The following is a 57671-nucleotide window of genomic DNA, read 5'->3' as shown; positions in this document are numbered from 1 at the left end:
TGTTATATGTAACATGTCACCGAGATACTATTTCGTAAAAAGAAGCGTAGTTCCCTATCTGTTATTAAACGCCTCAGCTTATATTCAAAACCTCAAATATACATAAGTGATGATGATAGCCCTAAATATGATAGGTGATACTGGCCCGTGTTTCTGATGGACCAGCAAGTTCTTAGACCATTTAAGTTTGGATACTCCATCCCTCATGTGGAGACCGTAGATAGGGAAGTAGTCCCTTTAAAGCGCGCAACGACCCTACTCGACTTTGACTCACGGCACTTTAAATAAGGGTTTGAGAGAGGTGATTCACACTTCTAAATTCCAACCCTAGCGAAACTCTGTTCCCTCAACGATAAAGTATATGGTAGGTTCTTGACAGCCTCCACAATATCAATAGATTTATTTCTTCATTCCAATCCATGAGAGTGGGAAGTAATCGATGGAAAGGTCAGCTCAATTCGTGGTCAGCCATGGTAAACCTATAAATGAGCAGGTCCTGGAAATAATCTCGTCCTTCAACCGTGGTGTGAATGAAGTCGAATTAAAAGGATATGGTAGGGAGATCGATAGGACAGTAGATATCTTCAACATATTAAAGGAGAAACTTGGAAATGGGGTGATATTGGACCAAGTGATCATAGGCAGTGAGTTCAAGGACAAGAGGAGGATCTCATATCTCTTGTTCAGATTGAGGAAGGGCTTTTAATGATTTCAATTGATCGAGGATACTAAACAGAACGGATGCAGGTTCCAAACTGCCCGTTGATATCATGTCCATTTTTGTCAGGAGCTCGGCAGTTAGATCCTCAGACGTAAGGCTTGGGAACTTGTCTAGAAACTCATACGCGGTAATCCCTTTCTTTGTCGCAACTAACACAGCCCTCTTTTTGCTCTCCACCACGTATCCGTGTCGAAGAAGGCTTAGGATGGTCTTTGCGTAAGTGCTGGGTCTGCCTATGTTTTTATCCTTCATGGTCTTTATCACATCTGCATACGTTAGCAACCTGGTATTGGATCCCCTTGCCACGGAGACCTCCACACTCACCTTACCTAACGGTAGCTGGTACAGTTTATACTTATAGATCTCTGAGAACCCTCCTCCCATCCCTACTAACAGCTCAGTTTCCCAGGATTTAGAACCTAAATTTATCCTAAACCTTCTGAAGATTCCCTCAGACTCTCTCATTTGACTCGCAATGAACCTCCTAAATATCAGATCGTATAGAGCGAAATGGGCCCAGCTAAACTTGACGCTAAGAAGTGTAGGATTCTCCCCTATCTCCCTCTTCAGTTGTTCAACATCAATAGGTCTAGTAGGTCGTATCGCCTCATGGGTTCCTTCAGAGCCCCACCCTCTAGGTTTATAGTGCACCAGTAGGTTCACACTGGTTAGGTAATCTTTAGCTATCTCCATACCCTTACTCGAGACGTGATGACTATCCGTTCTGTGGTACGTAATTAATCCACTTTCGAATAGATCTTGAGCAACTCTCATAACTCTTTCAGCTGGAAGCCTGAACCACTTGTAGGCCTCTATTAACAGATCTTCCGTGGAAAACGGAGGAGGAGGCTGCATAACGTCCTTCCTCTCCTCCAATATCGAGACCTCCGCTTCCCGCGCCTCAATGGTTGGCTTTTCCTTACTGTACTCTCTTAAGAGATAGTTGCCCACCTTTACCTGTAATATCCATCCCATGTTTTGTTTGTATTCATTTGTTCTTTTCACTATCCAACCCAGTACAGGGGTTTGAACTCTCCCAGCTCCGTGGTTCCTCTCCCCAAACCTCAGCTTGAGCAACCTGCTGAGCTCAAATCCGACCCATCTGTCCTCAACCCTTCTGACTATTTGGCTGTTAACCGTATTTTGATCCAGATTAGAGGTACTTCTCAACGCTTCTATTATACCTCCCCTTGTGACCTCATGGTACTTTACCCTGGAAATTCTGGGATTGTAAGGAGCAATGCTTACAGCTACATCGAAGGCGATCTTCTCGCCTTCTACGTCTGGATCAGTTGCGATGAACACCTCGTCCACCTCCAATGCTAGCTTCCTCATCGCGTTAACTGTAGATAGAGAGGAAGAGATAAGATCAGATCCGCAGTACGGACAAGAATCTACTGGCATGCTTACAACTTTCTTGCAACTTATACATCTGTATAAATGTGAATAGAGAGGGTATATTCTCCCCTCCTTCAACTCCACACCGTAGTATCCCTTCTCCTCTAGGGTTAGGTCAGTAATATGACCTCTAGTAGCCATAACGTCTAGGATGTAAACGTTAGTTTTATCCACTACCACGGTCTCATATACCTGAGCTCCACCGATTGTCCTCCTTGAAGGGAAACCGAACATCTTTGAAATAGTTTTAGCTTTAGTAGGTGACTCCACTATAAGGAGCCCAGTCCTTACATCAATCTTGTTTCCTCCTTCTCTCCTGGTCCTCTCCATTTCGCCCTTCAGTTCCTCAAGGTTTATTTCGTTGAAACTTACTGGATTGAATCCTTGTATCAAGAAATTCATCTTTTTCTTAAAGATTTCAAAGGCCTCCCAGTCGTCAACCAGAACGACGCTTAAACCTTGGGTTAAACCACCATTTATTAACCTGCTACTTCTACCTGATCCTTGAAGGTAAGTTATGACGTCAGGGTACTCCAAGAATAGCTCTCTCCCCCTTCTGGTTAGGAGAAACGTCTCTCCCTTAACGGTGCCTTTAACGTGCTTGAGGACTTCCTGAACCTGCTCAAGATAGGGCTCCAGTTTGTCGAGAGTATCTGCGAGCCTGCCTTGAAGCTTTTGTCCAGTCATTAACGCTATCTTTATGGCCTGGGCTTCGGCTGGAGACAGGGTTAAAATCTCCTCCTCAGGGACCTTTACCCCCAAGAGCCTGGAAACCCTCAACATGGTGAAGGGGTTCTTCACGGAGTCCTCCGCCTTTACCCTAGACTTTGGCACCCCGTAAAACAGTACGTATTTCAGTCTCTTGGGTTCATCTATTCCCCTTACAGCAACACCGTAGTATGAGGCTGACCCTACCAACACATCTGTTTTCCCTAATGAGAAATCTTCCAGGAACCTCTGCCCGCTTGTGGCTAGCTGAGCCCTGATGCCCATACTCAAGAGCCTGTCTCTTATTTCCTTGATCTTAGCCTTTCCGTACTCTCTGGATACCAATATCAGACCACCAGAACCTAGTTTCTCCACCATTTCTTCGATGCTCCCAGAGGAGTAGGAGTCCACAATGTTTCTTGCGTAGGTCTGAGCTGTCGAGATGTCAAATCCTGAAATGTACCTGAGGGCTTTCTGCTTTACTCCCTTTGGTCTTAACGTTGCGCTAGCCACCACGAGCTGAGCTATAGTCCCGGAGAAGCTAGTTATCTTTCTTTCCAAAGAGGCTATGGTCTCCATAACCTCGTCTTTATTTTCCCTAAGGTACAGTAGCCTTCTTAACCTTACCAACTTCATGGCATCCTCGTAAACTTCTTTGGGGATACCCATCAACTCGACTAACTTGTCAGTCGTCTTTCCACTCTTTATAATGGCGTCTGCGTCGTCCACAGCTACGAAGCTAGGTCTGTAATTTCTTACACTTTCAAAGTTTTTATTTAGATAGCTAACCGTGAGGACTGAAATTCCATTTGGATCTACCTTTCCACAAGATACCTGAGACAATGCGCTTATTTTTTTACAGATCTGTTCCTGCAGTGATTTGGTCGGGACTACGTATAGAACCCCTTTGGATATGTAAGTAGAATATGAGATCAAGGTCGTTGTCTTACCCATACCAGTGGGGGCAGAGAGGGAAAAGTTCTCCCTCTCGCTGAGCCTTCTTAGCCAAAGCCTCTGAAGCGACCACGGTTCCTTTCCTACTGTCTGTTTGAAGTAATTTATGACCTCAGAGAACATCTCCGTGGTGTAGTACAGTTCCCAATATTTTCCTAATTTACCGCTGTTTATTAAGAGGTTGTAAACTACCTTGATCTTTTCCTCCAACTTGAGGTTCTTGTACGCGTCTACGTCCCCTGGGAGGCACTTAACGCAAGGTAGACCTGCCAGAGCTCTGTAATCCTCTAAAGGTCCTTGACAATTAGGACAAGAGCTGTAAAACACTGAAGTTATCATTAATTCCTAAGCTTATGGAAGGTGCCCATTTATAAGTCGTGACTCCAGATGTTACCGCTAATCCTAAACCAGAGTAAAGATACATTATGCCTTGTACCTACGTTCCTTTAACCCAGTTTCCCTTCAAGTGTCACGGTTTTACATCTTGTAACGCTTTCATTCTTGATGAACCGTTGAGACGTTTAGCTTCCATTCAAAATTTGAGATTACAGCACACTCCATAGACCCACGCCCTAATAACAAGGCTACGTACCCTGGAAAATAGGCAGACCCTAGATTAACTTTTTAAACTTTCTAAAGGGTATTCAATCCGCACACAGGTGAATAAAATGAGCGGAACATCTCCAACTCCAAGTAATGTAGTACTTGTAGGTAAGAAGCCAGTAATGAACTACGTATTAGCTGCCTTGACTCTACTGAATCAGGGAGTTCCTGAGATCATAATAAAGGCAAAAGGTAGGGCTATTAGCAAGGCTGTAGACACTGTAGAGATAGTTAGAAACAGATTCCTACCAGACAAAATAGAGATCAGAGCCATTGGCGTAGGCAGCCAGGTAGTAACTAGCCAAGATGGAAAACAGTCTAGGGTATCTACGATCGAGATAAGTATAAGGAAAAAGGCATAAACGGTTAAACGATGTTTTTTAAGCCGTTAACATCTAGTACCGTCGGAACGAATTCTGTTAGGATTGGGACATAGTTCTTTTGCATACATTTAATAACGAAGTAACCGATAGCTAATTGATAGGATATGAGTCAACCCACTCACAGGGTAGAGTTTGAAGGAAAGGCAAAGATAGGGGAAGTGATGGGAAATTTAACTTCAATACAGTTAAGACCAGAAGACCTTTCTAGCCCAATAGCCTTCCAGATGGCAATATCTAGAATATACTCAGAGCTAATGAATATGATGAATCAAGGTCCGACTAAGCACTACGTCGCCGAGGTAAAGTTCACAGACTCCATGGGTAACCCTGTAGCCGTTGGGGTAGATTTCGGGGATAGGATACCTCCACTCTCAAAGAAGGAGGTTAAGGTTAAGGTAATTTTGGAGTTTTACGACGAAGAGTAGATCTCCTTTGGAGATATGGAAAAGAGACCATAGAGAGATACTCCTCGAATGGCAGAAGGAAATACTTATCACTTTTTCTTAGTATTATCCCGCTTTTTATCATATATCTTATGCTTGACTTGGACACTTTTAATGAAAAATAGGGGCTTAAGAGTGAGTAGGCCTCAAGCAAGGTGAAACCCGTATCCCTGAATTTCTTTAAGAGAAGAAAGTAAATTATTACATCCCTTTTCTTCAACCATCTCATGAACCCATTTCCCCACAAACATCCAGAAGCCGTTCAGGTTTTAAGTTTGACAACGAGAATAACGTTGCCGGGTCAGTGAAGGATTAAACTGAAAGGTACAAGTCCTTTTCCCTAGGCCAAGCAGATGAGCTCGTCCATTAAGCTCACTTAAGCCTGGTTACTCATCATTATCAGCCCTTACAAGTCATATCATCGCTTTTATTTAATTAAGCAATTTTTTGTTATGCCATATATACTTAACGGGAGAATATGCAAACCCAATGAAGTGAAAAGGGTGGAGAGAGGCGACATAGTTATCGTTAAGCCCGTAAGTGTTCTTGTGAACGGTAGGTACATGGTCTTTCCTCCCCTCTCCCTAGTTTCCGATCAATGTCCTCACGTAATAGGGAGCTCAGTGTGGGTAGATGGAGTTTCCGTGGCTGAAGATGTGGATATCGTTACCTCAACCGAGGAAGTAGAAGGAGAGCTAGAGGTACTCAGCCATGAATTTTTACCAGCTTTTGTCGCCAAAAGAATCCTAGGAACCACCAAGTTCAAGACTAGCAAAGTCGAAGGTATCCCCATAGTTACAGTGAAAAGTAAGCCCATAATTTCGCTGAAGGGTACCAGAATACTACTCACGGACTCCAGGACTACACTCCTTCTTCTATCCCACTCCCTAAAGTACTACACTTCGTCCCAGGACTACCTCTTCGTATAGAGCTTAACCATAAACAGGGAGGCTGAAGGACGTGAACATACCTTTCTATCAACTGTCCAGCCCGTAGAAAACATCGTCTAATCTTTCGGATCTCCTCATCTTGGACTGATACTCCTCTGATGTCCCTTGTGCGACCAATTCATACAGAACTGCTACCTTGTCCCCTGAACTATTCCTCAAAAGCCTACCTAATCTCTGGACGAATTGCCTCCTGGAGGAGGTTCCAGCGACTAGGATACCGACGCTAGCGTCAGGGATATCCAAACCCTCGTCACCCACAGTTGTAAGAACTATAACACCACTTTTAACGTTCTTAAAGTCGGAAAAAACTCTCTGCCTCTCGTTTTTGCTCATTTGACCAGTGAGCAACTTACCATTGATGGCTTTAGCTATGACCTCAGCGTGATCAACGTATTGGGTAAAGACTATTATTTTTTTATCTTTCTCTGAATTTACTATCTCTTTTATTTTTAATAGTTTATTTCTAGTAAGACCTGTTAAAGATTTTATCTTGCTATATATCCTAAGCGCGTCCATGGCTCTAACGTCTCCTCGATTTGCCATTTTAACGATCTCTTGTATCGGTTTACCCAATGAGAGTGTCCTGTACTTTCTCATGAGCTCGTCGTATTGAACCTTTTCCTGGGGAGTAAGGGGGACCTTTATCCTGACAAGTTTGAATTTAGCTAGGTAGCCTTTGCTTACCAACTCGTCTATTGATTTATAGTAAACCAGTCCACCCATGAGCTTAAAGAGCTCTACGTGCTTGCCGTCTGAACGATAAGGAGTTGCCGAAAGGGCCATCCTGTAAGGTGCTATGCTCCCTAGGGCTATACTTCTGAACTTATCAGCAGGCAGGTGGTGTGCCTCATCTATGATAAGGAGTTGGAACTTGGATAATTCTCCCATATGCTTGATTGCGGTCTGATAAGTTGTCACGGTAATTGGGCTTATCTCTTTTTCTCTACTGTAGTACAACCCTACCTCTGGATGGCCCTCAGTATACTTCTCTATGCTTTCTTTCCATTGCATAAGCTGCTCTCTCGTAAAAGTGACTATTAGGGTCGGACTCCTGGCTTCAACGATTCCTCCTATACCTACCAAGGTTTTCCCAGCACCCGTGGGAAGAGCTATGACTCCCCTAAAACCGCTCTCCTTCCACGCGCTTATTGCCTCAATTTGATAGTCCCTTAACCTTAAGGTCATCTTCATATCCAGTTTCTGAAAGTCGAGCGCTAGTCCCTCGACTTTCAAGCCCTCCCTCTCTAGTATTTTTTTGATTATATAGTAATAATATGGTTTAGTTATATAAAATTTTCTAACAGTATCATAAGGGATTTTAATTCTATACTTTTTAAATATATCTGAGATATAAACGTGAGGCTTTATAATTAGCTTATCTTCCATAATTTCGAAGGAAACTTTAAAATCCGATAGCTCTTTCTCTATGAATTTCAGGTCACCCTCGCTCAATTTCACCCCTAACCTTTCCAGAGTTTCCTTTATTGTGGTTGAGTTTACCCTGTTCAATCTAGCTCTTTCCACGTCGAGCTCAAACTCCTTCCCCTTCTCGCTTTCCCCTAGATACCTTGAAAACAGGACTAGTCTATCAAAATCTGCCTTATCTAAACCCTTCACGGAGAAAGTCCTCGAGATCACCGGATATCACTTCCACGAATACGGCCCTTCGATTCTCGCCAAGTACTTGATTTATTTTTTCCATTTCATTTTCAATATAAATATAATAAACTGTCCCGTCCGACCTGATGAACGCCCCCAAAGGATTAAGTGGTAGGGGCTCCTTGCTCATAACTAAGACGTTTCTAATCTCCTCATCCGGAGAAATTCGAAGAATTATACCCATCCCATTGTCCAACGTAATGCCCACGAACTCTGAACCAAGATAGGAGGCCTCTGACGTTCCTAAATTCACAGCCTCCCTTATACCCTCTACCTTTAGAGCTACCTCGAAGGGCCTCATCATGTTTATTTGGTTCTACGTGTTTAATATTTTCTCATGGGCGGAGAGTACGCTCTGGTATTGAGCACGTTATCCGGCTTGGAAAAGGCCAAGGAAATAGCCAGAACCTTAGTTCAAGAGAGGTTGGCAGCATGCGTAAACATCGTTCCTGGGTTGATCTCCATATATAGATGGGAAGGGAGAGTTGAGGAGGATTCGGAGGTCTTATTACTAATTAAGACTAAATCAGAATTGACCGAGAAGTTAATGAAGAGGTTGAAGGAAATACATCCCTATAAGGTTCCTGAAATCCTGACTGTAGATATAGACAACGGTTTTAAGCCTTATTTAGATTGGATAAATGAGAGTGTTCAGATGTGAAAGTAGAAGTTAATGAAGAACTAATGAAGAAGTTGGAGAAACTTGCCCTAATTTCGTTGTCAGATCAAGAGAGGGTGGAGTTCATGAGAGATCTCTCTAAAATCTTAGATTTCTTCAATGCTATAGACAGGGTTAACCTAGAAGGGGTTGAGCCCATGTTTCATCCAGTACCTGGTAGCAGACTAAGAAGCGACTCGATCCAACCTAGTCTAAAGAGGGAGGAGGCTTTACTCAACGTACCGAAGAAGAAGGACGGTTTTATCATAGGGCCAAGTACGATAGGTGGATAAGGTGATAAGCGAACTCGTGTCCAAGTTACGCACAGGAGAACTGTCCCCAGACGAATATGTTGGGAGAACCTTTGATAAAATATTAAAAGCTGAGAAAAATATTAGATCATTCATTACGTTGGAGAGTCAGGATGAGGTTCTTCACCAGGTAAAAGCCTCATTAAAGAGGGGAGGAAGGCTCGCAGGAGTATTAATAGCAATAAAGGACAATATCTCCACTAAAGGAATAAGGACCACGTGTGCCTCTAAGATGCTGGAGAACTACATTCCTCCCTATGATGCTACCGTAGTATCTAGATTGAAAGAACAGGGTGCAGTGATCCTAGGGAAAACGAATATGGACGAGTTTGCCATGGGATCAACTACGGAAACTAGTTATTTCGGTCCAACAAGGAACCCTTGGGATCTAGAGAGAACCCCTGGGGGATCTTCTGGGGGGAGCGGAAGCGCACTAGCCGCAGGTTTAGTGGAAATTGCCTTGGGTTCAGACACTGGAGGCTCCATTAGAACCCCTGCATCTTTTACCTCAACTTTTGGCCTTAAGCCCTCTTATGGTACCGTAAGCAGATACGGCCTAGTGGCATATGCCAACAGTCTAGAGCAGATAGGCCCCATGGCCAGGAATTCAAAGGATCTATCCATTCTCTTCTCGGTAATTGCAGGCACCGATCCTAGAGACTCCACTACAATCGATTACTCCCCGCCTAATATCGTAGATCCGATTCCCGTAAAGGGGATAAAAGTTGGGATCCTTAAGGATCTGATGGACGCTTCTGAAACTGGAGTTTCCTCAGTAATCAGGGGATATCTAGATAAGATGTCAAGTGAAGGTGCTGTAATTGAGGAAACGACTTTAGGAATAATGGATTACGTTCTTCCAACGTATTACATCATAGCCATGTCTGAGGCTAGCTCGAATCTGGCTAGATATGATGGGATAAGGTACGGTTACAACTCAGGTACAGAAGGGAATTGGAAGGAAGTTTACAGCAAAACTAGGGGAGAGGGATTCGGCAAGGAAGTGAAGAGAAGGATTCTCTTGGGGTCCTTCATATTGAGCGCTGGTTACTACGAACAGTTTTACATAAGAGCACTGAAGGCTAGGAGACTCATCAAGGATTCCTTGGAGAAGCTTTTTAGTAAATATGACATTTTAATTTCACCAACTACGCCAATCCTTCCGCCCAAAATTGGCGAAGTAATCGACGACCCGGTGAAAATGTACGCTATGGACGTTGGAACGGTTACAGCGAACCTCGCCGCCGTACCGGCCCTTTCAATACCTGCAGGATTTTACAATAACTTGCCTGTGGGGGTTCAACTGATGGGGAGATATCTTTCAGACACGTTTCTCATGGGCATTTCCATGTTCATGGAAGACGTCACGGGAATAAAAGACATGACGGCTCCCTTATGAGATGTTTTATAGTTAAGCGTTTTAAGCCAAAGCGGATATTTCTTTTGGTATATTTAATGGCAGTTAAAGAGAGTTACAGGATAGACACGCTATCTAAAATCAGGAACGAAATGGAGAAACAAAGGTATCATCTCATAGGGGGGCACAGCGCCTATAAGAAGTGTCACTGGACCCACGAGGCCTTGACAAGTGGTAGGTATTGTTATAAAGGGAAGTTCTACGGAATAGAAAGCCACAGATGCGTGCAGATGACCCCAGTTAGTACATGGTGTTGGTTCAGGTGTATCCATTGTTGGCGATTGGAGCCAGAGGATATCGGTTTGGAATGGGACGAGACTAAGATGCCTTACATGGATGATCCGGAGTACATAGCGGAGAGATCAATAGAGGAGCACAAGAGGTCTGTCTCGGGCTATTTAGGAAGAACTGGCGTGGATCAAACCAAGGCAGAGGAGGCTATGAGACCTTCACATGTTGCGATTAGTCTAACTGGAGAGCCTACGCTTTACGAAAGGTTAGGGGAGTTAATAAGGGAATATCACAAGAGAAACATAACCACATTCCTTGTTACTAGCGGTGTCAGACCTGATATTTTGGCCTCCTTAGATGAGGAGCCAACCCAACTGTTCGTCTCTCTTCAGGCCCCCAACGAGGAGAAGCATAAGCTGATCAATAGACCTGTCGTTGCTAACTCCTGGAATCTAGTTATGAGGACGCTAGATATCCTGCCTAGCTTCAGCTCACCTACCGTCATAAGGATGACAATGATGAAGGGAGTCAACATGTCCGTTAATGACGCTAAAGACTTTGCGAAACTAATTGAACACTCTAAACCTACATATGTGGAAGTTAAGGCTTATATGCACGTCGGACCGTCCACCTACAGACTAACGAAGGATGCAATGCCGAACCATGCAGAAATAAGGGAGTTCGCTAAAGAGCTAGCCAAATTCTCTAATTATTCAATTATTTCTGAGCATCCGCCCAGCAGGATAGTCCTCCTTAGCGCCTTGGACAGACCTATGCAGATCGGGAACGCTTGGACAGAGAAGTGGGACTGGAGGACTCAAGAGATCCAGGATGACGTTAATGGGGAGTATAGGGAGGCTGAGATGGGGTGTACTGAAGAAGGTGAAGGTAGAAACCATGAGTGATGAGTGCCTAATAGCTAAGATTGTGTACATGTCCCTTAAGGGAAACGAAGTGACTCAACAGAGCATTGCGAACGAGCTGGGGATGTCCCAGCAATATGTTTCAAGAAAGCTGAAGGAATTGGAAGAAAGGAACTTGATCAGAAGGTCTCTATCAAAGGAAGGAGAGTCCATTAGAGTTACTGAAAACGGAGAGAAGCTCCTGACAGATTGTCTTTCCATGATGAGGACCATTGTGGTTTCAGACCATACCTTAAGTATTAGAGGCAGGGTTATCTCAGGATTGGGAGAAGGAAGGATATTCCTCTCCTTACCCTATTATGTGGAATCCTTTAAGAAACTCCTAGGATTTGAACCGTACCCTGGAACCCTTAACCTCGCAATATACGATAGAACGTCACTGGAGAACAGGTTGACCTTGGACATCTCAAGAGCCATTAATATCCCGGAGCACAAAGAGGAAAATAGGGTACTTGGTGGAGTTAGGGCATTTCCTGCATCCATTAATGACGTTAGACCTGCGGCCATAGTCTTCCCATTGAGGAGCGTGCACCCTAAAAGTATAATAGAAGTGATCTCTCCATACCACCTGAGGAAAGAGCTGAACCTAAGGGATGGAGACGAGGTTACCGTTCAGGCTTACACATGATTACAGTATCTATCGGTTATCTCCTTGATGATAGAAGTTGTGCTACTGTGAGGCCAAACGTTCACTCTCTTTTCAAGTCTTTGCACACTTACAACCACTCCCCTCTTAGCCAACTCGTCCTTCAACTTCTGCTCGTCGACTCTTTGGTCAGGCCCAAGGAATACTATATCAGGCTTTACCCTCTCAACGCTCTTGAGGAAATCGTTCTCGTCCCCTAGAAAAGCCTCATGTACGTACTTTATGCTCCTCACCACTTCGAGTCTATGATTCTCGTCGTTTATGGGTTTCCTACCCTTTACCCTTTCAGCGTTTCTATCCCTAGACACTGCAACGTAAACTCGCCCTAGGCTTGCAGCGTGCCTAAGAAACTCTATGTGGCCTGGATGTATAATGTCAAAGGTCCCGCCAACGAATACCTTTTTTTCATTTCCATCATTGTCCTCCTCGCCTAAAAACTTTAGGGCGTCCACTAAGCCCTCTGCATAGACTACGTCGACAAGGGCTGTCTCCTCATCTCCCCTATCCAAGTAATACTTAGCATCATTGGTGTACTGCCTTGCTAAGCTAAGTATCTTCTTGTACTTCTTCTGGCCACCTTCTTCTAGTTTCCTTAAGGTCTCTTCCATACCGCTTATATATTTGATAACCCTGTCTCTCAGACCAGACATTTGAGAGCTTCTACCTCCATTTCGTATAGGTTTCTGGACGGAACTATTATAATATGCGGTGGTTCTCCGAATTTTTCCATTTTTGCAGCTTTTATTTTCATAGCTCTCACCCTTTCGTCTGGGCAACCTAACCTCTCTCCTACAACTATCCAATCTTCATGAGTTAGAACGCCCTCTCCAATTTCCTTCTCTAATTGTAACAAGTAGTTCAACGCAACCTCGGCGGTCATGACAGCGTCCTCCTTCAAGTCTAGATAAAGTATGGTATGAAGCCCCTGTTCCCTATTTGCCTTAATTACCCGGTAAGGCGTGGGATCGAGCTTTCCCAAGACCGGGAAGGTCACTGTCACTGACCTTCCGAACTTATACGATGAAAGCATGGACTTAGAGATCACGTAACAGTGAACTGAGATTCCTGGAATAACCTTCAGATCGTGCCCCTTTTTTCTAGCCTCTATCGCTAAACTAACGTGTGTGGTAGCTATCATTGGGTCTCCTACAGTTACCACAGCAACGTTCCTACCCTCATCCAGATGCTTTATTATCTCCCTCTGCCTGTTCTCCAACAGGTTACGATCAGCCAAAATTACAGGCCTACCTGTTATCTCTGTCAAAGCCTCTGCTGTCAAGTCACAAGTTATGGACGTGTATTTGTCTAGCATGATTAAGTCTGCATTCCTCATGGCTTCGATTGAAGCTTTTGTAAGAAACATTTTTGAAGGTCCGAGTCCTACAAAGTATATGTTTGCCATCGGAATTTAGGTTTAAGGAAACAAGAATAAGGGTGTAACGGATTTGGTTAATATAATAAATGGCCTAGAGGTTGAGGGAGATCTGCCGGTTCTATACTCAAGGGGATTGGACTCTGTGATATTATCTGACGTTCATATTGGTTATGAGGAGGAGATGGCTTCCAAGGGAATTTTTCTTCCTAGAATTCAGAAGAAACGATTCATTACAATTTATAAAAAAGCAATTGAAATATTTCATACAAATAAAATAATTATTAATGGCGATATGAAACACAGATTTAATGCGTTAGGGAGACAAGAGAAGGAAGACTTATCGGACATATTTAAGGACTTGAGGGAAAGCGGGCTTTCCGTAAAGCTTGTGAAGGGAAATCACGACAATTATATTTCTTTAGTTGCGGAAAAATTTGATAATGTAGATCTTTTGGACCAAATTGAAGCTAATAACCTGTATATCTTTCATGGTCATAGGGAAGTGGAAGTAAAGGAAAACGTGGTCTACGTTATAGGGCATGAACATCCAAGGCTTTCATTGAGAGACAAATTGGGTTTCGCCAAAAAGTTCCCCTGTTTCCTCCTAGCCCCACTTGGACAAAATTCTTTCGCTGTAGTCCTACCAGCCCTAGGGATTTATCAGTCAGGTAACGATGTGTCGCTAGCTCACTCCGGTTATATGAGCCCTATAATGAAGAAGCACGCAGTTTTGGAGAAAACCAAGCCTTACGTCATTGTGGAGAACGAGGGTATAATGGAATTTCCGGAGCTAGGCCTGTTGAAGAACATTATTTTCTAATAAAACAATTTTAAAGATTTACGTAAAACTAAAGAGGATTTGATTCACAGGCTCACTTCTATGTCCAAAGCGTCTATTATTTCCTTATATCTGTTCCTAATTGTAACTTCAGTTATTTTCAGAGCCTCAGCAACCTCCTTTTGGGTCTTTTTATGATCCATAAGAGTGCTCACCAGGTAAACTGCTGCAGCAGCTATGGAGAGGTAGCTTTTGCCGCTTGTGAGTCCGTTTCGGTAAAGCATGTCCACAATGTCAGCTGCCTTGGTCTCTATAGGCTGAGGTAGTTTCAGGGTATTGATTATCTTTGGAATATGCTCTATAGGGCTTGGACCCCTCATGATTACTCCCTCCCCAGCCACAGGATAGGGATAGTTTATCTTCTCGGCCTTAGCTACCTTCTGGACTCTCTCTAGGGCATTCCATAGATCGCTAGAGTTGAGCTGATACCTGTCCTTTATCTCCTGAGGATATATGGGGATCTTGTTAACCCTACAGACGTAGTATAGAGTAGCACCTACAAGGGCATACATGTCTACTCTTCTAGCCAAACCAGACTCAACTAACTTCTTTAGGATACCTGCAGCGTCCTCTTTTACATGAACCGGTAAGCCTAACTTACCGGCCTCACTGTTCAGTATAGAAAGAAAAGTTACTATTTTTTTGTCCTTAGAGGAGACCCTTGTTTTATTCTGTAACCTTTGGAGCCTCACAGCCTTTAGCTTATCCTTTACCCTTCCTCCAAAGCCTATTACTGTGGCTATCCCCTTGTCGTGAACCCTTTCAGTAACAGCTGCCCCTACCCTGCTCTTTTTCTGATGATCAGAGGGATCGAACACTCTCCACTCCGGTCCTTGATCAACTAGATTTTCTTCTATCACAACGCCATCATTTCGACAGACGTACAACCCTCTGCTAGGATCTAGGATTATGTCTATGCCTCCACAAATGGGACATTGCATGAGGTCTCACCTTCTGCTCTTTTTAAATGGCATTTCCAAGAGAAGCTGACCTTTAGGAACCTGGTCTTGGAGAGGTTCTACTAGAAGGTAAGGCCTCCTTTGGTTTCCTATTACATCGAGAACTTTCCCTACCCTATTTTTACTGGAATCCAGGACGACTAAACCTGATGGATCTTTCTTAGAGTAATCTATTGACGGATTAGCTTCGATGAGCCACTTATCCTTTAACACTACAGATTTTATCGAGCCCATAGGAACAAGTTTAACGTGTTTCACATTACATATTAACGCCAATCTTGCACTTATATATAGCACATGATAATACCGACGTTATGATACGTCGTGATAATACGGGCTTGGGATTAGGATTATTAGTTGTTTTGTATATAAGCCTTTGATGTACCTTTCTTAGACTTCAAAACATATACGTGACACTGCTATTTTCCTTAAGACAAATAAGAACCGGGTTATCCCTTCAATCTTTAGAGATGTTTTAGGAAAAGTTATTAACACTGGACTGTTAATGTAAGACTTGATGAGCAATCCGCCAGCAGAGGCCACGGAAGAGAGCATCTATAAAAAGATATCAAACGTAAGGCAAGAAATTTCAAATCTTCGAGAGCAAAAATATGCCCTTATTGAGGAAGTAAGGAAAATAAGGCAAAAGAGAGCTGAGAAGATAGAGAAGCTGAAGGCAACTAGGTTACAAATAAAAACTGTTTTTGAGGAGTATAATTCTAGAATCAATGAGCTAAAAGAGTTGAAGCAAAAGAAAGAGCAATTATTCGAAGTAATTAAAGAGATGAAAAAGGAGTTCGAAGAGATACGAAATGTAATGAAGAAAACTCAAGGAATGAACCCTGACCTTTTGGAGAAAAGGATCAAAAGTCTAGAATGGAAAATTCAAACCTCATCCCTAACCCTTGAGGAAGAGAAAAAGTTGATTCAGAGAATAGCTGAAATGGAGAAAAAACTTAATGAAGCGAAAAAAATCCTAAAAATTAAGGAAAAGGGTAGCGAGGAGAGGGCTGAGTTTCTGGCTAAAAGGATAGAGTTGGCTACTATCAGGCAAAAGATATCAACCTTAATTTCTGAGATTACAGATAAGAGGAAAATACTAAAGAGTTTAAGGGATGAGAGAGATAAATTAGTAAAAGAGCTTGACCAATTGTCTTCTCAATTAAAGGAAAAGAGTAAACAAATAGATGATTTAAACGCTCAGATAGACTCCAAGAGAAAGGAATTGGACGAACTGTCTAAAACAGTGAAGGAGATGAAGAGGGGCGGAAATGTATACAGGCCCAATCAGACCGAGGTAACGGAGATGATGGAGAAAAAGAAGAAAATGGCAGAGGAAAAACTAAAGAACGGTGAAAGACTAACCTTCGAGGAGATATACGCCCTCTACGGGGACAATAGGGGTACTAATGAAGACGGCGATAATATACATTGATATTGATGACGATTTAAGTAAGGCAGGGATATCCTCTCCCGTAATAGGGGAGACTAAAGCGCGTCAGGCTATAGAGAAGGCATCTAGATTTTTGGCATTGGACTCAGACTTCAATTCAATGGTTACCGCTTTCAATATCTACTTGGACATGAAGGAGAAAGGAGAGGACGTGGAAATCGTTTTCATTGCTGGATCTCAGAGGGGGGGTCTGGACTCTCAAATGGTTTTATCTAAGCAAGTTGACGAGGTTATAAGAGTAGTAAAGCCCGACCAAGCCATCCTTGTGTATGATTCCCCAGAGGATGCTAAGGCAATCCCAGTGATTGAAAGTAGGTTGAAAATTGTGGGGATAGAAAGGGTTATAGTGGAACAACATAGGGGAGTTGAGGAGACTTACATTCTTTTCGCTAAGTATATTAAAAGATTGGTGACAGAGACGCGCTACTCTAGGCTTTTCCTCGGAGTTCCTGGTATAATCCTGTTTGTATCTAGCATTTTGGCAATAGCTGGATTAACGGCATACGTTTTACCTGCTATACTTCTGGTTTTAGGGGGTGCGATGTTAGTGAGAGGATTCGGGATAGACGATGCCTTGGAGAAGTGGTGGGAAAACTCTACAGCCATGGTTATAGTTGCCATTCTTTCCGCCATCTCTCTGGTTTTAGCAATAGTGAATGGATACCTTACCGCTTTAACTTTTAACACATTATCAATAAAAAGCACCTCTAGTATAATATTGGCAATATTACCCTATCTTACATTCTCTATTATTATACTCTATTTTGGAAAATTAATATCCAGAGCGTTAATTAAAGATATAAAGATATGGCATGATATGCTTAAAATTGTGGCTTCAATTTTAGCCTACTTTATTCTAAGTGATATTCTTAAGAATTTGCAGAGCGGAATCTACGTCATTCAGTTGCAATATCTCTACTTACTCCTCCTTTCGTCTTTCGTCCTCATTGTTACTTATTTTGGATTACTAAACGTCGAGAAGAGCAGAGTAAAAAGCCAATAGAAGCTAATTCCCTCTTATTAGCGTAAACAGGTTCTAGAAAAGGAATTTAAAATAGAACCTTTCATAGGTCTTGGAATAGAAAATATAAGGATCAGGTTTTAAAAACCTTAATTATAAAATAATGAACAAGGATATTTAAGTTTAGAATTCTAAGCTTGCTTTATTTGTAGCTTATCCCTAACTTCTAGGGGAATATCCTCAACTTTAAGTATCTTAGCATTCCTTGATTTCTTTGCGACAACCTTCCCAGTAACTAGATACCTGTCAGCTGAGTTCTCTTCCCTACTCTTTAACACCCTCAGTACTGCATATCTAGATTTTCCTACTTCCACATAGACGTACTTCCCATGTTTGAGAGACATTATGAATCACCAACCCATTAATTCAATCGCTTAAATTTCTAATTCCTCCTCCTCTTCCACAGGCTTTATGCAGTCCAGTTCCTCTAACTTGTCGAAGATTCTCTTTACTGCTTTGTAAACCTCATCTTCCCTCTTTGCACCAGTTATTACCATCTTCCCGCTACTAAATATGAGAAGGACTACTCTAGGGTCGTCCATCCTGAATATTAGGCCTGGAAACTGCTCCGGCTCGTACATGTTGTTCTCCAGGAGAAAGGCTGCCTTGTCCAAGTTTACGTGGACGTGCATATTGGCGGAGGCAACTATATTTTGAATTTGTATCTTAGGTTTGCCACCTATCCTTATTCCATATCTTCTTAGACTTTTGATAATCCTCTTTACGGCCTTTATCAACTCCTCGGTACTTTTAGCCCCAGTAACCACCATCTTCCCAGACTTGAATATGAGGGATGTTACCTTAGGACTCTCTAATCTAAAAATTAAACCTGGAAATTGATCTGGATCATACTCCACATTTGGAACGCTTCTTTCCATCGCGTACAAATCCAGAGTTTGCTCCAAAGTTACGGTAGCAACTATATTCTCGATACTTATTATTGGCTTATAAGCCGGCGAATTGGAAATACTGAGTCACCATAATATAGTTTTTATACTACTTTATAAACTCCAGCTTTTTAATCCTCCTTAAATATCGACCCAAAGTAAGGGTTTTAAGGTTTTGACATTTATTAACCATGCTTCTAGTTTATATTTTGAGGTTACTGTTCTAAACTTCCTTTTCAAGTGTAGAGGGATCCGTGGGGAGAATACCAATAAGTAACATTGAAGATAAGATACCATCTTCCATAAATTACCTTGATTAGATTACAGAACTGTTGCCTCAACAGTTCCTAAACGCGTAAAGATCCTCATACCAGAGAAAGAATCCACGAAGATAGTTTAGTGCACGAGCTTGGGTTAACGTGTGCACCGTTATCACATTTAAATAGAAGCTTACACGAAAAACATGGAATGTTCTCTATACTGACTAGGTTAATCCGAATATTGGACTCTTCTATTGTCCTTATGGCAAAAAGCTTTATGACACTCTTTCCATTTTCCCTGATGGCCTTCTTGGTTATCATTTTCTTTTCAATAAGTTTTTTAATGACAACGGCAAGTTCTCTTGTAGAAAGTCCAAGACTCTTCGCCAGTTCCTGCTGAGAAATTCCGTCATCTCCTCTTTCCATTATTTTTTGATGAATTAACTCCTCCTTTTCTATTGAAAATTTTGATTCCAAAGTGTTTACACCCGCGTTGGCTGATTATATAATATGTGATTCCTATCTTATTTACTTTACTACCGTTTAACTGAGCTGAATTTAAGCCAATATTCTGTTAAAACATATTAATCCTTGACGTTCAACCATGGCTACTTGATTTTATGCATTCCAAGACCTCATGAAATTCCTTAGAGGTCTTTATTCCCTGGAGGTGGAAGTGGGTTCTAGTAGCGTCTCCAAGGCATTTGATCATCTCTTCCATGGAGGGCATATTTCGTCTGAGCTTGGACGACAGGACGTCAAGTCGGTAGTACAGTCCATATCTTTGCTCGCTGGTCAAAGACCCAATGAGTTTAAAGAGGGCTGGGAAGTTCTCAAGATAATTAAATCTAGGGAGCAATTCTTTCACTTTACCCAAAAATTCAACATCGGCTAGCTCTCCTATCCATGCTGGATACATTGACCTCAAACTTCCCCCACACACGGGACATACCCTATCGCAGAAGCCCTTACCCATAAACGAGTACCCGCAACTTTCACATTCATAAAGAGACCCGATTTTTTCCAAAGTATTGTCGGCTTTCTTCGCACCGTCTTCCATCCTAACAAAAATTCTGTAATAGTAATCCCTATACAAGGTTATTAATGGATGGATCCCCTTTTCCACTATTGAAGCTTCCATTGCAATCTTTGCCAGGAGGAGTCTTAATCCAGCCTCCTTAGAGAAGGAGAGTTTATTGCAAAATGCGCCGTATTTCCTCTTACAGGAATTCCTTGATTTTCCCTCCAAAGCCGATAGGTCTGTAGCTGTCACTCCCAACACTCCCCTCCTTCTAAGAGATGAGACTGCTGCTTGCAGAAAGGGAGCTGGGGTTCCAAAGGGATCCAGATCGGTGTACTCTACCTTCACCCTATGCATTAGAGAATTGGCATCTGACCTCTCTACCCTTGCCTTCTCAACGCCGTTCGATGCTATATTTTTTGTAATAAGTTCTGTAGCAACAGGGTTTTTATCGTTAAAAATAATTTCTCCGCGAACCTCGCTCTCAAGATAGTATCTTATTCCCCTTACGCCAGTAGCGGACATAACGTCCAGAACTGATTTGGGGGAAATGGAAGATACAACTACTACACTCAGATCCCTGTTGAAGATCATCCTGGGATTGTAAAAGACTGGGGACCAGGCAGGATCGAACCTACCGTCTCTCTCATACTCCGAGGGATCAGGGAGTAAAATTCTTGCCTTTCCTTCAACTGTCTCTATTAACCTCATTATCCAGGCTACTGATAGCATCGGACATGAGGGTTTTAAATCCATCCTTCCTGAGCTTATTTGCTAAGGATGCGCTCCTCACTACTATTAGAAGTTCTGACATCAGCTCGTTGGCTATTTTTGACGCTTCCCTGAGCTTCTTCTCTATCAGCTCAGAGTTCCTGGGCTCAATGGTTATCAAAACCTTCTTAGAACCCTTTGAAGCTGCTACGTCCACTGCAGTAAACCTGACTGACGTTGATTTAAAACCTATCTCGCTCAAGTTCTTTGCTATCCTAGAGCTTATGGTATCTCCTTCTTCCCCTTCTTCTACCTGAAGTTTCAATTTTGAATACTCACAGACGTCACCTATGACCTCCTCTCCGAACAAATCGACTAACTTCTCTGCGACCTCAATGGACACATCTGACTCTCCGTTCTCGTAATCGTAGATGGTTTTCCTGGAAACTCCCAGTATTTTGGATAGGTCACCCATACTGTAATTCATTTCCGTCCTCTTTCTCCTTAGTACATCCGATTTAATTTTTACAAATATCCCTCCCCTGGTTCTATATATGTAAATCTTCTCTCCCCTTACAGCTTTTATTAGCCCCTCTAACGAAAGTCCGACCACGTTGTCCTTGCCAATTGCAATGTCCTCTTCCGTTTCCTCGGTGATTATTATGGGCATACCTCCAACAACCGCGGAGAAGTTTCTTAGATCCTTTGCCTCCTCCTTTGAAATTTTTTCTGAGGATACTTTAATAACAAATCTTCTGTCCTTGTATCCCTTTGCTATAATATCTATTGATTTTCTAGTCTTCTCCGGGTACTCTATCAGAGTGAAATTTACACTCTCTTCATGAAGTAATTCCAATACCTCTTCAAAAAGTTTAGGCATCATGTTATAAACCTTCCTCTTTGATGCTCTCTTCAGAAATACTATCATAACCAAGGGTAATAAATATTAATGATTTAAACTCCCTCAAAAGGGATTCCATTTGTCCTACAGAAATTACCGTCCTCGAATCCTGAAGAACCATAGATATAGCCTTCCTATCCCACTCTGATCCGTTTATTGAATATTCTCCAGGAGTCTGTAACTTAACTATGATAAATGGTATCCTCACCATTGACCAAAGGTATAGGGGAACCACGGAAGAGATCTTCTTTACTTCGTTAATATCAAAGCGGTGCTTTAGTCCATTATGTAGAGAAATTTCCAACTTACCGTCTAGAGCTTCCTTTAGAGTAACGTATTCCGCTGGCATAGAATCTAAGATATCCCTTAGTCCTATCTGGAAGATTTTATCGAACAATGGCTCAGCCCTTGAACTTGGCTAATACCATGGCGTGGTCCTTGTCGTACGGAGTTAGATTTATTATCTGAGATATATCGAAACCTTCTCTGCTCAACTTCTCTGCTTCCGCTTTAAATATCTCAGATGGGTCCTTAGTGACGTCTATGCTTCTGGCCTTTATTGCCAACAGCAGGCTTCCTCCCTCTTTTAGGAAATAACGCGCGTTATAAATTGCTATGTCCGTTTGATCCGGCTGAGCGATATCAACATACAGTATCTCAACGTCCTCTATTAGGGAAGAGTATGTGTGGGGGAATCTAGCGTCTGCTAGGATAGGGAAAAGGTTGGGCCTATGCTGAGCTACAAGTATTAACTCTCTTACAACCCTAGGGGAGAACTCAACTCCGAATACTTTTCCTTCTTTCTCTACTATGTCGGAGATGTGACTCGGTGTAGTGCCAGACGCAGCTCCTAAATAAAGAACCTTTGAGCCTTTTTTGACCGGGTTCTCCTTCAACCCCTTCAATATAGCTCCAGCCAACTTACTCCTGAAGGCGTTCCACTCCCTATATTCTACACCCTTAAAGTTCACAGTTCTCTCTCCGTAAACTGTAAATCCCTTAGCTAGGTTCTTCGTGCAAAGCCTTACAGTCCCATCATTGTAAATGCACTCGTAAACGTTCTCCATCCCAGACTCTTTTATAGTGTCAAGAGTTTCAGACATGATTACTCAAGCTCCTATCTTCTCTTACCCTTTTTTCCCTTTTTATGCTCTTTCTTGCCTTCCCTCCTTTCGCCTTGATCCTTAGGGGGCTGTGCCTTTCTAGGCGGAGGCTGTGCATACTTAGTCTTTATCTCCTCAATCCTCCTGTTCATCTGATCTACAAGTTGAGTTCCGATGAACCTCCCGCTGTATGCATCTATCCTTGAAGCTATCGCCAACTTAGCCGCTAAAGCTCTGGCTATCTTACCTCGTTGCCATCTGGGGGAGACGTGAATTGCTGGATATTGGAATATTATTCCATGTTTGGGAGGCCTGCTTCCGCTCTTTAGAGCCCTGAATAAAGCTTTCTCAGCCCCTAGAACCTGAATGGTGCTAGCTGGCATCTTAGAAAGTTCCTCCAAGCTGCCAGCGAGGCTCAACAATCTAGCGCCCAAAGTGGGTCCAACTAGGGCAGTCACGTTAGGTGCGACTTCCCTCATTATGGAATCTAGATAATCGTAAAGTGAATTTCTCAGTTTATAAAGAGACAGAATCGTGTCAGCTAAGTCCTTGATGGAGTTTATATCAGCCTCAGATATGTCAGCCCCTATGCTTTTCTTTGAAGCATCGAAAAGTTTCCTCGCCTTCTGTTCATTCAAACCCAATTGAAGTAGTTGATCCTCCGTGACGTTGTCCCTGTACCCTATGTTTGACACTATCCTTGAGTACTGCTCGTGATCCTCTATCATTTTATCCATTTCTGGGAAATGTATACTATACCACTCCCTAAGCCTTTCAGAGAACAAGTTAATCGTCTTGTCAATATCGTCTATTGCCCGTATAGCTTGAATAGCTAGGAGATCCCTCTTCTGAGCTGCTCTTCTTAGTTTCCTCCTGGTGTACTCCAAGGACACTTGATAAAGAAAGTCATAAACCTCGTCCTGATTTTCAGCAAACTTAGTTTTAATCGCATACTCAACAAGGGAGTTCCTCAAGGTTTTAGTGCCCAAGTGATGTGGTTTAGATGTGACCTTCAGTCCTAGGCTTTGCATCTTTGCGCTTTCACTCTCGCTTTCCAGAACGACTTCGGTTGGTTTCACTTTCTGCAAAAGCTCTAGTGTGGATGGCATGGGTTCTCCCTTCTCTGAGTTTATTAGTATATCAACAATCTTTCCCAGCTCCTTCGGGTTCAAAACGTAGTCTATAAGCTTTCCATCCTCGTCGAAGGCAAAGGACCCAATTGTGTGTTCCGCTAAATAAACTTTCATTGAGTAAGCCCCGATGTCAGTTATGCTTTAAGTTTAAATGTCTTGTTTTACCACAATATAACTGAACACTATGCCATCCCATGGTTCGCTAACCAAAGCAGGAAAAGTGAGAGGTCAAACTCCTAAGATACAGGCTAAAGAGAGACACAAAGAAGTCCCAAGAGTAAGGAACAGGATAGAGTACGAGAAGAGAGTATTGAAGCAGAAGGAACAAAGACCTCAGCGCGCGTCAAGAAGAATGTAAGGTTTTTTAAATATTTTCCCCCACTACTTCTAAAATGTTAGAAGGATATAGGGGAAAGGCTTTTGAAACATTGAAATCATTGAATGTTGATGTAGGAGATATTATAGAAATTGAAAAAAACGGGATCAAGGTGGAAGGAATTTTAATGCCCTCTTATTCAGAGGATGACTCCATAGTTGTCGTTAAACTAGACAACGGCTACAACGCAGGGTTCTCTTTAAGTGGGGCCCAGGTGAGGTTGATAAGTAAGCGCCTAAGAGTGGATCAGTCAGAGTACAGGGAAAATCGGGAGAAGGGCGAGGTGAGAATAATAAGCACAGGAGGTACAATCGTGAGCAGAGTAGAGTATGAGACCGGTGCAGTTAGACCTGCCCTGACCACAGAAGAAATCTTGAGGTTTGCGCCAGAGATTCAGGAAATAGCTTCAGTTTCAGCAGAAATTCTTTTCAGTATATTAAGTGAGAACATGAAGCCTGAGTTTTGGATTAAGATCGCGGAATCCGTGAAGAGGGCATTCGATGAAGGGCATGAAGGGGTAGTAGTAGCCCACGGAACGGATACCATGACTTACACAGCAGCGGCCCTGGCCTTCTCCCTTATTGGGCTTCCAGGACCGGTGGTGCTGGTTGGATCCCAGAGAAGCAGTGACAGGCCAAGTAGTGACTCCGCTATCAATTTAATTTCCTCGGTCATCCTAGCAAAGGAAGCTCCCTTCGGAGAAGTTGTGGTAAACATGCACGGAGAGAGCTCAGACACATATACTGTAGCCCATAGGGGGGTAAAGGTCAGGAAAATGCACACGAGCAGGAGGGACGCTTTCCAAAGCATTAATGACAAGCCCTTAGCTAAGGTTTTCCCCAAGGAGAAAGCCATTAAAGTCCTGAGGAGTGACTTCATTAAAAGGAACGATACAATAAAGGCTTCCCCAAAATTTAATCAGAACGTTTTCCTTCTCAAGTTTTATCCAGGATTAAGACCAGACATAGTGGATACGTTGATAGCCTCAGGTGTTAGAGGGATAATTATAGAGGGAACTGGCCTAGGGCACACGTCCACGGATTTCCTAGAGGTCTTCAAAAAAGCAACTAAAGAAGGTATATTTGTTGGAATGACTTCTCAATGTCTGTTTGGAAGGGTCAACATGAACGTTTACCAAACGGGGAGATTACTTCAACAGTCAGGAGTGACCCCATTGGGCGATATACTACCTGAGGTCGCCTTAGTCAAATTAATGTGGGCACTAGGTCACGAGGATGACCTTGACGCAGTAAGGGGGATTATGCTCACCAATCTTGTCGGTGAGTATAATACGAGACACTCCCTTGATCTGTTTCCTAGGTGGGATCATGAGTGAATACGAGAAGCTTGGATTAAGGGTAGGTCTGGAAATCCATCAACAATTGAATACGGGTCATAAACTATTTTGTGACTGCCCTACTCTCTTGGATGAAACTGATGGAGGTAAACTGGAAAGGTATCTAAGGCCCGTTGTAAGTGAGCTCGGACAGGTAGATACTGCGGCGTTCTTTGAGTGGGAAAAGGGAAAGAGGTTCCTCTATCAAATCCCTCAGAAATCCAGTTGCCTTGTGGAGTGCGATGAGGAGCCGCCTCATCCCATGAATAAGGACGCTTTAGCGCTTGGTGTTGCCATGACCTTGGCCTTTAACGGACAACCGATAGATGAAATATTCGTAATGAGGAAAGTCGTGATTGATGGTTCAAACACCTCAGGATTTCAGAGGACCGCCATAGTGGGGCTAGGCGGCCGAGTGAAGGACGTTGATGGGGATATCTCAATTCAAACCGTAGCCATCGAGGAGGATGCAGCCAGGAAAATAGAGGAGGGTCAGGACTTTGTTAAGTATAGCCTAGATAGGCTAGGGATTCCTCTCATAGAAATTTCCACAGGACCAGACATTAGGAGCCCGGAGCAGGCTAAGAGAGTAGCGCTTCTGATTGGACAGATGCTGAGACTTACTGGAAAGGTGAAGAGGGGGCTAGGAACCATTAGGCAAGACCTAAACGTTTCAATTTCTGGAGGGGTTAAGGTTGAGATTAAAGGAGTCCAAGATTTAGATTTAATTCCAAAGATTATAGAAAATGAGGCAAGAAGACAGCATGAGCTTTTAAAGCTCAGAGAGGAATTAAGATCCCGTTTGGATAAGAAGCAGTTTGCTGAAAGATTCCAGATCAAAGACCTTTCTTCCTTATTCGCGTCCGCTAAAAGTAGGTTGGTTCAATCTGAGCTGAGAAGAGGAGGTATAGTTCTAGGTTTCCGTGTGCCAGGGTTTAAAGGTCTTATTGGAAGGGAGTTAATGCCTGGGAGGAGGTTTGGAACAGAAATTTCGGACTACGTGAAGGCCCTCGCCGGACTAGGCGGGATATTTCATTCAGATGAGCTTCCCAACTACGGAATAACTAAGGAGGAGGTGGAGAAGGTAGTTAAAGAGCTTAGCATAGAGCAAACTGACGGCTTCATCCTGGTCGTTGGGCCTAAGGACAAGGTGGAGAAGGCATCCTCAGTTATAAGGGACAGGTTGCTTCAAGCCTTCGACGGGGTACCAAAGGAAACCAGAGCTGCCAATGAGGACGGAACGAGCAAATTTATGAGACCCCAGCCTGGGTCTGCTAGAATGTATCCTGAGACTGACATCCCTCCCATAGCCTCTAAATCCCTGCTTGAAATGGCTCAGAAACTAATACCTCCTTCTCCTGAGGAGAAGCTCAAAAGCCTGTTAAAGCTAGGATTGAATGAAGAGGTAGCAAAACAGATTCTCAACAGTCCTAGACTAGACCTTTTTGAGCACCTATACATGAAGTATGGAGGGAGGGTTTCATCTATGGTAATTGCGACTCTTTTGGAGAACACTCTGAAATACGTTAAATCACAGGGGGGTAATCTAGATAAGATAACCGACGAAGTTATCGAGACCCTTATAGCTAACGTCTACGATGGAAAGATAAACAAGGACTCAATACCTCAGATATTGCTGGAATTTTCAATGCCGGATGCCAAAGAGACCTTAAGTTCCATTATAGCCAAATACTCTAAGATATCAGATGATGAATTAATAAAAATAATAGAAAATATAATAAACGAGAACAAGGAAGAGATAAGGGCAAAGGGAGATAAGGCTTTCGGGTACCTAATGGGAAAAGTGATGGAAAGGGTTAGAGGGAAAGCCGAAGGAAAGAGAGTGGCAGAACTAATAAAGCAAGTAATGCAAGAATAGTAAAGATGAAGAGTTACCCCCGAACCTGAGATGGTGACGAAAAGGCATTTGTCGGATCCAATTCACCTTTTCACTTGAGGGAACTGAGGAAGTTATTATGTCCGTGGGATCTTCGAAGTAGAAATGGGGGTGTAGCACTCTTGATTTGTAAGAATCTCGCGATGAAGATCTGAAGGTTTTACGCTTTTCTTATTCCGTACATTAGGTTTTCTGATCTAAGGAAAGATTTAAAGAAATGGAATACCTTTTATTAGAGCCTCTTTTTACCTGATTAAGATATGCTTTTGGAAGAAAATCTAGAAAAAAGTCTAGGAGTGAGAAGAGGAGACACAGTTTATATAAACGAGGATTTAATGAAACTCGAACAGCTTCCGCTCATATCGAGAATCTTGAATCTTTCTTTAGAGTGGAGGAAAAACCTCGAACTACATGGACCTGATGAAAGTATTGTCAAGGTAAAAGGTGAAGGTGAAACGCTGGAAGCTTCCTCTCCTCTAGTTCACGGCTCTTTCCCCTGGGCTTTCCAAAGTATAGACAACAATTCCTTTGTCTCCTTAGCTATGGATTTGATTCCATGCTCTGAAGGCGAGGGATTTATCAATCCATCACCGTGGGAAAGGGAAGTTATAGATGGAGGGAAACTTGCTAGGAAAGCCCCAGGAGAGGTGGGGGAGGGGCAGGTGAAGGAACCTGATCCCAATTTCCAGAAAATTAGGAATCTTAACTTGTTCAATGCCAAGTTTCACTATCTCAATCCGCTCTATATATCATCCGTTGGCCCATCCTCAAGCTTGAGCTTGACTACCTCCATGATCTCAATTGAAGGAATATCCAATTCCCTCACCCTAGTGTCCAATAGACCATTTAATTTTAGTTTCAATTCTGGAGAAATCGAGCTGGAAGAAAACGTTCAAATTTACAGAGAAGGGTTGAGGAACGAAACCAAGCCCCATAGGCTAGCTTGGAACCTAGTTAACCCTATTATTCCCATAGACTGTAAGCCAAAATATAGAGTCTCATTGATAAAGATTGAGCCGTCCTCTGTAGTCCCACTGTATCTTGACTATAGGAGTTCAACGCTAACGCTTGGAATTCTCAATTTGGAAAGTAGGCCCGTAGTTGCTACAATCTATCTAGCAGGTAGGTTGCTCTCTACCCAGGTTGTAGATCCTAGGGATGGTCACGTAGATAAGTTAGAACCGGAATTTGACAGAGTCAAAGTCCCAGTGAGAAGATGGGGCCTACTCTTACTTAAGATCGAAATAAGGAAATTATTGGAAGGGCTTCTAAAGAAAAAGTCACTTTAACATCAAGTTACTCTCGTACAAGCAAGAGGGAAGAGATATTCCGTTCCTCTTGAGAACCCTCTTTCCTTCAGCACATAATATGCAATAGTAAGTAGCGAGCTGATTAGTGCTTCCTGAAGAGGCCATTTTGTCAACTAAATCCCCTATCATCTCCATCAATCTCTGATCCTTTTCGATCATACTCTTGATAGCTGTACCTCTCTTTCCGTTCATGTAATTCGCAACGGCTGCAGGAGTAACACCCATTACGAGGGCAGCCCTGTAGAGCGGGTAACCCTTATCCTTCACTAACTTGGTCGCTATTACTGACCTCATGGCAGGCAACAGCTCCTTTACCGAAAACTCACAGGGTGGAACCAAAGACATTACTCTATCATTTTAATGATTTGTAAACACACATATAAAAACATGAACTTATATTACGCAGATCTTTTAGATTTTATATAGAGTACACTGCAAAAATCCACAGCTCACAATTCGCAGGTCTTACATCCGCCAGCGAAGTTTTCATTTACCTCGACAAACTTCTTCTCTAACCTCATGGAGAGTTTAGCCTTCTCTTCCCTTTCCTTCTTAATGCCGAAATAGATGACCTGTTGCGACTTACTCTTATCCCTATACACTGTGATCCCCTTTATGCCAAGTTTCCAAGCTAGTAAGTACACCTTCTCTACAACGTCCTCCTTTTCCTCGCTCCTCAAGTTGATGGTCTTGGACGTCCCTGAGTCGTTCCACTGTTGCCAGCTAGCCTGGTGGAGTACGTGGTAGATTGGCTCCACTTCATGTGCAGTTCTGAAAAGCCTCTTGAGGGTCTTTGGCATAAACGGGTTGTCCCCGACCTCTCCCGTCTCAGCTATTTTCTTCACCACTTCAGGGGTATCAAGTTCGTATTTCCTGAGGTACTCTAGGAAGAGGGGGTCAATCTCCATAAACTTCCCCACAGCTACGTTCCTAATGAAGGCTAAGGCAAAGAGTGGCTCTATAGAGGAGGAGGTGCCGGCAATGATAGAGATCGTACCGGTTGGAGCTACAGATACCACAGTCGCGTTCCTAAGCCCATACCTGAGCCTCATGTCCTTGAGGATGGAGATGTCCAACCTTTCAGCCTCTTGCATTAGTCTCCTCACCCCTTCCGAAGGTTCTCCCTTCACCCCAGCTATCGATAAGAGTTCGTCGAATTCCCTGGCAGATTCCCACACGTCCCTGTACCTAATAGGGTCATAGGCTGGGAAAGATCCCTTTTCTTTTGCCAGTTCTATGGAAGTCCTCATGGCCTGATAATATATGAACTTAGCCAGTAGATATGAAACATAAATAGCGTCGACGCTGTCATATGGTATACCTAGCTTTATCAACATCCTGGCCAGCCCCATAACTCCTAGACCCACCTTTCTAGTCATCTTCGTCGCCTGTTCTATCTGGGGTAGAGGGTACCTATTGGCGTCCACGACGTTGTCCAAGAACCTCACGGCGTACTCTATGGTATCCCTAAGCCCTTCCCAGTCAATGACGACCTTACCGTCCTTCTCTATGACGAACTTCTCCAGGTTTAAAGAGCCTAGATTGCATGACTCCCAGGGGAGGAGGGGTTCCTCACCACAGGGATTTGTGGCCTGGATCTTACCTAGGTACCAAACTGGGTGACGCCTGTTTATTTCATCTATGAAGAGTAGTCCAGGGTCACCGCTGTCCCAAGCTCCCTTGACAACCTGTTGGAAGATAGTCCTTGCGTTAACCCACCTGACTACGGCCCCCTCCTTCTCTGCAATTGCTAACGCTTCGTCCACAGTTATCAGTTTACTCTCGTCCAGGTAGACAGAGCCCTTCTCCTCTAACTCCCTAAGTATTTCCTCCTGTACCCACTCTTCCCGCATATAGTTTCTTGCCTTTACCATGTAGTACTCGTGGTCAGTCCCAGGGATCTTAGTCTTTCTGGGCGTAATAAGGGGGACTTGCTCCTCCCTTAATACTGCCTCCATGAAGTAGTCATAAACACCTACAGAGATATTGAAGTTCTGTAGCTGGACGTCCTTTAACTCCCCGGTCTTAGCGTGGATAAAGTCCTCCACGTCTGCATGCCAAGCGTGCATCACCCCCATGTTAGCTCCCCTCCTCTTCCCTCCCTGCTTTACCACGTCGGTGGAGACGTCAAAGATCTTCATGAACGAGACAGGGCCTGATGCTACCCCGGCTGTTGAGGCGACTACGTCGCCCTTAGGTCTGAGCTCAGAGAAATCGAAGCCAGTCCCACCTCCCTGTTGGTGGACTAATGCCATGGCCCTTAACGTGTCGTAGATCCCGTCACCCTGAGCCGAGGTCATGGAGTCCTTAACAGGCAACACGAAACAAGCTGAGAGGATACCTAGCCTAGTGCCTGAGTTCATCAAGGCAGGCGTGTTGGGTACGAACTTGAGAGAAGACATTATTTCGTAGAACTTCTCCTCTATCTCCTGTTTCCTTGTGCTTTCAACGTTAGCCAAGTGCCTGGCAACTCTCCTGAACATCATCTGTGGCGTCTCCATATACCTCAGGGTATCTGGGTTCTTGAGAAGGTACCTAGCCTCTAGAACCTTGAGGGCATTATAACTTATGAGCAGATCCCTTCCATCGAACTCCTTCCACCTCCCCTTGCCGAAAACATGGTTGTAGATCCTAGCGAGGACATACCTCTTGGCCAACTCCATTAGTTCTGGATGCTCAAGAGATCCCTCAATTAAGTTCCTCTCGACTATATCTGCTAGAACTCTACTACTAATTACATTGTCGGAGGAATTTTGGGCTACATCCTTGACTATCCCATCTATTATTTCTTCAGGGATTGAACCTAACTTTGATAAGATCTTCTCTAGCCTGAACTCCTCACGTTTTCCATCCCTCTTTATTACAGATAACTTGGAGATGGAAAGTACACTGGTATCACTCTGCATGAGAATCTATTAAAATATATTGTTCCCATAAATAAACCATTTCTGCTATTGTTTCCATAAATAAACCGTTTCCTGATAACGGTTGGTATTATCTATAAACAAACTGTTTCCTGATAACGGTTGGTATTACCAGATGAAAAGCCTAGTTGATAATTCCACACTAAATCTAACTTATTTAAAAAATTTTTACTATTTTCAGTTTTATAAGTATAATGTATGGGTTCCAATAGATAGACCAACTGTACATCCAATAACATAACGCTCAGGGTCTAGGAAGAGGTGATGGATATCATTCGGACTTCCTCCACGTCTCAAAGGACGAGGCACTCGTTATGTTGCAATTTACGAAGGCCTCGACCTAAACGTTAGAATATTAGAGAGGATTTAAAGCGGACCCGCCGGGATTTGAACCCGGGACCTAGGGCTCCGGAGGCCCTCGCTCTATCCTGGCTGAGCTACGGGTCCAGGCAGGCTCTCACATTTTGGTTAACGAGTTTATACCCAGTACACCTAAGCCGTTCCTCATTACTATCTCTATTCCCTTGACCAAGTTCAACCTGCACATCCTCTTCCTTTCGTCCTGCTCCTGCAGGACTCTCTCCTTATCGTACCAGGCGTTGAAGAGATCCGCCAACTGTCTAAGGTAGGACACCAAAACCTCTGGCTCCAGGCTCTCTGCTGCTGCAACGAAAGTCTCAGGGAATTTGGCCAAACTCAGCAGAATACTTCTCTTCTCCCCCACTAGGTCGTCAAAATCTACATCCAGAGTTATCTCCCCAGGATACTTAGAAAGAATGTTATAGGCTCTCACGTAAGTGTACTGCAAATATGGACCGCTATTCTGCTCAAAGTTGGTCACTCTACCTACATTAAACGTAATCTGCTTATCAGCTGAGACCGATATCATCGCGTATCTTATAGCAGAGTTCACGATTTCCCCCACATTTACCTCTCGGCTCCTATTCTTTATCTTCTCCTCCACAGAGAGCCTAACCTTCTCATAAACCTCGTCTAAGGAAACGTATCTGCCAAGTCTTCCACTCATCGTCATCCCTGGTAGGGTCACCATACTGTAGGAGTAGTGGATTAGATTCCTAGCCATGTCAGGATAACCAAGCAGATAAAGCGCTGCTCTCAACTGTATTTGGGGAATAGATTGTTGTTCTGCTATGACGTTTATCACCTGGTCAGCTTGGCTGGTTATGAATTTCCTTACGGTATAAGCTATGTCTCTGATGGTGTACAAGGTCGTTCCATCCGATCTGGTTAAAACTAGAGGAGGAATCTCAAGCCCTTCAGGTATCCTTAGCTCCTTCCTAACCGTATCGTCAATGTACTTGTTTAGATCTAAAGCTTCAGTGCCTTTATACTCAAACCTTGCTGGAGAGTTGAGAGCGGACCTTAAAATCGCTTTAACTTCTCCTGACCAAAGCAGATCGCTCTCGAAGTCAAAATAGTCGAAGGTTATATTGAGTTTACTAAGGCTCTCCTTAAATCCCTCCAGCACGTAATTAACGTATTTCCTGACCACTTCTTTCATATCCTTATCCCCGCTTTCATATTTCCTGATTATTTCAGCTATCTTACCCTCAGGATCCTGATCGTCCCTAACTGCCTCAGCAAGCTTGTCGAAGTACTCCTGGTTTCTCATTCTAATCTGAGAGGCTAGCCCAACTAGCTCGTCTCTCTTAGTTAACTTCTCTCTGTACTCATTCTCTGGAGCTACCTTCAATTCCTCAGATATGGATCTTATTTCCAAGATGATGTTAGTCATGGCGTAGATCATTCCGGCCCAAATGTCCTTTTTGGCGTCTGCTGGTGGCTCAGGATACCCGAGTTTGGAGAGACCATATATAAGTATAGCTACCTGTCTCCCACTATCGTTGACGTAAAACCTCGAAACTACGTTATGCCCTCGGGCTCTCGAGAGCCTAACGAGGGTATCGCCTATTATTGCGTTTCTAAGATGACCTATGTGCAACGGGTGAATGGGATTTGCGCTGGTGTGCTCTATCACGACCTTTTTCTGCTTTTCAGCCTTCTCAATTCCATAGTCTGACGTAATGGATGAAAGGAGCTCCATAAAGAGCTTTTTTTCGTCTATTCTAAGGTTGAGAAAGGCTCCTGACAGGTGAAACGATTTGATGTAACTTGATTCTACTGTTATTTGGGGTACCCCCTTTACGTTTAATGCAGGCAAAGGGATTGCTATATCTCCCATTTCTTCTCTCGGAGGGTACTCCATAGCCTTATATACTAGGTCTTGAGAAACGCTCAGGCTTCTAGCTACTGCGCCAGCTACTTCCCTTTTTATCTTTGCTAGGACGTCCACGGGGGTTATTATGCTATTAGCCTTTTAACTCTTTAGAGGCAAGAGTTTTATTATGAAGAAAATAGCTGAAATATTAGTTATAGAGGACTTCTCCGGGAGGAGCAACCAAGTGGACGTTCAGATTCAAGAGGTTATGTCGAAGATAAAAAACGTAGATGAGGTAAAGATAAGCAGGATCCACGTTCCCATCTGGACTGAGGATGCAGAGAACTTATCTGGTATCCATGTAGTAGTGAGAGAAGTTGCAGAAACATGATATTTGTCCCCACTACAAGTCTGGCTACTGTACCTCCCCGATGCTTGACACTCCCACCGCTGATGTGACCAGCCCAAATCGTTGCTTTAATTCCTTTAAGGGTTGTAGGTATTTCGTTGATACAGGAGAGGAAAAGCAAGGTCTCGAACTATATCAATCGGTTGAGCAAGAGATAAAATTTTACCCTTTGGTGAACGTGATGGAAAGCCCGCTGGAAAGCTCATGCGAGAATTACAGACCTATGAGAACTGGTAAGGGCTACGTAGCCTTTTGCACTGCCTTAGGGAGAATACTCACGGTCACGAACGCCGAGATGTGTAGCAAATATTGGAGAAGTTGCCCTTACAGGACATAAATTTCAATCTGTACCTAGCTTGGCGTATCTGCCGTCTTCCAACATGGTAACGTGTCTACTTTCAGTTAAACTAGCTAAAGCCCTTCTTATTTTGTCTTCACTTGCTATTCCTGACAATTTGCTGTGTAATTCCTTCAGGTTCATGGGCTTTTCCGTCAGGAGATCTAGTAATATTTGCTTAAGTTCCTCCTCATTGGGGGCCGTCATTACCACTACGTCCTTATCTGAGTAGACTACCTTCAGCTTGCTCTCTACTTCACTATCCTCTTCCTTCACTCTTCTGCTTTTCTTACTCTTGGTGCTCAATCCACTCACTAATATAGACTCCTAAATCTCCTTTTTAAATATTGTGAAAGGGATAGATTTTTTCCTGATGTACCAAAAATATTGCCTCAACTAGATTAAGTGTCTTCTTGATAAATTGTTACAATGAAGAAGCTATAACCAATTTTAATACATTAGCATTTCATACTCAGTTTAAATTAGTTAAGATAAAATCTAGAATTAACTAGTTTATCATAGTGAAATAGCCACATGCAGGTTCGGATTCGATGAAAAGTTTTCGAATTGAACGCTAGCTTTCTTCACTAGACCTTACAGTACCTTACTATGCTTTACAGTTTTAAGTTGGAGCTTCCCTACACCCTGGATTGATAGTTAACATGTTCCCTTTAAACTTGAATCCCAGTCCTTTATCCTCTTTCCTAATCATGACTTCAAGATAAACTAATCCTTTTATAGATGTGAGGGATAATACCACATTAGGCGATTGGATTTTGGGCGAACCGGACTTTCTGAGAAACATTGCGAGTAAGATTTTGACACCCACAGCCTTGGATCTAAAAAGGCTGGATGACGTGAGGAGGTTACTCGCCAGTGCAGAGTCGAAGTATAAGTTCTCCTCATACGGAGGGGATCCAAAGCGACTTGTAGAGTATTTTGAGAGCCCAGATTTCGTTGACCTGATACTCGTTCTGGGAGTGGAGTTATCTAAGAAGCTTCTCCAAGAGGTAATTGCGAGCTATAGCGATAAGGACATTCAGGCAGCAGCAAAGAAGGCCCTGGATGAAATAGATGGATTCAAAAATATTGAAGATACGGATACTTTACTAATGTATAAAAAATTTTAAATTACGTTACCCGAACGAGGGAGCTCCTCCAGCTCCCATTCCTTCTCCTTCTTCTCCTCCAGCCTTCCCTTTACCACCTTCTGACTTCAGCTGAGACGCGGCTATCAGATCGTCAATCTTAAGCACAGCTGTAGCAGCTTCAGTCGAGCTCTTCAGGACTTGCCTCTTCACCCTAACTGGCTCTAATACATTGATACTAAACATATCATCCGTGATCTTACCGTTTATCACGTCTATTCCAGCGTTTGAAATTCCCTTCACGTGCCTAGCTCTTAGGTCCATGAGGGCAGATATAGGTTCCATTCCAGCAGTCTCTGCGAGTATACTGGGTATCTCCTCCAGCGCATCAGCATAGGCTTCTATGGCCAACTGCTCCTTGCCTCCAACAGTCCTAGCGTATTCTTTCAACCTCATGGATAGCTCTACCTCTATTGCTCCCCCACCGGGAACTATCATGGGCTCGAGCAATATGTTCCTTAGAGCATGAAGTGCATCATTTATGCTCCTTTCAGCCTCATCCAAAGCCATGTCGTTCGAACCTCTCAGGAGGATGTTTACTGCCCTGGGATTCTTTGCGCCCTCTATGAATACCATCTTATCGTTACCAATTCTCCTCTCCTCGACGAGCTCAGCGTAGCCTAGATCTTCGGGTGTAGCGTCCTTCACGCTGCTTATTATTCTGGCTCCTAAAGCCTTCTCGAGCTTCTCGATGTCGCTCCTCTTCACTCTCCTCACAGCGAGTATACCCTTCTTGGCAAGGAAGTGTTGGGCGATGTCGTCGATGCCCTTCTGGCACACCACCACGTTGGCACCAATGCTAGCTAACTTGTCGACCATTTCCTTGAGGTACTTGGTCTCCTCGTCTAGGAAAGACTTAATCTGGTCAGGACTGGTAATGCTTATCTTTGCAGATATTTCGGGCTTCTCGACCTCCAAAGCAGCGTCAAGTACCGCAATCTTTGCCTTTTCTACCCTCTTGGGCATACCCGGATGGACAACTTCCTTGTCTAGGACTAAACCGTGGACTAGAACACTGTCCTCTATTGTTCCTCCTTTCTTCTTGTCAATCTTAACCAAGTCAAGACTGACGTTATATCCACCGTTAGGTAGAGGTTCAGCTACCTTAGCCACTGCGTCAATTATTATATCCATTATTTTGTTCATTTCAGCTTCGGATTCTGCAATAAACTTGCTAGCCATTGTCGTGTAAACTATTTTCTTCAGGTTAGCCTTGACTGAGGGATTCTGCAAGTCCTTGACGTCGATCTTGGTTGAAATTTGGCTCAAAATGTCAAGGGCCTTGCTGAAGGCCTTCTTGTACCCTTCTATTATGATTGTAGGATGAACGTTCTGATCCAATAACGCCTCAGCCTTCTCCAAGAGAAGTCCTGCAAGAACCACTGCGCTAGTCGTACCGTCTCCAACCTCAGCGTCCTGAGCTTTAGCAGCCTCCACGAGGAGCTTGGCTGCCGGGTGTTGAATCTCCATTTCTTTGACTATTGTAGCTCCATCATTGGTGATAGTGACGTCGTTAAAGCTATCAATGAGCATTTTGTCGAGTCCTTTAGGACCTAGGCTTGACCTAAGCATTTCAGCTAAAGTTCTTGCTGCTAAAATGTTATTTCTTAACGCATCTCTACCAGTCGATCTGGAAGTACCTTCCTTGAATAGAAGAACTGGAACTCCAGCCATACATTATCACCTTTTCTGAAGTCCATTCAGATCGGTTATATATAAATTTTTCTATCCCCCAACTTAAGGACAATTAACGTAGAGTTGTCTTATCAAGAGCCTAGTCTCGGAATTTATCTGGTTCTAAGCTTAAATGAGAGTAACTTCCCTATGGAATCTCCTTTTCTATAACATTACTAACTATAGGGTGGTTAGGATACCAAGTAAATAATATTTTGATGTGTTCCTATCATAACTACTGGTTCATAAGGTGAAATGCGTTAATTGCGGGAACGAAGGAGCCTCCTTAATGGTTAGCGGAAAGTTACTTTGCCCAAGATGTTCTAGGAACGAAGTTCTTCACCGGGTAAGGAAAAACATGAGCAAGACTGGAATAAATCTAAGAAAGCAGAGCATTATCATAGCTTACCCAGAATTTTACAAAGAAGTGGGCGAGCTGTTATCTTCAATGATGACTAAACTGTGTCTCCAATGTGATCTTAATATAAAAAATATAATAACAGAAAATTATAATAGAATTAATCTGACTATACGTAGTTTAATATTAAGATTAAATCAAGAGGAAGAAAAAATAGTAGTCTTGCCTTTCACGGCCGACTTCTTTGAAGCTTATCTAATTTACTCCTCGTCTGAGCTAGAAAATTCATACCTCTCTCTGTTTTCCCTAGTTAACAGAGTAGGAGACAAACTTTTTCTTCTCCCCCTTTACAACACTCCTCTCACCGAGATGATGGGATTCTCGGAATTAACCGGGGAGTTAAAGACAGGTGACGAAGTCTTTGACGCCATATTTCTCTGGTTACATGACAGCTTCAAGGATAACGAGGTGTTTCACACTTTTCCGCCTTCCATTCAAGTCATTTCGAGTAGATTCTCAAGGTGCAAAATGTGTGGGGCATTAATCAAGGATGGTGAGTATTGTAAACTTTGCTCAAAAGAGATTTCTCCTGGCCATTGAGTACAATTTCATAGTATATTTCCATTTCTTTTGGTTTAAATCTTGAAGGTGGTATAGGCCCTGCAGAGTTATAGTAAAGATATCCGCTGGAAATAATTTCCTTTAACCCTTCAGCATCGTACCTTACCATCTCTTCCAACTGCGGAATCAGGTTTATTGAGTCCTTGAGTTCCTTGCTGGATAGGACATATCCACAGATTTTACATGAGTAGTCTGGCATGACAGCTTCGAAACCACATTTAGGGCACTTTGCGGGGGATTTTATGCCGTAAAGATTCCAATTATACCTCAAGTTGTCCAGTAGATCAGTTCTTCCCCTTCTGGTAACTTCCCTATATAACGCTGGGGCTAGATCAACCACTGCTCTACCTGAGTAAAACACAAGAAACTCAAGTTGATCGTCTGTAAGTTTGGAGAGCTCCACTAACCTTACTAGCTTTGCTGCTACGTACTCCATCAGGACGTCCTTCGAGGAGTTGAGCCTATTAATTATGGTTTTAGGTTTTGGCTTAGACTTAACCTGTCCTACTGCGGAGATGAAAGGTTCCTTAATTATTTCCTTAAATAAGTCCTTGCCCAGCTTAAGATGGCTCAGCCCCAGCCCTATTTCGACTTCCTCAATATATTCGTCCAGTAGCTTTTCTGCGTCGATGTATTTTTCTTTCTTAGACTTCTTGTCCTTTTTCTCCTCCCTTTCCTCTAGTTCTCCCTCTTCCTCATCCGTCTTTTTCCTTACCACTCCCGTTACACGCTCTATCTTACACAGATTGGGCTAAATCTAGGAAATCCAATGGAAGTATTTTCTTTTTAGATGTAAATTCTTTGTATTTATTGTCTAAGAAATCTAGAAATACAGGACAATTCTCATATTTTCCATCTCTATTACATTTACTTGAAAGTGAGAGGAAGCATTTGGAAGTTTTCTTATCGTAGTACGGGCATACCTTATAGTAAGTCTTGGCGCTCTTCATCATTTTGTCCATCCATATTTTTTTATGATCTTTCTTTTCAGCCTCCTTTTCGGCCTTTTCCAAAGCCTTATCGATCTCCTCCTCGGACATTTTTACTGATTTATTCGAAGACAACTAAAGCACCTCTTTTGTCTTAAGCTACTCTTCCACTGGACCAGTTATATAGATTACTACTACTCTTACGCTAATTTATTGTCTTAAGAGTCTTTACGAAAAATCCAATCTTTTGTATAATTATCTAATGGATCCAGACTGGGTCAACAAGAAAACTCGGATATAGTAGTTGTAAATAACAACTAACGCTGTTTTACAGGGTTAAGAAGAACTTGTAATGAATTCCTCTGAAAGGACACAGGACAGGCCTGCGAATACTACGATTAGCAGTTCTCAAGCTTTCTCTTGACAGATTGCGAAAAACCTATCCTGAAACCCAGTTTGGGGTCGTTATAAAGGTAGAGGACTCTCTTAGTCTGCAAACCTCTTAGAACTTTGAAGAGCCAGGTCGAATCGGCCTTATATTCCTCCTGAAGCTGGTCCAGATAGACGTAGGTTGAACCCCACTGTTTATATCTTTCTAGTAAGAAAAGGAGAATATCTTTCTCGTCATTGTCTAATTTCTCTGAAATATCAGATATACAAACACTTGGATCCGTTCTTTGTTGTTTATTGACATCCGATTTGGTTTTAGAGTCAATAAACGACAAAACTTCCTTAGGTTCACTTCTGTTACTTTGTGGCTTTTTGTTGTTTATTGACTCTTTAACCGGTTCGTTTATCATTTGCTTGGCTATCATTAGCATTTCCTTGAACCTCGAATTAGAGTAAGAGTCTATGATTGTGACCGCTAGATTTTCTCCATCAGGAGTAAGGTACCACCTCCCTCCCTCCTGGTACACAAGTCCCCTCTTTTTCCAATAGCTCAAGTAACTGCTAACGTACTTAGTTTCATATCCCAGATTGGAGGAAATTTCAGAAGTACGGAGAGGTCTAGCGTGAAGAAGGACAAGTATAGCATCCATTAACTTAGATCTAGGAGAGGACCTAGAGACCTCCTCGCTCAGTTCAGTTGCCCTATTGACGCTAGAGTCTCTATCAGACACTGTGAAACTAATATGCGTAAACTGGTTTTTAATGGATAACCAAACGTAATCCTGGGTAATATCACTGTTTTCCGATCTAAGTACTACACGTCTTCACGGCCATGGTCTCGTCGTAGCCTATTATGACTCTGTAGACTCCCTTGAACTTCTCGTCAAGGCTCGGATCGCCTGTGTCGAATCTTAAGCAATCGATTCTGTCCAGTTTCTCGCGAACTGAAAGGATGATAATGTCCTCCTTTTCTATCCTCCTCAGGATTTCAGGTCCTATTTCTTGATTTCCACGCCCAATAACGAACCCTTGGCCCCCTATCGGGGTGAGTACTATCTTTAGTTTTAACCCCCCAGTTAAAGCAACTAAATCAAGGTAGTTTGCATTTGCTTTGATTAACTTTTTTCCCAAGAAGACGTCTATGCCGAGAAAGTTGGGCTTAAGGCCAAGCCTCTCCTCTATCCTCTTTACAGTGGATCCTGGACCCATTATGTAAACAATTCCATCTTTCATCACCTTATCCAGGAAAAAGTCGGCTATACCATCCAATTCATCAGAATAACTATATTCCTGTTTAGATGGTGTCAACAAACGGTTAAAAGATATAGTTTTTGCTATATAATACAGTTTTACTACATACTTACCTCTCCTATACATTTCTTCATCAACGTCTAAAACCTCGGTAGCGACAACTTTAGCCCTCCCCAGAACGAAGTGGGAAAGGAGTGTGCCTGCAGCTTCTGGCGTGGAAGCGAAGACTCCACTATGCATTTTGACACCTGCAGGAACCCCTAAAATAGGGATCGTGGTACCAACTACCTGGGCAACGTCTCTAGCAGTCCCATCACCTCCCACAAAAGTTATGATATCCGCTCCCCTTTCAATCATCTCTTTAACTGAATTTACAGTATCTTCTCTAGTTGAGTCGTTTTTCCCAGAATTTAGTATGATCACTTTTTTATTCGATCCAGCAAAATAAACTTCGCCCATCTTTTCCCGGGGAGTTAAATACTCGACGTCAGGAGCCTTTGAAAGAAACCTGGAGACCCTAGCGGGAATTTCTGGGTTTTCCTCTCTAATATCATCACTCCCCTTATATCCGAGCCTACCTCCAGCTCCAGCGTAAGGATTAACCAGAAAACCTACCTTCATTCATGGTTCCTGAACCCACATTCTGAAAAGCTTTGCTCAAATCCTACAGGAGACCTGCTCCGTCTCGAAACGTGGAAACTTTAGTCTGCATGGGACTTTTTAATTTCCTTCAAAATGAAAAATTTAATTCCTTTGAAGTTTCTGTAAAAGAAATATTCCAACTTTATACGCAAGGTGTAAATCACTTGGCTTTATGTAAATAATTAAATCCCCAGAACTATACTGGGAAGAGAGATTGGATAGTTCCTCTAAGAGTGATTTTATTGCAAATTCCTCTGTTTTAGGGGGAATTTCTATATCTTCCTGAGTTTTAACAGTAATTAGAACAGCATCTGCGCCTATTTTTATAATATCATCTCTTAGTTGAATAATACCTACCTTTTCGATCAGTTCTCCACCATTTTTTAAGGCTATTTGTATGGACTCCCAACCTATGGAGCTTAAGGTTGCGCTGAAAATTGAAACCCTAGATCGCCACTCCTCCACCAGCCTCTTTCCCTTGAGGGTAAGTTCAGCTCCACCTACCCTGTCCACAGAGACCAGATTGGACTCCCTTAACCTCCTGAGCATAGTCTTCACTGACGCCTCGCTAAGAGTCAGCCTTTTCATGAGAGTAAGTCTTCCCATGGGAGGTTCATCATATATGAGATTCAAGGCCCAAAGTACGTAAGCCTCATCGTAGCTAGGTTTGTTGCCCTGCCTAGCTCTTGTTGTCTCCTCCAGGGCCGACAGTTCGCTCATAGCTTATAATATTCATCTTTTACTTTTAAACGATGCTAAAGGGTAGAAATCTCATTTGTCTTCTCGACTTCGATAGATGGGACTTACAGAGGCTTTTGGACGTTTCGTTCTCCATGAAGGAGAAAGTGTTAACCAATTTGGTCCCCAAGTCGTTGGATGGGAAGAGGATAGTCCTTCTTTTCGAAAAGCCCAGTACTAGAACCAGAATCAGCTCTGAGCTAGCTGTATCAATGTTGGGGGGTAGCCCAATAGTAATAGGAAAGAACGACATACAGATCTCGAGAGGAGAACCCATCGAGGATACCGCAAGGGTTTTGGGGAGGATGGTCCACGGTATAGGGGCTAGGGTTCTAAAGCATGAAACTCTCCTTAAGCTTTCCGAGTACTCAGGGAGACCGGTAGTGAACCTACTCAGCGATTTATCTCATCCACTTCAAGCTCTTACTGACTTTATGACAATAAAGGAAATATTTGGGACGTTAGAGAAACCTATCGCCTTCGTGGGAGATGGGGGAGATAATGTCCTGGTAAGTCTAATGGCATTTGTGGCTAAATTTGGTCTAGAACTCAAGGTAGCTTCACCAAAGGATATGAGACCTAGACCTGACATATGGAAAAGGATAGAGGAGGAGGCTGAAAGTAGTGGCGCAATCATCGAATTTTACGAAGATCCTTACGAGGCTGTGAGGGGAGCATCTGTGGTATATACCGACGTCTGGGTCAGTATGGGGCAGGAAGGCGAAGCTCAGAAAAGGAGAGAGGTCTTGTCAACCTACAGGGTGACTGAGGATCTGATGAGGTATACCTCTTCAGACTCCATTTTCATGCACTGTTTACCTGCAGTGAGAGGGGAGGAAGTAGAGCAGGGAGTAATTGACGGAAAGAAAAGCAGGGTCTGGGATCAAGCCGAGAATAGGCTTTACACTGCCATGTCGGCTTTCTCCTTGATATTTTAGGAGAAGAAAGAGTCTATTCTACTTTGGCCCAAAACCTGTTTAATCACCCTAACTTCCCTAAGGTTAACTCCTTGGACCTTCAATCTAGAATTTACTAGGTCAATTGCTCTTTGCAGGTTCTCTACCACGGCAATCTTATTCTGGAACGATCTTCTAACAGTTTCCCTAATGTGCCAATTACCTAGTGGCGCAAAATAATCCCTCGTGATCTCTCTCACTATTATTACTCCAGCTGATCTCCTGATGGAATTTAGGTATTCGAGGACTGAAGTCCTAGCTGCCATATATCCCCCGTCTATGGTCTCGTAGTTACCCCAATAGTCTTCCTTGAGGTCTGAAATTACTAACTCGTTAGCCCAAAGGGACATCTGGTGCCAAATCTCGACCCAGTAAGAGGCGTACGCTGAGGGAAACAGTATGACGTGAAAGTGGTTCCCAAGGTATCCTTGATAAAACACGGAGATCTCGTTCACTGGCTCCAGATCTCTAACCTTTTCGTAAAGGGACTTTCCTACAATAGAATCCACCGCGGTTATGGCCCATCTCGTTGGGACGAGCTTCCTGGTCTTTCGTTTGCCTAGGAATCCTAATGAGAGAGCGTCAATTATTCTGTAAACGTCATTCCCTTCCTCGTATAGAACGCGAACTCCTTCCTCCGCCTTTAAGTCATCGTTGAATAACTTCTCCAGAGTTCTGGGAGGCTTGGGGTCCTCCACAATCCTAATGTTTTCAGCTACGACCGAAGGACCTCTAGGCATTACAACTCCATCAAACCTCAGTTTGGTCTCCAGTTTCCCAGTTATTTTGCTCTCGGAAACTACAGGCTTCTCCGAAACTATAGCTAGGGACAACTCCTTCTCGTAGAGCTTCCATACGTCAGTTATTCTAACCTCGGACAAATTGGAGACCAGAGAAGATCTGTAATTTATTATATCGTAAATGTTGGCCTTTCCCCACCAATTTGCAGGGTCGTTATATATCCTCGTCTCTTCCCCCGTAACTCCGGGCACTACGTTGAAATTTAGGGAAACCTTTGGGTAACCTCTTTCCCCGACTATGGCGCTTGGGGGCGTTGAACCTTCGATTATTCCCTTCTCCAAAGATATTTTTGACGTGGTGTTTACGATGGATCTGAACCTTTGAGTGATAGGACAAGAGGGGAGACCGCAGAGGAACTTAGTTCCCTTGCATCTCACGCACAACTCCGCCGGTATCTTTCTCAAGTCTCAGTTTCCTCTCTATATACCATTTAGCAATATTTAATTTAGCAGTTACCGTCAAGCCCCTTGGAACCGGTTTAATCTCCCTTTTACGCAGCTTCTCCAGGATAGCCTCAACGTTGAACTCCTGGAGGTCTATCTCGTTGTACGCTGATCCTAGAGCTTCCTTGACGTGAGAGTCGCTATTAGCAAGGCCAGGTAAATTTAACCTTTCAGCAGCTCTCCTCGCAAGTTCATTGGCCTTTCTAGGAGCTTTGGAATTGAAGACCTCTAATGCAGTAAATTTATACTCGTACACATGATTTCCTATTCCTTTCCTAAAAAGGTCGAAAGGATGGGAAGGAAATGAAATGCAGTTGTTATCGTTGGCGTAGTCAACTAATGACGCTATTTCCTTTGGAGGGTTTGGGAGAAAGTCGCAAAGAACTACGACATGTCCAAACTGAGTTGTAACCTCTTGGCCAGGCACTACCATTCCCTCGACTCTGGAAATTCCTTTGGAGGTATCGTGGTCCGTAAGTGCTAGGTATATTCCCATTTTCTGGGCAAATTTCACTAGAAAGAGAGGATCGTACTTTCCGTCGCTAAAAAAGGAGTGGACATGAAGGTCTATCTTCATACGTAACCTAACTCTCTCATGACCTCTAGGGTCAGGATTGTGATCCCAGCTGCACCCCTCACTAGGTTGTCACCCAGCACTACCATTCTTATCGCATTACCTTCGTTCTTTACTCTCCCAACGCTAATACTCATCCCGTTCTCGCTTCTTACGTCAATCTCGGGTTGAGGCCTATCTTCTCCCTCTAAGATCCTGATGGGAGTCTTTGGAGCAGTGGGTAAATTCTTCTCCTGGGGTAGAGATCTAAACCTTGAGAGCTCATTCTTAACTTCCTCTGCGTTCACTTGAGAGTCGAAGAACAAGTACATTACGCCCATATGTCCTACTTTTACCGGAACTCTAGTGCTAGTAACCATGGCCTTAAGCTCTACATGGTCTATCCTGTCCCCGTTTAGTCTTCCAAGCATTTTTCCTGACTCTTTTGGGATCTTGTCCTCCTCTCCCTTAATGTAGGGTATTACGTTATTAGTAATGGACATGAAAGACAGTCCGTTGTATCCTGCTCCGCTAACTGCCTGCAGTGTAGTAATTATCAGGTTGTTAAGCTTATACTTCAGGAGCGGTTTTATTGGCATGCTCATTATTGCGGCGGTGCAGTTGGGGTTCTTAACCATTAGTCCTTTCCAGCCCCTCTTCTGCCTTTGAGTATCCAATAGCTTTAGGTGTTCCCAATTTACCTCAGGGTTTATTAGAGGAACTTCTGGATCCATCCTGAAAGGACTGGCATTGGAGACCACAGTTATTCCTTCCCTTACTAACTTCAGCTCTATTCCCTCAGCAAGCTCATTGGGTAAAGCAGAGAGAACAACGTCTACGTCCTTATGATCTTCAGGTTCAGTGGAGACTACTCGGAGGTCAGTGGCGTGCTGAGGTATCTCTCCGCCCTCAACCCACTTGACTGCCTCACTGTACTTCTTTCCAATCTTCCCAGGGGAAGCACTTACCTTGGTGAGCTCAATGAAAGGGTGGTTGGAGAGAAGCCTAACCATTTTCTGCCCAACCATTCCAGTAGCGCCCAGGAGGGAGACTCTTAGTTTGTCCATCTTATGACCACCTCATGTAAGTCCTTTGCAAGATTAAAACCTTCATCCCTTTTAACTATGAAGGTTGCGCTGACGTTACTGAGCCCTCTTGAAACGGAGGTGATATCAAAGGAAGAGGCCTCCCTCAGGATTTCCTTGAATAGCTCCTTTTTTCTCAGACCGCATCCTACCACGCTTACGGCGCTGGCGTCCTGAACGTTCACCGTATTTACGTCCTTTAGTTCCTCTAAACGGGAAGTTAAGGTGTTGGAACTTCTAGCGTCCACCAAAAGATGAATAGTAGTCTCAGATGCGGGTTGGGATAGGGACACGATGTTCACCCCAGCTTCTCTAGCTTTCTCCATAACTCTTGCAGCGGAGCCAATTTTGCCTACTATCTTTGTGCTTTCCACTGAGATGAGTTTGAGGTCCTCAAGGATCGCTATCCCCTTTAACTTATCCGAGGAGTCACAAGTTCCCTCAACGAGGGTGTAACCTTCGTCGTATAGACCCTCTATATAGACCTTGAGGTCATTATTGAACATGGGCTCGAAAGTTCTAGGATGAAGTCTTTTTGCACCCATTTGAGCGAGCTCCATCGCCTCCTCCAGCGAGAGACGGGTTATGGTCTTAGCCCCTGGAAACTTCCTCGGATCGGCAGTCATAATTCCTGGAACCTCAGTTATTAGCCTCACTTCAGAAAGGCCCAGAAGTTTCCCCAGCAACGTCGCTGTGTAGTCGCTACCTCCCCTTCCCACGGTTGTGTACCTATCCATAACTGTCTTCCCTATGAATCCAGGAGAGACAACTATCTTGGAATCAATCTCTAGAAGCTTTCGGGCCTCATTAATGGAGAGGTCCTCTATTACGTTAGCCTCTCCAAAGGAGTCGTCAGTTACTAGAACTGGTTCAGGGTAGGCTTGGGCGTTCATCCTTTTGCTCTTCAGAACCGATGCGAGAGTAACGCTAGCCATTCTCTCTCCGAAGGAGAGGATATAGTCCCTCACCCTTGTGGAGGTCTCGTCTAAAACCTTGATTGACCACGCTATTCTAAATAGCTCATCCGCTAGTTTGGAAAGTGACTTGAAAGCGTTTTCGAACTCCGGTCCCTCAACCAGCTTTGACAGGAGCTTTACATGTCTGTCATAAATTTCGGTTATCAGATCCACAGCCTTATCGCGGTTCTCAGTAGCTTCAATTAAACTGTTGGTCACACCTTTTAAAGCGGAGGTTACAACAATCACTTTATCAGTCTTGCTGGAGTACTTTTCTATCCTTTCTGCTATTAATTCATAATCTTTCTCATCTTTTTGAATAGATCCTCCAATTTTAAGAATTGGCATTAAGATCACCTAGAATAATTTTTTCCAAATAATCTGGATTAGTGGTTATCCTCCTTGATCCAGATCTGACCATGGAGTCTGGATCCTTTAGGGCATGCCCAGTGAGAATTAGAACTGCTTTATCCGAATTGCTTAGAATCCCTTCCTTTAAGGCTTTCCTATGACCAGCGAAGGACGCCACAGACGCTGGCTCGGCACCAACGCCTTCGATTCTAGCCAGATCTCTTTGAGCATCTACTATCTCACTATCACTGACGTATATGGCAGTTCCTTGGGACTCCCTTATAGCCCTTAAGGCTTTCTTCCAGTTAACTGGTTTACCTATCCTTATGGCAGTGGCAATAGTTTCAGGGTTTTCAGTGAATTCAGGGGTATTTAGGTTTTGGGCGATGGCTCTAGCTATAGGGGACGCCCCCTCTGCCTGAACCCCTATCATCCTGGGAACCTTATCTATTAGCCCGGCGTTTCTCAATTCAGTAAACCCTTTCCATATAGCGTATATGTTTCCTGCATTCCCAACTGGGACGACCACAGCGTCTGGAACCCCTATCTCTTCTGTTATCTCGTAGGCTATGGTTTTCTGTCCCTCTAGACGCCATGGATTGAAGGAGTTTAGGGGGTAAACGATTCCCATTTCCCTATAAAGTTTCATTACAGCCTTCATTCCCACATCAAAACTTCCTTCCACCTCTAGAATTGTGGCTCCGTATAGGATAGACTGTGCTAATTTACCTACCGCAACTTTATCTTTTGGCAGAACCAGGTAGATTTTCAATCCAGCCCTCGCAGAATACGCAGCTGCTGAGGCCGCTGTGTTTCCTGTGGAAGCGGCAACTACTATTTTATAGCCTTCATTGACAGCAGAGCTTATGGCTACGGTCATTCCTCTATCCTTAAAGCTCCCTGTAGGGTTAGCTCCCTCAAATTTATAGTAGACGTTCTCGTTGGTTTTTGACCTAATTAGCGGAGTTCCCCCTTCATTGATGCTCACTACCGTTTTGTAGTTTCCCGCAATGGCCTCGGAGTATCTCCATACCCCTCTTCCTCTTAACCTTGAAAACGAAAATGTGGAGGGTAACTTCACGGAAATTTCCAGAATTCCCCCACATCTAGGGCAAGTAATGGTCTTTTGATCCAATTCGGTTTCAAACCCGCAATCGATACAACGCATAACCCCTTCTAGCTTGTTTCCAACGGTATGTCACCAGCCTTCATGATCCATGTATGTAAAAATTTAAACTTTACCTTCTTTAAGAGGTTTTGATTATTAAGGGAGTTTGTGTCAAGATCGAGCTTCTATGCCGATGGATGGGGTACTGTGACGTAGAGTTTGGTAATTTGATGGATTTGACGGTAAGGATCTAGACGGTGTACCGAGAGCAAGCTCCTGACGCGTGTTGGGAGTCAAAATTCCTTAAGCAACTTGTTAAGCAGGATTAAACCAACTTCTCAATACCACCCAACGTTTAACGCGGCGTAATAAAGCTCTTGAATAAAAGGTAATAATAGTGCCCATATGGGCTTTTATTGTAAGGCTGAATAAAAATGGCTTTCAAGGATCTCAGGCATTACCTAGATTTTATGCGATCGAAAAACAAGTTGGTTGAGATAAGCGAAGAAGTTGACCCCATCTTAGAAATACCAGAACTGGGTCGTCAAGCCACTTACTCCCACGTTCCACCTCTCCTCTTCACTAACGTTAAAGGATTTCAGGGTTGGAGAGTACTAACCAACGTTTACTATTCCATGGAGGGGGTCTACGAACTTTTTGGTACTAGAAACTTAGAGCAGATAGCCGAGGGATTCCTTTCCCAGTTTGGAGAGATGCCGGTGACCATCATGGATAAGGTGAAGTCGCTTCCATCTCTCCTAAAGATGGGGAAGTATATGCCAAGTTCAAAGAGACCCTTGTTCAGTGAGGACGACTCGGTTAACTTGGGGAACATCCCTGCGACCAAGACCTGGCCCCACGACGCAGGAAGGTATATGACTTTCTCCATTGTCATTACTAGGGATCCTGAGAAAAACGTTAACAATCTGAGCATTTATAGAGTACAAATTTTGAATGAGCGAGAAGCTTTAGTCCACTGGCAAGCCTTTAAGAGGGGGTCAATGGCAGCATCCAACTACAGGGACAAAGGAATAACTAGAGTTCCCATAGCCATTGTGAACGGAGTGGATCCCATTATCACATTTACGGCAGCCTCTCCTGTCCCTCCAGGGTTGGACAAGTACCTTTTTGCGGGGATTCTTAGGGGAGAAGGAGTGGATGTAGTAGAGCTGAGTAACGGTATTTTAGTTCCAGCCCACGCGGAGTCAGTTTTAGAGGGTTACGTCGATTTAGAAGATAACAGGCTTGAGGGTCCCTTCGGTGATCACTTGGGATACTACACACCTAAGGACTACTACCCAGTATTTAAACTTGAGAGGGCTTACATAAGGGAGAATCCAATATACCATGTGACGTCAGTAGGGAAACCTCCCCTTGAAGACGCGTGGATTGGAAAGGGAGTAGAACGCGTTTTCCTTCCCTTCCTGAAAATGGTGATCCCTGACCTCGTTGATATGAACCTTCCTGAATATGGACTATTTACCAGCGTGGGCATCTTCTCCATAAAGAAAAGGTATCCGGGGCAGGCAAGGAGAGCCATGATGTCCATTTGGGGAACCGGGCAACTGGGCTTCCTCAAATTGATAATCCTGGTTGACGCCAACGTTGATGTTCACGACATCAACCAAGTAATTTACGCCATAGCTAGCACCGTAGATCCTCAAAGGGATGTTATGATAGTCAATAATGCGTTAAACGACAGTCTCGACCACACCGTTTTAAATCCTCCGTTGGGTAGCAAAATGGGTATAGACGCTACAAGAAAATTCAAGGAAGAGCTTGGAAGGGAGTGGCCTGAGGAAGTGGCTAGCGACCCTGAGGTTGTCAAGAGAGTCTCAAAAATATGGGATAATATAAAGTCTAAATATTCAAGTCCTCCCTAAGCGTTTGTTCTCCTTCCTTGTAAATTACTGAGATTCCAACAACATCAAGACCTTTTGTAGGAATTTCGAATTTAGTTATTCCCTTTTCGACCATTAATGAATCAGATATTACTCTCCTAGTCCTCTCCTCAGAAGGAGAGGTTGAACTAACGCTATACTTTACTATGATTTCCCTAACTTGGATAGGCTTCCCATCTATAGTTTCCAATATAATCTTTTCTCCGTCTATCTTTGCCTTGAACTTTACCATATAATTATAGAGAACTTATCGCATATTATTAACGCTTTATCTTAAAAGCATAACTATCTCAATTAGTTGTTTAGATACTACATGACTAGCAAAGTAGAAGAGTTCGTTAAGAACTGGAACGGTAGACAGGAACCCGGTATAGGCGAGAAATTTAAGAGCGCATTTAAGCAGAAGCAACCACTTAGGTACAAGCTAGTCACCTCGAATTACAGGCTGAAAACCACCATAAATAGGTTGGAAGTCTACATCTCCAAGATGCAGGAAAGGGATAGAGTTCTATTTGAAAGAATAGTAACTGCCCAGATGTCGAAGGACAACGCAAGGGCTGCCATGTATGCAAACGAGATAGCTGAGATAAGGAAGATGACCAAGCAGCTCATTGGAGTACAGATAGCCTTAGAGCAGGTTCAGCTCAGGCTTGAAACTGTGACTGAGGTGGCTGACGTATTCAACAGTTTGATCCCTGTTATAGGCGTAGTCAGAGAGTTGAGGAACGCTATCAAGGGCGTTATGCCAGAGATAAGCATGGAGCTTACGGAGGTGGAAGAGGGGTTACAGGAGGTTGTAATTGAGGCTGGTGACTTCACTGGAGGAGGACTGGAGCAGGCAGCATCGAGTCCAGAGGCAAGGAAGATATTACAGGAGGCTAGCATGATAGCTGAGCAGAGAATGAAGGAGAACTTCCCAGACTTACCTTCCTTCGTGAGTACTGCTCAGAAAGCTGAAAATGGTAACGGATCGAAATAATCATTTTTAATTTAAATTCTTTTTGTACTAGTACTTTTTTGGAGGTTTTAATGTTCTAAGTAGATTTTTAAGTTTTGATTCGAAATAGATACCGGGGATATCTTATTGGTTACGCAGATTTTGAAAGAAGAGGGTATCCTTTCTCTCTCGCAAATAAGGAGGGAAATGGTAGATCTCGCTGGAGGAAAGGGAGCTAACCTAGGAGAACTCCTTAGCCAGGGGATCAGAGTACCCCCTGGCTTTGTTATTACTTCAAAAGCTTACTCGTACTTCCTGGAGTATAATGGGTTGAGAGATAAGATAGTCTCTATTTTAAAGGAGGAGAACTCGTCCGAGAGGGCAAGTGAGAGAATAAAAGGTCTTATTTTGGAGTCAAAGATGCCCCAAGACCTTGAGAACATGATATATACTTCATACGATGAGCTTTCAAAAATGGCCGGTAAGGAAGTCTTTGTAGCAGTTAGATCCTCAGCAACGGCGGAGGACATAGAAAGCGCAAGCTTTGCGGGGCAGCAGGACACCTATCTCAACGTAAGGAGATCCAATCTGATCGAGATGGTAAAGGCAGTATGGGCTAGTCTGTTCAACGAGAGGGCTATAGAGTACAGAAAGAGCAAAGGAATAGACTCTGCCAAGGTCGAGATGGCCGTCGTAGTTCAGAAGATGGTTAACTCAAGGTCAGCCGGGGTAATGTTTACACTGAACCCAGCCGATGGAGATCCAAACTTCATTGTCATAGAGTCCTCGTGGGGTTTAGGGGAAGCCGTTGTCGGAGGGAAAGTGACTCCTGACGAGTTCTTGATTTCTAAGTCGGAACTAAAGATAATAGACAGGAGAATATCCAAAAAGAATTTGAAAATCATATATGACCCAGAATCAGGTAGGAATAAGGAAGTTATCATTCAAAATCCGGAGAGTGAGAGCTTAAGTATAACTAATGAGGAAGCTTTGGAGCTCGCTAAACTGGCACTAAAGATTGAGAAGCATTACGGCATGCCAATGGACATAGAGTGGGCCATAGACGCTGATCTTAAGTTCCCTGAAAACGTTTTCATAGTTCAAGCTAGACCCGAAACCTTCTGGTCTTCAAAGGGTCGCAATGGGAAACAAGAGGCTCAGAGGGAAGTAACTGAGAGAAGGGTACTAATAAAGGGACTTGCTGCGAGCCCTGGCATAGCAAGCGGGAGAGCAAGGGTTCTTATGGATGTCAAGGAAGCAAAGGAATTTGAGAAAGGCGAGATCCTAGTGACCAAAATGACTGACCCAGATTGGGTTCCAGTAATGAAGATTGCATCTGCCATTATCACAGACGAGGGTGGAATTACAAGTCACGCCGCTATTGTATCAAGGGAGTTGGGGATTCCTGCCATTGTGGGTACCAAGGACGGTACCAGGGTTTTAAAGACTGGGCAAGAGATTACGGTTGACGCCACAAGGGGAGTAGTATACGAAGGGAAAATAGTTGCAGAGGAGGCTAAACAGGAAGTTCAGAAAGGTGGTACGTTTAGCGGAATATCAAGGGACGTGTTGCTGAGCCTGTTCCCAGTAACCGGAACAAAAATTTACATGAACTTAGGTCAACCTGATGTAATAGAGAAATACCTAGATCTTCCCTTCGATGGAATAGGTCTAATGAGGATAGAGTTCATAGTAAGTGAGTGGATAAAGCACCATCCACTCTATCTCATTAAGATAGGAAAACCAGATGAATTTGTCAATAAGCTAGCTGAAGGGATAGCTAAGGTTGCTTCGGCCATATATCCAAGACCGGTTGTGGTTAGATTTTCTGACTTCAAGACAAACGAGTACAGAGGTCTCATCGGCGGAGAGGAATTTGAGCCGGAAGAGAGAAACCCAATGATAGGATGGAGGGGCGTATCTCGATACGTGAGTCAACAATATGAGCCCGCATTTAGGCTAGAAGTGAAAGCTATAACTAAAGTCAGGGAAGAAATGGGTCTCAAAAACGTTTGGGTAATGTTCCCATTCGTTAGAACTACTTGGGAGTTGAATAAGGCGGTGGGAATTATGGAGGATGAAGGGCTAAGAAGGACTAGCGACTTTAAGGTATGGCTCATGGCTGAAGTACCGTCAGTCATAGTGTTAGCTGACGAGTTCTCGAAGTTAGTTGACGGGTTTAGCATAGGAAGTAATGACTTAGCTCAGTTAACTTTAGGGGTAGACAGGGACTCTGAAATACTTGGGAGAATGGGATACTACGACGAAAGAGATCCAGCGGTCCTTAGATCCATGAAGAAGTTAATCAGGACAGCCCATAAATATGGCAGAACGGTTTCGATATGTGGACAAGCACCTAGCGTATACCCTGAAGTAACCGAATTCCTAGTTAAGGAGGGAATAGACAGCGTTAGTATAAATCCTGACACCGTTATTTACACGAGAAGGCTAGTGGCAAGTATAGAGCAGAAGCTATTATTGAGAGGGCGCAAATGAGAGACTGGATCTGTTTTTCGAAAGCAGTAAACTTCTAGTGTGAGTTGACTTATCTACTTAAACCTTTTGACTCAAAACCCGATTTTGCTTCCCTTGATAGCATTTCTTGCATACCCTCTTAGAGCCTATGGCGAAACCTACACAGTCCTCGCAAACGAGGGAACCGCAGGAATTACAGTACCCTATGGAAAGGTTTTTACCACAAACCTGACACATACTAATCTCACACACTGAGCATATATTACCCTTCATGTGCGTATCGCATACATTTCTCCCACAAGTCTTACAAGTGTAGCTAGCCTCTCTCTCTTCGCATATTTCACATCTCGATGAATTTCTTGAATTGTAAGTATGCTTCTTCATCATCTTTCGCCTGCACGGGAGGGTGTTTGAAATAGAAAGCAGATACCTCTGTTAACGGACCCCCTATCCCCCTATCTTTAGCTAGCTTTACTGCCCTTATCACATCAACAATGACAGAGGCACAGTTTGACTTATCATCCACCTCAAGGCTGGCCTCGACCTTAATTGGTCTTCCAGCGAATCCTGTTCCTTTAACGTAAATGTATGCTACCTTTGTGTTGCCTAGAAAGGGAACGTAATCACTAGGCCCTATTCTTATTCTACCTCTTTCTTCTATTTCTTCGTTTTCGAGGGTGCTTGTAACAGCCTTAGTTTTGCTTATCCTCTTTGAGTGTAACCTCTCCTCAGTCTTCATGTTCAGGAAATCAGTATTGCCACCCACGTTTAATTGATAGGTCTCATCGACCTTTACACCTCTAAGTCTGAAAAGCGAAGTGATAGCCCTGTGGAATATTGTAGCCCCCACCTGCCCTTTTACATCATCTCCTGCTATGGGTATGTTGGCTTCCTTGAATTTTCTAGGAAACTCCCCAGTAGGATCGCTCGCTATGAATACCGGTATGGCGTTTATGAAACCTACCCTTGCTTCCAATGAGGCTTGAGCGTACGTTCTGGAAGCGCTCTCGCTACCCACAGGTAACATGTTTACCAAGATGTCGGCCCTGCTACTTCTCAGCTCTTCTATGACTAAGTTAAGGCTGCCTTCACCCAGAGGATTAAAGATGTTCTTCATGTGCGGGGCTACTCCATCCAAAACGGGACCAGGGGAGACCTTAACACCCAGTTTGTCCAGGTCCACTATCCTTGGGGTAATATTTGGTCTTTCAAAGATAGCCTCCGACACGTCCTTCCCTACCTTATTTGCGGACACATCGAAAGCTGCAACCACCTCTATGTCAGTGATCTTATACCCTCCAATGACTGGGGTGATTAACCCATCAAAGTAATTGGGCCCCATTCTCCTGTAGAACTCTATCCCCTGTACCAACATTGAGGCGCAATTCCCAAGACCTGCTATAGCTACCCTAATCATCGCCTTTTTAGGGGGAACATGCATTAAAAAATATAGTGATGAAAGGGATTTAGCAGAGAAGTGAAGAAGTGGAGCGACTCTGAGGTGATGTGATGGGTTTAGCTAGGTTATATGCACTTGTGGAAGGAGAAGTTCAAGGAGTGGGATTTAGAAGATATGTTCAAATCCACGCTGCTAGGTTAGGCTTGAAGGGTTACGCCAAAAACCTACCAGATGGAACAGTAGAGGTAGTTGCTGAAGGTTACCAAGAGTCTCTTGAGAAGCTACTCAACCATCTATGGAAAGGTCCACCACTGGCTCTAGTAACGAAGGTAACTCACAGGTATGAGGAGTATAAGGGAGAATTCTCATCGTTTGAAACTTATTGACAAGAGGGGAATAAGCCCTGCCCTTTAAGGTGAGGAGATAGATGCATAAAGGTTAATTCCCAATGGACATGTGATAGTTGTACTGTAAAACTAGCACGGCTTCTGAGTTAAGCCTAGGGGAGAGGTTTCTTAAGTTTCAGGACTCGGAATTAAGTTTGGGCATTCTGACCCCCAGCAGTAAAGTACGAGGTTTGCCGTTCTTGTGACAAAGTCTGAGGACGCTAGCCTCTAATTGAGGCCAAACAATATGATTTATAAAGGACAAAGTTATTTAACTAGCTAGGTGTTCTTGTTGCACCAATGGCAAATATAGAGGATATAATACCAAATTATTGGTATAATATAATACCAGATTTACCCAAGCCTCTTCCTCCCCCTAGAGATCCACCAGATGCCGAGTTCTCTAGGATTGACCTTCTGAGGAAGATCATGCCTCAAGAAGTTCTAAGGCAACAGTTCACTGTGGAGCGATTCGTAACAATACCCAAAGAAGTCCGAGAAGCCTACTTTAATATAGGAAGACCTACTCCTCTTGTCAGGGCAAAAAGACTAGAGGAGGTCTTGAACACACCTGCAAGGATATACTACAAATACGAAGGAGCCACACCGACTGGCTCCCACAAGATAAACACAGCAATACCTCAGGCCTTCTTTTCCATGAAGGAGGGAATAAATCACTTGGTGACTGAAACTGGAGCAGGTCAGTGGGGCACTGCTGTAGCGTTAGCTGCACGGATGTACGGCCTCAATTCCACTATATTTATGGTAAAGGTAAGCTATGAACAAAAACCCCAAAGAAGGACTATTATGCAACTATATGGAGCCAAAGTGCATTCAAGTCCTACGCCGCTCACTGAATTCGGAAAGAAGGTAATAAATCAGAACCCCTCTCATCCTGGATCCTTAGGTATCGCTATGAGCGAGGCTATAGAGTATGCAATGTCCAACGGTTACAAATACCTAGTAGGTAGCGTCCTTGACGTCGTGGTATTGCACCAAAGTGTAATAGGCCTGGAAACCATGAGACAGTTAGAGGACATTGATGAGGAACCAGACGTTCTTGTGGGTTGTGTGGGCGGAGGTAGTAATTTCGGCGGATTTACTTTTCCCTTCATTGGCTCTAGAAAAGGTTCTAAGTACGTTGCAGTGGGATCCTACGAAATACCTAAATTTAGCCAAGGGGCATATAACTACGACTTTCCAGACAGCGCAGGTCTACTTCCTTTAGTTAAGATGATAACTTTGGGCAGAGACTATGTTCCTCCACCTATTTACTCAGGAGGTTTGAGATATCACGGCGCTGCACCTTCTTTGAGTATGCTCATTAAGGAGGGGATAGTTAGCTGGAAGGAATACAACGAGAGGGAGATTTTCGAAGCGGCTCAGATGTTCCTACAAACCCAAGGTATAGTGCCTGCTCCTGAGTCAGCCCACGCTATAAAGGCAGTTATAGACGAGGCTAGGGAGGCTAAGGCTAAGAACGAAAAGAGAGTGATAGTGTTCAACTTAAGTGGTCACGGTCTCCTAGACCTACCAAACTACGAATCCATGATGAAGAGGATAGGTTAAATTGAGACGGCTTTTGGTGTCTTACGCTACTCTAGGCTATCCCAATAGGGAGGAATACCTTAAACTAGTGAAAGGTCTGGTCGACGCCGGTTCAGATATCCTAGAAATAGGTCTTCTACCAAAATACGCTAAATATGACGGACCTGTGATAAGAAGGAGCTACAAGCAAGTTTCTAGTTGGCTACGGGATTTCTGGGGACTTCTGGAAGAGACCAGAAGAACAGTTAACGTTCCAATAGTAATCCTAACCTATCTGGAGGACTGGTTATCCAGTTTGGAAGAGACTTTGAACAGGCTAAGGATAATTGGAATAGATGGCATATTATTTCCAGATTTACTTATTGATTTCATAGATGACTATGAAAAATATGTTAAAATTATAAAGAAAAGTAACTTAAACGCTATTATCTTTACCTCTCCCTCCGTGCCCGATCCAATAATTCATAAGGTTTCTGGAATTTCCGATATGTTCCTCTACTACGGGGTGAGACCAACTACAGGAGTACCGTTACCGGTCAGCGTGGACTCCCTAATAACAAGGGTAAGAACATTGGTTAACAATAAG

General features: G+C 43.5%; 60 protein-coding genes and 1 tRNA gene (2 of these 61 only partly in view). 28 read left to right on the top strand and 33 right to left on the bottom strand.

What is annotated here, in order from left to right; genetic code table 11:
• Positions 1–106 carry the 3' end of a DEAD/DEAH box helicase gene (locus GWK48_RS02370; protein WP_174629250.1) on the top strand. It extends 2690 nt beyond the left edge of the window, so 106 of the gene's 2796 nt are visible here — the last part of the coding sequence; its start codon lies beyond the left edge, outside the window; its stop codon occupies positions 104–106.
• Between the two features lie 333 nt (positions 107–439).
• Positions 440–706 (top strand): ribonuclease P subunit p25 family protein, encoded by a 267-nt coding sequence (locus GWK48_RS02365; RefSeq protein WP_174629249.1) that lies wholly within the window; start codon positions 440–442, stop codon positions 704–706.
• Here the strand turns inward: GWK48_RS02365 and rgy are convergent.
• Positions 671–4120 (bottom strand): reverse gyrase, encoded by a 3450-nt coding sequence (rgy, locus tag GWK48_RS02360; protein WP_174629248.1) that lies wholly within the window; start codon positions 4118–4120, stop codon positions 671–673. The two genes, GWK48_RS02365 and rgy, sit on opposite strands and share 36 nt — an antisense overlap.
• Positions 4121–4449: 329 nt before the next feature.
• Between rgy and albA the strand changes: the two genes are divergently transcribed.
• The 3 genes from albA (at position 4450) to GWK48_RS02345 (ending at position 6139) form a co-directional block, all read left to right on the top strand.
• Positions 4450–4746 (top strand): DNA-binding protein Alba, encoded by a 297-nt coding sequence (albA, locus tag GWK48_RS02355; RefSeq protein WP_174629247.1) that lies wholly within the window; start codon positions 4450–4452, stop codon positions 4744–4746.
• Positions 4747–4871: 125 nt separating this feature from the next.
• Positions 4872–5192, top strand: coding sequence for a hypothetical protein (locus GWK48_RS02350; protein WP_174629246.1), 321 nt, complete (start codon positions 4872–4874; stop codon positions 5190–5192).
• 470 nt (positions 5193–5662) lie between these two features.
• A complete protein-coding gene (locus GWK48_RS02345) occupies positions 5663–6139 on the top strand; it encodes a hypothetical protein (RefSeq protein ID WP_174629244.1) in 477 nt (158 codons plus the stop codon).
• A gap of 48 nt (positions 6140–6187) precedes the next feature.
• Here the strand turns inward: GWK48_RS02345 and GWK48_RS02340 are convergent, their stop codons facing one another.
• Entirely contained in the window at positions 6188–7798 is a 1611-nt protein-coding gene (locus GWK48_RS02340; RefSeq protein ID WP_174629242.1) for a DEAD/DEAH box helicase, read from the bottom strand.
• Positions 7761–8120, bottom strand: coding sequence for a hypothetical protein (locus tag GWK48_RS02335; RefSeq protein ID WP_174629240.1), 360 nt, complete (start codon positions 8118–8120; stop codon positions 7761–7763). The genes GWK48_RS02340 and GWK48_RS02335 overlap by 38 nt, the downstream gene beginning before the upstream one ends.
• A gap of 36 nt (positions 8121–8156) precedes the next feature.
• On the opposite strand from GWK48_RS02335, the gene cutA reads away from it, so the two are divergent.
• Genes cutA through GWK48_RS02310 form a run of 5 tightly spaced genes read left to right on the top strand, consistent with a single transcriptional unit; the run spans position 8157 to position 11987 of the window.
• A complete protein-coding gene (cutA, locus tag GWK48_RS02330) occupies positions 8157–8480 on the top strand; it encodes a divalent-cation tolerance protein CutA (RefSeq protein ID WP_174629238.1) in 324 nt (107 codons plus the stop codon).
• Positions 8477–8770, top strand: a complete 294-nt coding sequence (gene gatC / locus GWK48_RS02325; protein ID WP_174629236.1) for an Asp-tRNA(Asn) amidotransferase subunit GatC — start codon at positions 8477–8479, stop codon at positions 8768–8770. Before cutA ends, gatC begins: the two co-directional genes overlap by 4 nt.
• 1 nt (position 8771) lies before the next feature.
• Positions 8772–10187, top strand: a complete 1416-nt coding sequence (gene gatA / locus GWK48_RS02320; RefSeq protein WP_174629234.1) for an Asp-tRNA(Asn)/Glu-tRNA(Gln) amidotransferase subunit GatA — start codon at positions 8772–8774, stop codon at positions 10185–10187.
• A 56-nt stretch (positions 10188–10243) separates the two neighbouring features.
• On the top strand, positions 10244–11341 hold the full coding sequence (gene twy1, locus GWK48_RS02315; protein WP_174629233.1) for a 4-demethylwyosine synthase TYW1: 1098 nt from the start codon (positions 10244–10246) through the stop codon (positions 11339–11341).
• A complete protein-coding gene (locus GWK48_RS02310; protein WP_174629231.1) occupies positions 11334–11987 on the top strand; it encodes a DUF120 domain-containing protein in 654 nt (217 codons plus the stop codon). The genes twy1 and GWK48_RS02310 overlap by 8 nt, the downstream gene beginning before the upstream one ends.
• Here the strand turns inward: GWK48_RS02310 and GWK48_RS02305 are convergent.
• Together GWK48_RS02305 and dph5 are read right to left on the bottom strand one after the other, a co-directional pair.
• Complete coding sequence (locus GWK48_RS02305) at positions 11978–12655, bottom strand: DUF357 domain-containing protein (RefSeq protein WP_174629229.1); 678 nt, start codon at positions 12653–12655, stop codon at positions 11978–11980. The two genes, GWK48_RS02310 and GWK48_RS02305, sit on opposite strands and share 10 nt — an antisense overlap.
• Positions 12643–13407: a diphthine synthase gene (gene dph5 / locus GWK48_RS02300; RefSeq protein ID WP_174629227.1), complete on the bottom strand. Its 765-nt coding sequence runs from the start codon at positions 13405–13407 to the stop codon at positions 12643–12645. Before dph5 ends, GWK48_RS02305 begins: the two co-directional genes overlap by 13 nt.
• A gap of 43 nt (positions 13408–13450) precedes the next feature.
• Here dph5 and GWK48_RS02295 point away from each other — a divergent pair, with 43 nt between their 5' ends.
• A complete protein-coding gene (locus GWK48_RS02295; RefSeq protein WP_174629226.1) occupies positions 13451–14200 on the top strand; it encodes a metallophosphoesterase in 750 nt (249 codons plus the stop codon).
• A 44-nt stretch (positions 14201–14244) separates the two neighbouring features.
• Here the strand turns inward: GWK48_RS02295 and GWK48_RS02290 are convergent, their stop codons facing one another.
• Together GWK48_RS02290 and GWK48_RS02285 are read right to left on the bottom strand one after the other, a co-directional pair.
• Positions 14245–15159 carry a transcription initiation factor IIB gene (locus GWK48_RS02290; RefSeq protein WP_174629224.1) on the bottom strand — a complete coding sequence of 305 codons (915 nt, stop codon included), beginning with the start codon at positions 15157–15159 and terminating at the stop codon, positions 14245–14247.
• A gap of 6 nt (positions 15160–15165) precedes the next feature.
• Complete coding sequence (locus tag GWK48_RS02285; protein WP_246263877.1) at positions 15166–15411, bottom strand: H/ACA ribonucleoprotein complex subunit GAR1/NAF1; 246 nt, start codon at positions 15409–15411, stop codon at positions 15166–15168.
• A gap of 283 nt (positions 15412–15694) precedes the next feature.
• On the opposite strand from GWK48_RS02285, the gene GWK48_RS02280 reads away from it, so the two are divergent.
• Both GWK48_RS02280 and GWK48_RS02275 read left to right on the top strand, forming a co-directional pair.
• Positions 15695–16612 carry a coiled-coil protein gene (locus GWK48_RS02280; RefSeq protein WP_174629222.1) on the top strand — a complete coding sequence of 306 codons (918 nt, stop codon included), beginning with the start codon at positions 15695–15697 and terminating at the stop codon, positions 16610–16612.
• Entirely contained in the window at positions 16587–17633 is a 1047-nt protein-coding gene (locus tag GWK48_RS02275) for a DUF373 family protein (RefSeq protein ID WP_174629220.1), read from the top strand. The genes GWK48_RS02280 and GWK48_RS02275 overlap by 26 nt, the downstream gene beginning before the upstream one ends.
• Positions 17634–17782: 149 nt before the next feature.
• Here GWK48_RS02275 and GWK48_RS02270 read toward each other — a convergent pair whose 3' ends face one another.
• The 8 genes from GWK48_RS02270 to GWK48_RS02235 all read right to left on the bottom strand — a co-directional run bounded on the left by GWK48_RS02270 (position 17783) and on the right by GWK48_RS02235 (position 23781).
• Positions 17783–17995: a DUF5622 domain-containing protein gene (locus GWK48_RS02270; protein ID WP_174629218.1), complete on the bottom strand. Its 213-nt coding sequence runs from the start codon at positions 17993–17995 to the stop codon at positions 17783–17785.
• A 30-nt stretch (positions 17996–18025) separates the two neighbouring features.
• On the bottom strand, positions 18026–18589 hold the full coding sequence (locus tag GWK48_RS02265; RefSeq protein WP_174632444.1) for a TATA-box-binding protein: 564 nt from the start codon (positions 18587–18589) through the stop codon (positions 18026–18028).
• A gap of 314 nt (positions 18590–18903) precedes the next feature.
• The gene (locus GWK48_RS02260; protein WP_425487483.1) at positions 18904–19275 is read right to left on the bottom strand and encodes a winged helix-turn-helix transcriptional regulator; all 372 of its coding nucleotides are present in this window, start codon (positions 19273–19275) and stop codon (positions 18904–18906) included.
• A 121-nt stretch (positions 19276–19396) separates the two neighbouring features.
• A complete protein-coding gene (locus tag GWK48_RS02255) occupies positions 19397–20530 on the bottom strand; it encodes a tRNA (guanine(26)-N(2))-dimethyltransferase (RefSeq protein ID WP_174629216.1) in 1134 nt (377 codons plus the stop codon).
• Positions 20508–21413 (bottom strand): helix-turn-helix domain-containing protein, encoded by a 906-nt coding sequence (locus GWK48_RS02250; protein ID WP_174632440.1) that lies wholly within the window; start codon positions 21411–21413, stop codon positions 20508–20510. The genes GWK48_RS02255 and GWK48_RS02250 overlap by 23 nt, the downstream gene beginning before the upstream one ends.
• A gap of 1 nt (position 21414) precedes the next feature.
• Positions 21415–21828 carry a DUF61 family protein gene (locus GWK48_RS02245; protein ID WP_174629214.1) on the bottom strand — a complete coding sequence of 138 codons (414 nt, stop codon included), beginning with the start codon at positions 21826–21828 and terminating at the stop codon, positions 21415–21417.
• 4 nt (positions 21829–21832) lie between these two features.
• Complete coding sequence (locus GWK48_RS02240; RefSeq protein ID WP_174629212.1) at positions 21833–22534, bottom strand: fibrillarin-like rRNA/tRNA 2'-O-methyltransferase; 702 nt, start codon at positions 22532–22534, stop codon at positions 21833–21835.
• A 14-nt stretch (positions 22535–22548) separates the two neighbouring features.
• Positions 22549–23781, bottom strand: a complete 1233-nt coding sequence (locus GWK48_RS02235; RefSeq protein WP_174629210.1) for a C/D box methylation guide ribonucleoprotein complex aNOP56 subunit — start codon at positions 23779–23781, stop codon at positions 22549–22551.
• A 70-nt stretch (positions 23782–23851) separates the two neighbouring features.
• Here GWK48_RS02235 and GWK48_RS02230 point away from each other — a divergent pair, with 70 nt between their 5' ends.
• The 4 genes from GWK48_RS02230 (at position 23852) to GWK48_RS02215 (ending at position 28565) form a co-directional block, all read left to right on the top strand.
• On the top strand, positions 23852–24025 hold the full coding sequence (locus GWK48_RS02230) for a 30S ribosomal protein S30e (RefSeq protein ID WP_174629208.1): 174 nt from the start codon (positions 23852–23854) through the stop codon (positions 24023–24025).
• A 34-nt stretch (positions 24026–24059) separates the two neighbouring features.
• Positions 24060–25379 (top strand): Glu-tRNA(Gln) amidotransferase subunit GatD, encoded by a 1320-nt coding sequence (gatD, locus tag GWK48_RS02225; RefSeq protein WP_174629206.1) that lies wholly within the window; start codon positions 24060–24062, stop codon positions 25377–25379.
• Complete coding sequence (gene gatE, locus GWK48_RS02220) at positions 25372–27258, top strand: Glu-tRNA(Gln) amidotransferase subunit GatE (RefSeq protein WP_174629204.1); 1887 nt, start codon at positions 25372–25374, stop codon at positions 27256–27258. The genes gatD and gatE overlap by 8 nt, the downstream gene beginning before the upstream one ends.
• 353 nt (positions 27259–27611) lie before the next feature.
• Positions 27612–28565 carry a hypothetical protein gene (locus GWK48_RS02215; RefSeq protein ID WP_246263876.1) on the top strand — a complete coding sequence of 318 codons (954 nt, stop codon included), beginning with the start codon at positions 27612–27614 and terminating at the stop codon, positions 28563–28565.
• Here the strand turns inward: GWK48_RS02215 and GWK48_RS02210 are convergent.
• From GWK48_RS02210 to GWK48_RS02195, 4 genes are all read right to left on the bottom strand, one after another.
• On the bottom strand, positions 28557–28931 hold the full coding sequence (locus GWK48_RS02210; protein WP_174629200.1) for a transcriptional regulator: 375 nt from the start codon (positions 28929–28931) through the stop codon (positions 28557–28559). The two genes, GWK48_RS02215 and GWK48_RS02210, sit on opposite strands and share 9 nt — an antisense overlap.
• Positions 28932–29035: 104 nt before the next feature.
• Positions 29036–31492 carry an adenosylcobalamin-dependent ribonucleoside-diphosphate reductase gene (locus GWK48_RS02205; protein ID WP_174629198.1) on the bottom strand — a complete coding sequence of 819 codons (2457 nt, stop codon included), beginning with the start codon at positions 31490–31492 and terminating at the stop codon, positions 29036–29038.
• Positions 31493–31882: 390 nt separating this feature from the next.
• Positions 31883–31957 (bottom strand) — tRNA-Arg (locus GWK48_RS02200).
• A gap of 10 nt (positions 31958–31967) precedes the next feature.
• Complete coding sequence (locus tag GWK48_RS02195) at positions 31968–33824, bottom strand: arginine--tRNA ligase (protein WP_174629189.1); 1857 nt, start codon at positions 33822–33824, stop codon at positions 31968–31970.
• 52 nt (positions 33825–33876) lie between these two features.
• Here GWK48_RS02195 and GWK48_RS02190 point away from each other — a divergent pair, with 52 nt between their 5' ends.
• Positions 33877–34080, top strand: a complete 204-nt coding sequence (locus tag GWK48_RS02190; RefSeq protein WP_174629187.1) for a hypothetical protein — start codon at positions 33877–33879, stop codon at positions 34078–34080.
• Positions 34067–34435: a hypothetical protein gene (locus GWK48_RS02185; protein ID WP_174629185.1), complete on the top strand. Its 369-nt coding sequence runs from the start codon at positions 34067–34069 to the stop codon at positions 34433–34435. The genes GWK48_RS02190 and GWK48_RS02185 overlap by 14 nt, the downstream gene beginning before the upstream one ends.
• 3 nt (positions 34436–34438) lie before the next feature.
• Here the strand turns inward: GWK48_RS02185 and GWK48_RS02180 are convergent, their stop codons facing one another.
• On the bottom strand, positions 34439–34741 hold the full coding sequence (locus tag GWK48_RS02180) for a hypothetical protein (RefSeq protein WP_174632438.1): 303 nt from the start codon (positions 34739–34741) through the stop codon (positions 34439–34441).
• A 470-nt stretch (positions 34742–35211) separates the two neighbouring features.
• Here GWK48_RS02180 and GWK48_RS02175 point away from each other — a divergent pair, with 470 nt between their 5' ends.
• A complete protein-coding gene (locus GWK48_RS02175) occupies positions 35212–35565 on the top strand; it encodes a hypothetical protein (RefSeq protein WP_174632436.1) in 354 nt (117 codons plus the stop codon).
• 6 nt (positions 35566–35571) lie between these two features.
• Here the strand turns inward: GWK48_RS02175 and thsA are convergent, their stop codons facing one another.
• Positions 35572–37257 (bottom strand): thermosome subunit alpha, encoded by a 1686-nt coding sequence (gene thsA, locus GWK48_RS02170; protein ID WP_174629184.1) that lies wholly within the window; start codon positions 37255–37257, stop codon positions 35572–35574.
• A gap of 289 nt (positions 37258–37546) precedes the next feature.
• Between thsA and GWK48_RS02165 the strand changes: the two genes are divergently transcribed.
• Positions 37547–38215, top strand: a complete 669-nt coding sequence (locus GWK48_RS02165; protein WP_246263874.1) for a hypothetical protein — start codon at positions 37547–37549, stop codon at positions 38213–38215.
• Here the strand turns inward: GWK48_RS02165 and GWK48_RS02160 are convergent.
• The 5 genes from GWK48_RS02160 to GWK48_RS02140 all read right to left on the bottom strand — a co-directional run bounded on the left by GWK48_RS02160 (position 38160) and on the right by GWK48_RS02140 (position 42168).
• Positions 38160–38954, bottom strand: a complete 795-nt coding sequence (locus tag GWK48_RS02160) for a hypothetical protein (RefSeq protein WP_174629182.1) — start codon at positions 38952–38954, stop codon at positions 38160–38162. The genes GWK48_RS02165 and GWK48_RS02160 overlap by 56 nt on opposite strands.
• A 19-nt stretch (positions 38955–38973) precedes the next feature.
• Entirely contained in the window at positions 38974–39300 is a 327-nt protein-coding gene (locus tag GWK48_RS02155) for a hypothetical protein (protein WP_174629181.1), read from the bottom strand.
• A gap of 263 nt (positions 39301–39563) precedes the next feature.
• A complete protein-coding gene (locus GWK48_RS02150; RefSeq protein WP_174629179.1) occupies positions 39564–40286 on the bottom strand; it encodes a replication initiator protein WhiP in 723 nt (240 codons plus the stop codon).
• A gap of 76 nt (positions 40287–40362) precedes the next feature.
• Positions 40363–41427 (bottom strand): ATP-NAD kinase family protein, encoded by a 1065-nt coding sequence (locus tag GWK48_RS02145; RefSeq protein WP_174629177.1) that lies wholly within the window; start codon positions 41425–41427, stop codon positions 40363–40365.
• A 123-nt stretch (positions 41428–41550) separates the two neighbouring features.
• The gene (locus GWK48_RS02140) at positions 41551–42168 is read right to left on the bottom strand and encodes a DUF4443 domain-containing protein (protein WP_174629175.1); all 618 of its coding nucleotides are present in this window, start codon (positions 42166–42168) and stop codon (positions 41551–41553) included.
• A gap of 32 nt (positions 42169–42200) precedes the next feature.
• Between GWK48_RS02140 and argF the strand changes: the two genes are divergently transcribed.
• The gene (gene argF / locus GWK48_RS02135) at positions 42201–43124 is read left to right on the top strand and encodes an ornithine carbamoyltransferase (RefSeq protein WP_174629173.1); all 924 of its coding nucleotides are present in this window, start codon (positions 42201–42203) and stop codon (positions 43122–43124) included.
• Here argF and GWK48_RS02130 read toward each other — a convergent pair.
• From GWK48_RS02130 to thrC, 5 genes are read right to left on the bottom strand one after another with little or no spacing between them, the layout of a single operon-like run.
• Positions 43121–44347 carry an Nre family DNA repair protein gene (locus GWK48_RS02130; protein WP_174629172.1) on the bottom strand — a complete coding sequence of 409 codons (1227 nt, stop codon included), beginning with the start codon at positions 44345–44347 and terminating at the stop codon, positions 43121–43123. The genes argF and GWK48_RS02130 overlap by 4 nt on opposite strands.
• A complete protein-coding gene (locus tag GWK48_RS02125; RefSeq protein ID WP_174629170.1) occupies positions 44301–44963 on the bottom strand; it encodes a PHP domain-containing protein in 663 nt (220 codons plus the stop codon). The genes GWK48_RS02130 and GWK48_RS02125 overlap by 47 nt, the downstream gene beginning before the upstream one ends.
• Positions 44960–46006, bottom strand: a complete 1047-nt coding sequence (gene asd / locus GWK48_RS02120; RefSeq protein WP_174629168.1) for an aspartate-semialdehyde dehydrogenase — start codon at positions 46004–46006, stop codon at positions 44960–44962. The genes GWK48_RS02125 and asd overlap by 4 nt, the downstream gene beginning before the upstream one ends.
• Positions 45994–47328 carry an aspartate kinase gene (locus GWK48_RS02115; RefSeq protein ID WP_174629165.1) on the bottom strand — a complete coding sequence of 445 codons (1335 nt, stop codon included), beginning with the start codon at positions 47326–47328 and terminating at the stop codon, positions 45994–45996. Before GWK48_RS02115 ends, asd begins: the two co-directional genes overlap by 13 nt.
• Positions 47315–48499 carry a threonine synthase gene (gene thrC, locus GWK48_RS02110; RefSeq protein WP_174629163.1) on the bottom strand — a complete coding sequence of 395 codons (1185 nt, stop codon included), beginning with the start codon at positions 48497–48499 and terminating at the stop codon, positions 47315–47317. The genes GWK48_RS02115 and thrC overlap by 14 nt, the downstream gene beginning before the upstream one ends.
• Positions 48500–48873: 374 nt before the next feature.
• On the opposite strand from thrC, the gene GWK48_RS02105 reads away from it, so the two are divergent.
• Positions 48874–50322 (top strand): UbiD family decarboxylase, encoded by a 1449-nt coding sequence (locus GWK48_RS02105; RefSeq protein WP_174629160.1) that lies wholly within the window; start codon positions 48874–48876, stop codon positions 50320–50322.
• Here GWK48_RS02105 and GWK48_RS02100 read toward each other — a convergent pair.
• Entirely contained in the window at positions 50300–50572 is a 273-nt protein-coding gene (locus GWK48_RS02100) for a hypothetical protein (protein ID WP_174629158.1), read from the bottom strand. The two genes, GWK48_RS02105 and GWK48_RS02100, sit on opposite strands and share 23 nt — an antisense overlap.
• A gap of 81 nt (positions 50573–50653) precedes the next feature.
• Here GWK48_RS02100 and cdvB1/B2 point away from each other — a divergent pair, with 81 nt between their 5' ends.
• Positions 50654–51319 (top strand): cell division protein CdvB1/B2, encoded by a 666-nt coding sequence (gene cdvB1/B2 / locus GWK48_RS02095; RefSeq protein WP_174629156.1) that lies wholly within the window; start codon positions 50654–50656, stop codon positions 51317–51319.
• A 105-nt stretch (positions 51320–51424) separates the two neighbouring features.
• Positions 51425–53773 (top strand): pyruvate, water dikinase, encoded by a 2349-nt coding sequence (gene ppsA, locus GWK48_RS02090; RefSeq protein ID WP_174629154.1) that lies wholly within the window; start codon positions 51425–51427, stop codon positions 53771–53773.
• Positions 53774–54092: 319 nt separating this feature from the next.
• Here the strand turns inward: ppsA and GWK48_RS02085 are convergent, their stop codons facing one another.
• Positions 54093–55169: an inositol-3-phosphate synthase gene (locus GWK48_RS02085; RefSeq protein ID WP_174629152.1), complete on the bottom strand. Its 1077-nt coding sequence runs from the start codon at positions 55167–55169 to the stop codon at positions 54093–54095.
• A 92-nt stretch (positions 55170–55261) separates the two neighbouring features.
• On the opposite strand from GWK48_RS02085, the gene GWK48_RS02080 reads away from it, so the two are divergent.
• The 3 genes from GWK48_RS02080 to trpA all read left to right on the top strand — a co-directional run.
• Positions 55262–55537 carry an acylphosphatase gene (locus tag GWK48_RS02080; RefSeq protein ID WP_174629150.1) on the top strand — a complete coding sequence of 92 codons (276 nt, stop codon included), beginning with the start codon at positions 55262–55264 and terminating at the stop codon, positions 55535–55537.
• 300 nt (positions 55538–55837) lie between these two features.
• Positions 55838–57106, top strand: a complete 1269-nt coding sequence (locus GWK48_RS02075; protein ID WP_174629148.1) for a TrpB-like pyridoxal phosphate-dependent enzyme — start codon at positions 55838–55840, stop codon at positions 57104–57106.
• A 1-nt stretch (position 57107) separates the two neighbouring features.
• Positions 57108–57671, top strand: the 5' portion of a protein-coding gene (gene trpA / locus GWK48_RS02070; protein ID WP_174629146.1) for a tryptophan synthase subunit alpha. Its footprint extends 171 nt past the window's final position; 564 of the gene's 735 nt are visible here — the first part of the coding sequence; the start codon lies at positions 57108–57110; its stop codon lies off the right edge, out of view.

Origin of the sequence: Metallosphaera tengchongensis, assembly GCF_013343295.1 — an archaeon.
In the GTDB taxonomy this organism is placed as follows: domain Archaea; phylum Thermoproteota; class Thermoprotei_A; order Sulfolobales; family Sulfolobaceae; genus Metallosphaera; species Metallosphaera tengchongensis.
Note: the sequence above shows the minus strand (reverse complement) of the source record. Positions and strands in the feature narration are given on the sequence as shown.

Bases quoted from the DNA above. Each gene is read 5' to 3' on its own strand.
- GWK48_RS02365 (WP_174629249.1), top strand. From the start codon at position 440: ATGGAAAGGTCAGCTCAATTCGTGGTCAGCCATGGTAAACCTATAAAT.
- rgy (WP_174629248.1), bottom strand. From the start codon at position 4,120: ATGATAACTTCAGTGTTTTACAGCTCTTGTCCTAATTGTCAAGGACCT.
- albA (WP_174629247.1), top strand. From the start codon at position 4,450: ATGAGCGGAACATCTCCAACTCCAAGTAATGTAGTACTTGTAGGTAAG.
- GWK48_RS02350 (WP_174629246.1), top strand. From the start codon at position 4,872: ATGAGTCAACCCACTCACAGGGTAGAGTTTGAAGGAAAGGCAAAGATA.
- GWK48_RS02345 (WP_174629244.1), top strand. From the start codon at position 5,663: ATGCCATATATACTTAACGGGAGAATATGCAAACCCAATGAAGTGAAA.
- GWK48_RS02335 (WP_174629240.1), bottom strand. From the start codon at position 8,120: ATGAGGCCCTTCGAGGTAGCTCTAAAGGTAGAGGGTATAAGGGAGGCT.
- cutA (WP_174629238.1), top strand. From the start codon at position 8,157: ATGGGCGGAGAGTACGCTCTGGTATTGAGCACGTTATCCGGCTTGGAA.
- twy1 (WP_174629233.1), top strand. From the start codon at position 10,244: ATGGCAGTTAAAGAGAGTTACAGGATAGACACGCTATCTAAAATCAGG.
- GWK48_RS02310 (WP_174629231.1), top strand. From the start codon at position 11,334: ATGAGTGATGAGTGCCTAATAGCTAAGATTGTGTACATGTCCCTTAAG.
- GWK48_RS02305 (WP_174629229.1), bottom strand. From the start codon at position 12,655: ATGTCTGGTCTGAGAGACAGGGTTATCAAATATATAAGCGGTATGGAA.
- dph5 (WP_174629227.1), bottom strand. From the start codon at position 13,407: ATGGCAAACATATACTTTGTAGGACTCGGACCTTCAAAAATGTTTCTT.
- GWK48_RS02290 (WP_174629224.1), bottom strand. From the start codon at position 15,159: ATGCAATGTCCCATTTGTGGAGGCATAGACATAATCCTAGATCCTAGC.
- GWK48_RS02285 (WP_246263877.1), bottom strand. From the start codon at position 15,411: ATGGGCTCGATAAAATCTGTAGTGTTAAAGGATAAGTGGCTCATCGAA.
- GWK48_RS02280 (WP_174629222.1), top strand. From the start codon at position 15,695: ATGAGCAATCCGCCAGCAGAGGCCACGGAAGAGAGCATCTATAAAAAG.
- GWK48_RS02275 (WP_174629220.1), top strand. From the start codon at position 16,587: ATGAAGACGGCGATAATATACATTGATATTGATGACGATTTAAGTAAG.
- GWK48_RS02270 (WP_174629218.1), bottom strand. From the start codon at position 17,995: ATGTCTCTCAAACATGGGAAGTACGTCTATGTGGAAGTAGGAAAATCT.
- GWK48_RS02255 (WP_174629216.1), bottom strand. From the start codon at position 20,530: ATGAGGTTAATAGAGACAGTTGAAGGAAAGGCAAGAATTTTACTCCCT.
- GWK48_RS02250 (WP_174632440.1), bottom strand. From the start codon at position 21,413: ATGATGCCTAAACTTTTTGAAGAGGTATTGGAATTACTTCATGAAGAG.
- GWK48_RS02240 (WP_174629212.1), bottom strand. From the start codon at position 22,534: ATGTCTGAAACTCTTGACACTATAAAAGAGTCTGGGATGGAGAACGTT.
- GWK48_RS02235 (WP_174629210.1), bottom strand. From the start codon at position 23,781: ATGAAAGTTTATTTAGCGGAACACACAATTGGGTCCTTTGCCTTCGAC.
- GWK48_RS02230 (WP_174629208.1), top strand. From the start codon at position 23,852: ATGCCATCCCATGGTTCGCTAACCAAAGCAGGAAAAGTGAGAGGTCAA.
- gatD (WP_174629206.1), top strand. From the start codon at position 24,060: ATGTTAGAAGGATATAGGGGAAAGGCTTTTGAAACATTGAAATCATTG.
- gatE (WP_174629204.1), top strand. From the start codon at position 25,372: ATGAGTGAATACGAGAAGCTTGGATTAAGGGTAGGTCTGGAAATCCAT.
- GWK48_RS02215 (WP_246263876.1), top strand. From the start codon at position 27,612: ATGAAACTCGAACAGCTTCCGCTCATATCGAGAATCTTGAATCTTTCT.
- GWK48_RS02210 (WP_174629200.1), bottom strand. From the start codon at position 28,931: ATGTCTTTGGTTCCACCCTGTGAGTTTTCGGTAAAGGAGCTGTTGCCT.
- GWK48_RS02205 (WP_174629198.1), bottom strand. From the start codon at position 31,492: ATGCAGAGTGATACCAGTGTACTTTCCATCTCCAAGTTATCTGTAATA.
- GWK48_RS02190 (WP_174629187.1), top strand. From the start codon at position 33,877: ATGAAGAAAATAGCTGAAATATTAGTTATAGAGGACTTCTCCGGGAGG.
- thsA (WP_174629184.1), bottom strand. From the start codon at position 37,257: ATGGCTGGAGTTCCAGTTCTTCTATTCAAGGAAGGTACTTCCAGATCG.
- GWK48_RS02165 (WP_246263874.1), top strand. From the start codon at position 37,547: ATGGTTAGCGGAAAGTTACTTTGCCCAAGATGTTCTAGGAACGAAGTT.
- GWK48_RS02145 (WP_174629177.1), bottom strand. From the start codon at position 41,427: ATGAAGGTAGGTTTTCTGGTTAATCCTTACGCTGGAGCTGGAGGTAGG.
- GWK48_RS02140 (WP_174629175.1), bottom strand. From the start codon at position 42,168: ATGAGCGAACTGTCGGCCCTGGAGGAGACAACAAGAGCTAGGCAGGGC.
- argF (WP_174629173.1), top strand. From the start codon at position 42,201: ATGCTAAAGGGTAGAAATCTCATTTGTCTTCTCGACTTCGATAGATGG.
- GWK48_RS02125 (WP_174629170.1), bottom strand. From the start codon at position 44,963: ATGAAGATAGACCTTCATGTCCACTCCTTTTTTAGCGACGGAAAGTAC.
- asd (WP_174629168.1), bottom strand. From the start codon at position 46,006: ATGGACAAACTAAGAGTCTCCCTCCTGGGCGCTACTGGAATGGTTGGG.
- GWK48_RS02115 (WP_174629165.1), bottom strand. From the start codon at position 47,328: ATGCCAATTCTTAAAATTGGAGGATCTATTCAAAAAGATGAGAAAGAT.
- thrC (WP_174629163.1), bottom strand. From the start codon at position 48,499: ATGCGTTGTATCGATTGCGGGTTTGAAACCGAATTGGATCAAAAGACC.
- GWK48_RS02105 (WP_174629160.1), top strand. From the start codon at position 48,874: ATGGCTTTCAAGGATCTCAGGCATTACCTAGATTTTATGCGATCGAAA.
- GWK48_RS02100 (WP_174629158.1), bottom strand. From the start codon at position 50,572: ATGGTAAAGTTCAAGGCAAAGATAGACGGAGAAAAGATTATATTGGAA.
- cdvB1/B2 (WP_174629156.1), top strand. From the start codon at position 50,654: ATGACTAGCAAAGTAGAAGAGTTCGTTAAGAACTGGAACGGTAGACAG.
- GWK48_RS02085 (WP_174629152.1), bottom strand. From the start codon at position 55,169: ATGATTAGGGTAGCTATAGCAGGTCTTGGGAATTGCGCCTCAATGTTG.
- GWK48_RS02080 (WP_174629150.1), top strand. From the start codon at position 55,262: ATGGGTTTAGCTAGGTTATATGCACTTGTGGAAGGAGAAGTTCAAGGA.
- GWK48_RS02075 (WP_174629148.1), top strand. From the start codon at position 55,838: ATGGCAAATATAGAGGATATAATACCAAATTATTGGTATAATATAATA.